Below are 57,671 nucleotides of genomic sequence, written 5' to 3'. Positions count from 1 at the left end.
GGAGAACTCAAGCTATAGATCAGAAAGATATTCCGAAAAATCAGACAGATCAGAATTTACTGAAAAACGAGAACGATTTGATGGCGATTTTGATGAAAACCAAGATGAGAACAAGAAACCTTACGATCATTTTAAAAATAAACCGAACAAAGAAACTCTTCAGAGAAAGCATTACAGCAAGAAGAAACAATTGGCTTTTGCGAAAAAATCAGGACCTGAAGATGGAATGCTTCGATTGAACAAATACATTTCGAATACGGGAGCCTGCTCAAGAAGAGAAGCTGACAGACGCATTGAGGAAGGCCAAATAACCGTTAACGGTGAAGTTGTAAATGAAGTTGGCACAAAAGTAAATATCGATGATGTCGTTTGCATGGACGGCAAACAGCTGCAAGCGGAAGCAAAAGTTTATTTGGTTTTAAACAAACCAAAAGATTTTGTAACTACTCTGGATGATCCAATGGGAAGAAAGACTGTTCTGGACCTGATCCAAAATGCTTGCAAAGAAAGAGTTTATCCGGTTGGAAGATTGGATAGAATGACTACCGGCGTTTTGCTTTTCACCAACGATGGAGATTTAACAAAACGACTGACTCACCCAAGCTACAACAAGAAGAAAATTTACCATGTTTATTTAGACAGAGAAATTTCGCAAGAAGACTTGAATCAGGTATCTGCGGGTATTGAGTTGGAAGATGGTGAAATTAAAGCTGATGCAATTAGTTTTGCGAATGCTGATGACAAAACTCAGGTTGGGATAGAAATTCACTCTGGACGAAATCGAATTGTACGACGAATTTTTGAACACTTGGGCTACGAAGTTGAAAAACTAGACCGCGTTCTTTTTGCCGGAATTACCAAGAAAAATATTCCAAGAGGAAAGTGGAGATTCTTAAGTGAAAAAGAAATAACCATGCTTAAAATATATTAATCAAAATAAGCATTTACTCAGTATTATTGCATAAAAAATCCCGGCATCACTGCCGGGATTTTTTGTTGATATATAATATGCTTAAAATTGCTTCAATAAATTAGCCATTTCAATTGCTGACACAGCAGCTTCGAATCCTTTGTTTCCAGCTTTTGTTCCGGCACGCTCAATTGCCTGCTCAATAGAATCAGTAGTTAAAACACCAAAAATAACTGGTATTTCAAGATCTAAAGAAACACTGGCAATCCCCTTAGTTACTTCACCTGAAACATACTCAAAATGTGGAGTTGATCCTTTGATAACAGCACCTAAACAAATAACGGCATCGTACTTGCCACTTTTCGCCATTTTCTTAGCGATCAATGGAATTTCAAATGCTCCAGGAACCCAGGCAACATCAACATCGTCTGTTGAAGCTCCATGACGGTGAATAGCATCCAAAGCACCTGATAATAATTTACCTCCTATAAATTCATTAAAACGACCGATAACAATACCGAATTTTAAATCTTTTGCAATCAATTTTCCTTCAATTGTATTCATCTTATTTCTATTTTCAGTTTTATTTTAATCCGTTTTTTGAAACACCTTCTACTTTTTTATCATCATTTTGCAAATTCCACTTCACATCCTGATGCAACAGATGCCCCATTTTATTCATTTTGGTCTGCAAATAAAATTCATTCTTTTCGTTGCAAGTCATTTCAATCTCTTCGCGACCAATTATTTTCAAACCATACCCTTTTAAACCTGCAACTTTTAATGGATTATTAGTCATTAAAGTTAAATCTGAAACACCCAAATCAGCTAAAATGGCAGCGCCGATACCGTAATCACGCAAGTCGGCTTTAAATCCTAATGCCAAATTTGCTTCAACAGTATCCATGCCCATATCTTGTAGTTGGTAGGCTTTCAGTTTATTGATTAGACCAATTCCCCGGCCTTCCTGACGCATGTATAGCAACACACCTCTTCCAGCTTCTTGAATTCTTTTCATAGCCTCCTGCAGTTGATCGCCACAATCGCAACGCAAAGAACCAAATGCATCACCAGTTAAACATTCTGAATGCACACGAACCAATACCGAATCAGCAGAAGTAACATCTCCTTTTACCAAGGCAACATGATGCTCTCCAGTAATTTTATTCACATATCCATGAGCTCTGAAATCGCCAAATTTAGTTGGCATATCCGTTTCAGTCACTTTTTCAATCACACTTTCAGTTTGTCTGCGATACTCAATTAAATCAGCAATCGTAATCATTTTCAAGTTGTGCTTGGCAATATATTCTTTCAACTGAGGAACGCGGGCCATAGTCCCATCCTCATTCATAATTTCACAAATAACCCCTGCTGGATACAAACCAGCCATTCGTGCCAAATCAACAGCAGCCTCAGTATGTCCTGCACGAACCAAAACACCATTTTTACGCGCTACCAAAGGGAAAATATGCCCCGGACGAGTAAAATCTGTTGGCTTAGCACTCTTATCAAACACTTTCAAAATTGTGTGAGCACGTTCATGAGCCGAAATACCTGTTGCACAATCAGCAGCATCGATACTTACGGTAAAAGCTGTTTGTTTCGCATCCGTATTGTTGTACACCATCATATCGATATTCAACTCATCCAAACGCTCCTTAACAATTGGCATGCAAATCAATCCGCCAGCCTGCCTGGCCATAAAATTGATTGCCTCAGGTGTTACCATCTCTGCCGCCATCAACAAATCACCCTCATTTTCACGATCCTCGTCGTCAACCACCACAATCATCTTCCCTAATTTGATGTCCTCGATCGCCTCTTCAATTGTATGAAATTTCATAGTTTATGTATTGTTGTTTTGTTTTTTAATTTTCCTTTTTATACAAATCCATTCTCCCTCAAGAAATTCATCGAAATATCCGACTTCTCCACCTGAGCACTCTCTTCATCTTTGTGAAACATGAATTTCTCAATGTATTTTGCTGTCATATCGCATTCCAGATTCACTTTTTCTCCTTGTTTTTTAGAAGTCAAAGTGGTGTCTTCCTGCGTTAATGGAATAATTGAAACTTTAAAAATTTCATCATCCACATAAGCCACAGTCAAGCTGATACCATCAATCGAAATAGAGCCTTTCTCTACAATATATTTCAGAATGTCCTTAGGCGCTGCAATACTTACCCAAATGGCATTGTCGTCTTGTTCTATACCAACAACTTCACCCAATCCATCAACATGACCACTTACCATATGACCACCCATTCGATCACCTAGACGAAGAGCACGCTCCAAATTAACGCGGCTCCCAGCTCCCAGCAATTCAAAATTTGTTCTGCTCATTGTTTCTGGCATAACATCAGCCGAAAAACCTGTAGAATTGAAACTAACCACCGTCAAACAAATTCCATTGGTAGAGATACTGTCTCCCAACTTCACATCATCCATAATTGAACGAGCCGAAATTGTCAATCGAATTGACTTTCCTCCACGTTTTATAGACTTTATTTTTCCTATTTCTTCAATTAAACCTGTAAACATTTTCTCAATTATCAGTTAACAGCAAACAGTTATCGAATTGTAAACCTTCAACTATTTACCAGCTTCTTTTTTATTTTACCTGTCAACATCAGATCATTTCCAAGCTGATCAATCTTCATATTTTCCAATTCAATGGCATCTTTCATGAATTCAATTCCTTCTCCGCCCACTGGCGATTTGGAAGTAAGTCCGCCAATAATTTTAGGAGCAATAAAAGACATAAGCTCATCAACAATACCTGCTTCTAAAGCCGAGAAATTTAAGGTTGCTCCTCCTTCCAAAAGAATTCCATCTACTCCAGTCTCTCCGAGCTTCACCATTAAATCACTAAGATCAACTCTTCCATTTCTGGATTTTATAATCAAAACAGCATTTCCCAGTTCTTGAATCTCAGCAATTTTAGTTGAATCGGCTTTTTCTGTTACAGCCACAATCGTCTTAGCCTGATTTGCCGTATTTAGTATTTTTGATTCCAAAGGAATTCGGGCATTACTATCAACCACTATCCTTACGGGATTTCTAGCTTCTTCATTTTCCAATCGGGTTGTTAGTATTGGATCATCTGCAATCACCGTATCAACGCCCACCATTATTCCAGCCAATTCATTCCTTAACTGATGAACGTATGCTCGTGATTTCTCGTTAGAAACCCAGCGCGAATCTCCGGTTTTGCTAGCAATTTTCCCATCAAGAGTCATGGCCGTTTTCATAAGCACATAGGGTAATTTACTTTGAATAAACTTCAGAAAAACCCGGTTCATATGACTTAGTTCTTCGCACAAAAAACCGTATTCAACCTCAATTCCATTCTCCTCTAATAATTTAACTCCCTTTCCCGCAACCAATGTGTTGGGATCCAACATCCCGATCACCACTTTAGCAATCTTGTTTTTCACAATTGCTTCGGCGCAAGGCGGTGTTTTTCCATAATGAGAACATGGTTCCAGAGTAACATACATTGTTGCACCTTCTACAGATTCTGTAGAAGATCGAAATGCATTTACCTCAGCATGCGGCCCCCCAAAAAATTCATGATATCCCTCTCCAATGATTTTATCATCTCGAACAATTACAGCCCCAACCAAGGGATTAGGATTTACTCTTCCTATTCCCTTTTTAGCCAACTCAAAGGCTCTCTGCATGTATTGATATTCTTTGCTCATTTGCATAAAAACAAAATGCCCTGAATAGTTCATTAAACTATTCAGGGCATCTATTATAGGTATAGCCAAACGGAAATTATCCATTGACATGAATCAATCAAATTGATCAATTGTTTTTCTTCTCCCATCCAGACTGTACTGTCGGTACCGGAATCACACCAGTTCAATCTCGTTAAAGACTCGCGGACTATCACCGCCGGTCGGGAATTTCACCCTGCCCTGAAGAAACAATAAATATGTAAGAACAGAGTTTTCGACTCTAATTCTGCTACAAATATAAAGTTTTAGAAAATAAAAACAAATCACAACTAAAGTCTTTACAACACATTTAGCCATATTAAAATTCGAACAATGAAAATATTTAGGAAATTCAATCAAATTCCGCACCCTGTCAGACCCATATTTCTCCAAAAATCTCGTGCCGGTTTTTTATTCATTTTTAATGTATGGCTGACATTTTCGTAAATGGCATTAATTGTACTATCTTTGCAAAAATTTTTAAATCACTAAATTGGAGTACATATGCCTCATAGATCAGGTTTTGTAAATATAATTGGAAATCCCAACGTGGGGAAATCAACCTTAATGAATAATTTGGTTGGGGAACGCATCTCGATTATTACATCGAAATCTCAAACTACGCGTCACCGAATTAAAGGAATTGTTAATGGCGAAGATTTTCAAATTGTGTACTCTGATACACCAGGAGTTTTGAAGCCTAACTACAAGCTTCAGGAGTCGATGATGAAATTTTCAACCTCTGCACTGGTTGATGCTGACGTAATTTTGTATGTTACCGACGTAATTGAAACGATTGATAAGAATGAAGAATTCCTGAAAAAAGTTCAAAACTCTGATCTCCCGGTTCTTTTACTGATCAACAAAATTGATTTGACGGATCAGGAAAAATTAAATAAACTGGTAGATAGATGGAAAGTAATTCTTCCTAAGGCTGAAATATTCCCAATGTCGGCAACGGAGAATTTCAATGTGCCCAATTTATTTGACCGCATCTTGGAACTTTTACCAGAAGGGCCTCCTTTTTTCCCTAAAGACGAGCTCACAGATAAACCATCCCGTTTTTTTGTGAATGAGATTATTAGAGAAAAAATACTAACCAACTATGACAAAGAAGTTCCGTATTCCGTAGAAGTTGTAGTTGAAGAGTTTGAAGATGAGCCAAAAATTATCCGCATTATGGCGGTAATAAATGTAGAAAGAACTTCTCAAAAAGGAATCATCATTGGACATCAAGGGAAAGCACTAAAGAAAGTTGGAACAGAAGCCCGATTAGATATGGAGAAATTCTTTGGCAAAAAGGTCTTTTTAAAACTATACGTTAAGGTTGCAAAAGACTGGAGAAGCAAAGACTCTCAACTAAAGAATTTTGGATACAATCAGTAAGTACTGAGTGCTGCTATATCAAAAAAGAATCTTTAGAATTTTAATAAATTGAATAAGAATTACACGCAGAGATTGCGTTAGAAACATAAAATAATGAGCAATATTGTTGCAATCGTAGGAAGACCAAATGTTGGAAAATCTACACTTTTTAATCGATTATCAGGTACAAGAAAAGCAATCGTAAACGAAACTTCTGGTGTTACCCGTGATCGTAATTATGGAAAATCGGACTGGAATGGCGTTGAATTTTCGATAATTGATACCGGAGGTTACGCGACTAATTCTGATGATATTTTTGAAGAAGAGATTCGCAAACAGATTATGCTTGCAATTGATGAAGCCGATGCTATTCTTTTTGTTGTAGATGTAAAGCAGGGAATCACTGATTTAGACGCTGCTGTTGCAAGTATTCTTCGTAGAACCAAAAAGAAAGTTTACTTGATTGCAAACAAAGCTGATAACTCAGAATTAACTTTTGCAGCTAACGAATTCTATTCAATGGGAATTGGCAAGCAAGTTTTTCCAATTTCAGCTGTTAATGGGTCAGGAACCGGAGATTTATTAGATGAATTGATAAATGATTTTGAAATTAAACCTTCCGATGATGATGAAGGGCTTCCAAGAATTGCATTTGTTGGTCGTCCTAATGTAGGAAAATCATCAACAGTAAATGCTTTGGTCGGGATAGATCGAAACATTGTGACTGATATTGCAGGTACAACAAGAGATTCAATCCATACCCGCTTTCAGAAATTCGGACATGATTTCATCATGGTGGATACTGCCGGAGTTCGCAAGAAACCAAAGGTTCATGAAGATTTAGAATTCTATTCGGTAATGCGATCGATCAGAACTATTGAAAGTGCTGATGTTTGCGTTTTGATTTTAGATGCAACACGTGGTGTTGAACAACAGGATTTAGCTGTTCTCGACATCATCCTCAGTAACCGTAAAGGTGTTGTAATCATGATAAACAAGTGGGATTTGGTTGATAAAGAAACTAATACCATGAAAGAATTTGAGGATGAAATCAAAAATCGAATTGCACCCTTTAAAGATGTTCCGATTATTTTCACCTCTGCAACCACCAAGCAACGATTAATTCAGGTTTTGGAAGCAGCACTTGAGGTACATGATAATCGTATTCGAAAAATATCAACATCGGAGCTAAACAAGGTAATGCAAAAAGCAATTGCTGCCCTAAATCCTCCTGCTTTGAAAGGAAAGTTCATTAAAATAAAATATGTAACTCAACTTCCAACTCACGCACCTACTTTTGCATTCTATTGTAATCTTCCTCAATACATTAAGGATCCTTACAGAAGATATCTTGAAAATCAGATTCGCAAAAACTGGAATTTCAGAGGAGTACCAATCCAAGTTTTAGTGAGAAAAAAATAAATTGCTGCACACAGCATAACCATTAACCGATTCAGATTTACTGAGTCGGTTTTTTTTGTTTTGGAAAGAATATAATTTTTGATAACTAATAATTTAGTTATATTTATATTCTAATCATAAAACCCAAGACATGAAACAATTCACCATTCTACTTCTGCTGAGTTTGGCAATTAACATCCCAGCAAGTTATTCTCAAAAAACAACAAAAGTAGACGAACTCCTATTCTCTGGAAAATACGAAGAAGCAATTCCTATCCTAAACGAAATGGTGGCGAAAGACGGCACAAACAGCAAGCTTTATTCCAGACTTGGAAATGCTTACCAAAAATTGGATCAAGACATGAAAGCCATTGAAAACTACACAAAGGCTCAACAACTTAATCCCAATTCTACTGCAACTTTATTGAATTTAAGCTCCTGTCTTTACTCATCGGGGAATTACCCCAAAGCCGAGCAGGAATTAGTTAAGCTACAAAAACTTGAACCAAACAACTATTCGGTAGATTTACTTTTGGCCAAGACTTATTCTGTTCAAAACAAATATCAAGAAAGTCTCGATATCTACTTAAAACTAAACCAGCAAGATTCCTTGAATCCCAACATCCACAAACAAATAGGGAGTATAAAAAAAAGAATGCAAAATTTTATCGGATCATTGGCTTCATACATGAAGGCAAACGAACTTAATCCGAATGATTTATCAGTAATAGTTCACATCACTCAGCAATTGTATGAAATGGCTGCTTACCAACAAGCTTTAGGTTACATTAGCAATGGTTTAAAAACATTTCCCAATAATATTATACTGCTGAAGAAAAAAGCACAGGTTTTGATTGGATTAGAGTGGTACGATAACGCCTTGACCATTTTAAAAGAATTAAAAACAGACAATCAATTAACGGAAGCAGAACACAAACAACTAGGAATATGCTACATGCAAACCCGACAATATGAGAATGCACTAAAAGCTTTTGCCGGTTGTGGCCCAACCTTTGAAAAAGATCCGATAATTAATTTTCATACTGGAATATGCTATGCTCGAATTTCTCAGCACGAGAAAGGAATTAAATTTTTGGAAGATGCCCTTTTCTATATCACTTCACCAATTGAAGCCTCGATGCATTTGTTTTTGGCAAAGTCGTATGCTGCAACCAGACAATTCGAAAAAGCTGTTATATCTTACAAAAAATATTTCGAAATGGACAACACCAATCCTGATATTCTTTATGAAATTGCGACAACATACGAAGAGTTTGGGGAAAATGAAAATAATGCTTTGGCCTACTACACCAAATTTATTCAACAGACGAATGACAAAGATGATCCAAAATATGAATACGCAAAATCGCGAATTCTTCACATCAAAGAAAGTATTCACTTCGAAAAATAATACCCATTAGTATTTGAAATAATCTCTAACTGCGCAATTCCGATAGCTATCTGGATAATGATGATTGTCAAACGGCTACCGGCATTATACCGACTCCTTTAGATTTTAAAATGGTATAATATACCTATAAGTAGGTATTGCTCCCAAATTGGGAAAACCTATTTTTGTACTGACAAAACAGGCTAGCGACAACTGGGACCATCTGAAATTCATAAAATCTTTTGCCATAAGATTACTTTTAGTGTTATTACTTCATTTGGTCTCAGTTTTCGATTGCATTCCGGTCGCCTTTCTTCGGAAATCTCCTGCTTTTTATTAATTTAGATTAATTAAAAACACAAAGTATGCGTATTAAAAAGGATATGAAGCTGGCTGATGTAATTCAGCTGAACTACATGCTTATCCCGGTCATTCATCGTTTTGGAATTAATCTGGGATTCGGCGACAAAACCGTTTCGAATGTTTGCCAAGAAAACGAGGTCGATTTGAACTTCTTTCTGCAACTTGTGAACGCTTATCACGATAAAGATTATTTCCCCAAAGAGGAGCTTCAAACCATTCCCGTTAAGAATATTGTCAATTATTTACAAATGACTCATGCGAGTTATTTGAATGAGAAGTTATCTGAAATTGAACAAAAAATTATTTCGCTTCAATCGGAGGATACCGAAGATCAAAAATACATTTTGCTTATTAGAAACTTTTTTGAGGGATACAAATCGGAACTAACCGAACACATTATGTATGAGGAAAATGTGGTATTCCCTTACGTTTTAACTGTTGAAGAAATCATTAAAACTCAAAGTTTCTCAGAACGAAACAGAGAAATTTTCGATGCTTTCTCCATTGAGAAATATGAGGAAGGGCACGATGATGTGGAAGAAAAACTGATGGATTTAAAAACCATCATGATCAAATACCTTACCCCTCCGGCAAACAGCACGCTTTACCATACAATAATACAAGATCTATTTAAACTAGAAGAGGATTTGAATTACCATTCCAGAATTGAAGACAAAGTACTGACACCCAAAGTCATTCTAATGGAGAAATCGATCAAAAACCTGCTTTAAACTCTAACACCTATGGCTAGATCTACGATTTTAATTGCTGATAATTCATGTATTATTCGAAAAGGACTGAGATCAATTCTTCAAAATTTAGAGAATTCTGAAGTGCTGCAACTTATCGATAACAAGGAGGAGGTATGCGAAATTGTAAACAGCAGCAAACCCGACATTCTCATCATTAATCCGAATATGCTTCCAGCTGATTGTGCTGATCTAAAAAGCAAATTTATCAATGGGAACAAACTCTCTTTGGTCTTACTATCCGACAAGAAAAAAATAAAAGAAGAATACAAGGCAGATGCTTACATCAATTACCTCGATGAGCAAGATGTTATTCTTGACTTACTACAGGAGATTATAAGCGCAAAAAACAAAAATGCCATTCCTGATAAAAATGCAGATACAATTAGTTCAAGAGAGAAAAACATATTAAAACATATTACTCTTGGTTTGACGAATAAAGAAATAGCCGACCAACTATTCATTAGCATTCACACTGTGGTTACTCACCGCAAAAACATCACACAGAAACTGGGAATTAAATCTGTTTCGGGGCTAACTGTTTATGCAATTTTACACAATATTATTTCTATGGATGAAGTAAAATAATTACAATTCCACTACAACTCCAGCCTCTAAATCTATTGTCTTAAAATATTTTTTAAATTCATCCTGCACAGCAAAACTAGTACAATGAGTTGCACCTAGCAGCTCTAATTTCTCTTCTTGAAAATAGGCCACCGTCTTCTCAAAAACCTCATCAATTTTCTTTAGATGAAAACCACCTAACACAGCATAAACCTTATCAACTGCACACACTTTCTTCGCATAAGCGACAGTATTGCATATTCCGGCATGCGCACACCCACTAAGCACAATTAAGCCTTTTGCACTCTTTATAGCGATTGCTGAATCGTCGATAACAAAATCGGGAGAACCATCTCCTAACAAAAAGGTGGTGGATTGAGATTCAAAATTATTTAAACGAGGAATTTCGCCTAAAAAAACCATTTTCTCACTGATCAACAAAGGTGATTTCGATTCTTTTAATTCAAATTTAGAAATAATTTCATCTCTTGTCATTGACAAACCAACGGGAGTCTTACTTTCCTTTCGAAATCGCAAAGCAAATGAATTAGGATGAGTAATTAAACGTTTTCCAGACACAAACTTCAAACCATCACCATGATCCCAATGTCCATGACTTAAAACAATTGTTTTAAGCTCATTCAAATCAACATTCATTCTTTTCGCATTTTGAATAAAAAGAGAGTACGGACCCACATCAAAAAGAATTTTTTCATCAGCCTCGATTACAGCCGAAAAACCATGAACAAACTCAAAACCATCTTTCGCAGTATTATCTACCAGTATTTTTACAATCATCTTATGACTCTTTTCTTTTAGGAATTCTAACAATAAAACAAGATCCAATATGTCTCTCCGATTCAACCCAAATGCTTCCGTTGGCATTTTCAACAATGTTTTTCACTATGGATAAACCCAATCCCATACCACTCGATTTTGTTGTGAAGTTAGGTGAGAACAATTTCTCTTTGATATCTGGATTAATTCCGGAACCATTATCAATTACACTTACCTGATAATCAGAATCCAGTTCCTCCAATTCAATTACTACCTGGGCTGGAGTTTCTTCGGGAATAGCCTGAATTGCATTATTAATTAAGTTCACAAAAACGCGTACAAACTGTTCTTTATCAACAAAAACATTTGCATTCTCGATGGAATTCAAATCCAGTTTTAATCCAAAATCATCATTTTTAAACAGATCAACTGTATGTTCGAGGATTTCAACCAAATTTAAATTCTGATTTTTGGCTACCGGCATCTTTGCAAAATTCGAAAATGCTGTGGCAATAGAAGACAAAGCATTAATTTGCTCGATTAAAGTTTTACTTACCCGATTAAAATGCTCCTCCCAATTTGGTGTTTTATCCTCGTAACGCTTCTGCAAAAACTGAATACTCAGTTTCATTGGAGTCAATGGATTCTTTATCTCATGAGCAATCTGCTTTGCCATTTCGCGCCATGCCGATTCCCGTTCGGATTTTGCCAAACGGGAAGCACTCTCTTCAAGCTCAACAAGCATTTGGTTGTACTCCTTCACCAAACTACCTATTTCATCATTTTTCGAATACTCAATTTGCTCACCATACGAACCAAATCGGGTTGCTTTTAATCTATTTTGAATTAAGCGAAGTGGGTAAGTTATTTTATTGGATATGATTACAGAAAGGAAAATAGCCAGTAAAATCATCAATACATGAAGATTTACTCCTGCAAGAACCAAATTAAACATCTCCTTCTCCAACTCTCTGCTTTTGAGAAAATAGGGAAGATTTACAAATGCGATTGTTTCATTATTTTCATCAACCAAAGTTTCGTAGGCAGACAAATAAGACATTTCCCCAATTTGTTCTTTATGAATGAAATGTGTTCTTCCCTGAAGGGAAAGTTGATAGTAAGCAGCAAAATTCATTCTCTCTTCCTGAAGCTTTTCATCAAATATCTCTGGCCTTGAGGTAGCAATTAATTCCCCGGATAAATCGTACAAATGAATATCAGCAAAAATTAAATTTGACAACTGCCTTAACTGATCTGTTTTCAACTCTCTCTGTTTTGAATCACCACTAGACATTGTACCAAGAACCTCACGCTTAACCAACTGCAACTTCTCCTGCAGATTTCTATTATTTGACGCGTTTGCCTGGTTAATATTATAATACACAGAACCACCACCCAGCAATAGGAAGAAAAGCATCAACAAGCCAATTATGGAATATTGAATTCGGTATTTGAAACTTAAATTGATCTGGAATTTGAAAGAAATTTTCTCTAGTATCCAAATTAAAAAACCAAAGACATAAAAAAGGACAAAAACATAGGGAATGGTGATTACTTTATCGTACAACGATACAGAAGGGCAACTTACGACTACAGCATTATTATCAAACTTATATACTAAATGGTCATAATTATCAATTTGTTTCCAAAAGAAATTTGCAGAATTCAAACCAAAGCCTGAGTCACTCATGTAATAGTTGAATTTACCAGAGGAAGCAATCAATTTCCCATTTTGATATTTCCCGTAAGAATAGTCATTGCTAACCGGACGCAAATCGACTTTTTCGTCGAGCAATAAATCAGGATAACCCAAACCTTCATCACCAACCTTAGAATCGAGACGCAAATATATCTTGACTTCATTTAATCTATTTGTTGGATTCGAAATAACACCCAGATAAGAAACCATACCATCAAACTCATTCAAATAATAAAAATTACTATTTGGAATGGGTTCTCCTGTCGTGACAATCATCTCCTCAAAAAACTCAAAACAGTTTCTAATTTGATCATCAGGCTCAATATTTAAGTCATCGATACTATTACAAATAGTAACTTGAAGATGATACTGTTCCCAAAATCCTGTAAAGTATTTATTTTGAATATAGTCTGTTATTTCAGTTTCATTTCGAAAAGGTTGCTTGCACAATTCTTTCAGAATTGAATCCTGATCCAGTTGATCTTGAATTTCGAGCAAAAAAGTTTCAGAAGTCGCATCATATTCTGTTGAAAGATTCATTGCTGCAACCTGTCTGTCTTGTTTTTCCTTTTCTCTGGAGAAAGAATTAATTCTATTGGTGACAAATATCGAAACCCCTAATAACAAAATCACATAAAGAGAATATCTTCCTCCCTTTTCTTTTTGATAATTTATTAACCCTAAAAGCAAAATCAGCAAAATCGGAAAGAGCCAATTGACAATATCCACCTTTACAGGATTCCAAAAATAAATAGCAGAACTAAAGATCACGGATATAGGAATAACAACAATTAAAAACGTTTTTAAATTCCAATTTCCCTTTGCAATGGCTCCCAATAAATTAGCGATTTGCCCTAAGGTATAAAATAGGAAAATCAATATTGTGAAGCCCACAAAAACGTAAATTCCATTATCCTGAAACACAAACATTTGCAAACTAAAACTAGAATCCAAAATCAAGCTTTCAAATTGATTTTCTATTGCAAAATAAAGCAGGTAAAGGAAAATTAGATGCAATGCAATCCATACAGCGGTATGAGACGACTTTTGTGGATTAAAGAATTGATTCCTTTTTAAAAACCGAGAATAGGTATAAACAAAAACAAATAAAAAGAAAGAATTGATTACAAAATCGCCTAAGGATGGGAAGAAGAATGAACTGGCAAACAGAACGGGAGAGAAAATCTCCAAATTTGAAAAGACATCAGGAATTCCCCACAAAAGCATGAAATAACGAATAAGCACCAAACTTACACCCCAAACCAGAAATGCAGAGACACCAAATTTTAGATTCTTTAATTGCCGCAACAAAATACTAATGAAAAATAAAGCAGATAGAATCGCGAACAAGTACAACAAGCCGACTCCATTCTGGCCTCTCCTGGCGCCAAATCCCATATTAGTATCCGATAATGAAAATAGATATTCTCCATTGGGATTGTAAACCGGTGCTCCTTCTTTTGAATTTAGCGAGATATCAAAGGAAGCAGGAATGGAAAAATCGGGACCAAAATGATTTTTTAAAAATTTATTCTGATACGGATATATTTTTTTCAGAAGCACAAATCCATATAAATCTATTGAATCCAACTTCTGTTTCTGCTTGTAATAGAATCCATCATCAAGTCGAACAACCAATGAGTTCTCTTTTTCAAGGAAATCTTTCTCAGGTATTAGAAATGAATTATCGCTCCAAAACAACAAACTGTCTTGTTTGTAGGCAAGCAATACAAATCCATCTTTTTTTAAATCTTTTTCAAAATCTGAAAAGTTGTTGTAATTATTAAGTTCACCATCCTGCCCTGTAACAGCGATACGAAGCTCCCCCAGATCTTTTTTTAGTAATTTTTCTTTCTTCTCGAAAACCTGTTGCGCATGGCCAGCCACTTTCGTGAGGCGATCGTTTTGTTTAAAATAATATTCTGTAGAAACTGCTAGCAGAATAAATACCAACGAAAGAATCGCCGGAATATATTTGAGAAGTTTATTTTTCAATTTGGGTCGTTTTGAAATGTTTTATTGCTGATACAAAATTCATGCTAAACACCTCACAAATTAGCATAATTAGTTCAAAGCATCAAACGTGATGATAAGGCTCACCTTTAATAATGGTCATGGCTCTATATAACTGCTCTGTAAAAATCATCCGAATCATCTGATGTGAAAAAGTCATTTTAGATAAGGAAAGCTTTCCTTGCGCTTTTAGATACACCTCATCAGAAAAACCGTAAGGGCCGCCAATTACGAACACTAAATTTTTAGTTCCTCCAATCATTTTCTGCTCAATAAATTGAGAAAAGCCAACAGATGAAAACTCTTTACCACCCTCATCGAGCAATATTAGTGTATCTCCCGATTTAATCTTTTCTAGAATTAAGTCTCCTTCTTTTTGCTTCTGTTGATTTTCAGATAAGTTCTTGGTATTTTTAATATCAGGAATAATATTTATTTCGAAAGGAAGATAATGAACCAAGCGCTTTTGATATTCATCAATCCCATTTCTCACAAAATCCTTATCCGTTTTCCCAATAACTAAGAGAACAATTTTCATTTAGTTGTAATTTTCAATTTAGACTTAACTTACATACAATTTTAGGTGACCACTTGAAGCATTTAAACATTAATTTCAAGTCAACACTTATAGTAAAGAGTCAATCTTCCATTAATATTGCTAATAGGTAAGGCGATGATACACCATCACTACACATCATAACAATCAATTCTTTTCCTATAAATAAAAAGAAATTCAGATTTTTTTTAACTTGCAATGTATTTTTCGCACAGTATTTGTGTAAAGGTATATGATATTAAGTTGAAAATTATTCATATGAGATTTATAAAATACATATTTGCAGGAATGTTCTTTCTTTTAGTTTGTTCCTCATCGGCAATTTCTCAAAATCAAGACGATTTACCCCGAGAACTAATAACTGCGTTTAAACAAGGCAATAGTATCAGCTTGTCGAATTTCTTTGGAGAGCGAATTCAATTAACGATCCAAGATAAAGAGGCTATATACAGCAAATCGCAAGCAACGCAAATTATGGCAAAATTCTTTAGGGAATTTCCTCCAACAGGATTCTCCAAGAAACATGTTGGTGGCAAACCCGATGCTCGCTATGTAATTGGTAGTTTAACTACAACAAAGGGAAGCTTTCGAGTCAATCTATATCTGAAAAACGACACCGGGAAATTTGTCGTACATCAACTACGAATCGAAAAAAACTAACAGAAAAGGCTCCAAATATATTGGAGCCTTTTCTTTTTACAACACCCCTACTTCTAATTTCTCTGTTAATTCATATTTTATTTATAACATTTGAAAATAAAACAATCAACCCCTAAAATAAAGGGGTGTTGATGTATATTTAGACTTTCCTAAACCATTACGCCCCATCACACATTAGGTTATTTCTTATTTTTATATTATTTTTACCACCCAAGCGTAATATTTGACGGAATACAATCCATAATCACACCAACCGGATTTTGTACATTTTTTAAATCATTATTGTGATGAAAAACAGTAAAAAGTGGCTTTATGCCTTCTTGCTACTTATTGTAGTGGCGATTGTTGGAGTATTTATTCCTAGTGTTGAATTTGGTGTAAGCGACCCAAATATTGTTTCAGGAGATGTAGCATGGATGCTAACCTCAACCGCTCTGGTTCTTCTAATGACTCCCGGACTTGCATTCTTTTATGGAGGTATGGTTGATCCCAGAAACATCATATCAACCATTCTTCAAAGTTTTGTTGCAATGGGAATCGTAAGCATGATATGGGTTACTATTGGATTTAGTCTTGCTTTTGGAGACAGTATTGGCCCGGAAGGTTTTGGATTGGTTGGAAATCCTCTCACTTACCTAATGTTTCAAAACGTAGGAGGTATGACAAATCCAGAACTGGCACCAACGATACCATTTGCGCTTTTTGCTCTCTTCCAACTAAAATTTGCGATTATAACACCTGCCCTTATTACCGGATCGTTTGCAGGAAGGGTAAGATTTAGAGCATATATGATTTTCATAAGCCTTTTCACCATTTTTATATACGCACCACTTGCTCACTGGACCTGGCATCCAAATGGTTTCCTTCGTAATATGGGCGTATTGGATTTTGCCGGAGGAACAGTAGTTCACATGTCTGCCGGGTTCGCAGCACTTGCCGGGGCCATGTTTTTAGGCAAGCGAACCAAATCGAAATTCAACGAAAAACGCGCCAATATTCCATTTGTACTCTTAGGAGCTGGAATGCTTTGGTTTGGATGGTTTGGATTTAATGCAGGATCAGCATTAGAAGCCTCATCAACAGCTGTATTGGCCTTACTAAATACCAATACTGCATCGGCAGCCGCCATGCTAACCTGGATTTTCCTTGATGGCGCAAGAGGTCATAAACCTTCAGGACTAGGAGCTGCTATCGGATTGGTTGTTGGACTTGTAGCCATCACACCAGCCGCAGGATATGTAACCGTAGGAGCATCAATCACAATTGGAGTTATTGCATCTATTGTAAGTAATTACGCAATTACATTACAAGGGAAAACATCACTAGATGATACGCTTGACGTATTCCCGGCTCACGGAATGGGAGGAATTACCGGAATGATTTTAACTTCGGTATTTGCAAATGAGGTAGGACTAATACACGGAGAATACAAAACATTTTTTGCGCACCTACTCGCATTAGTGATTGTTGGAGTCTTTACTTTCGGAGGATCATACATTCTATATTGGATCACTAACAAATTTGTCACACTAAGAGTTTCAGAATACTCCGAAGCAAAAGGTTTAGACATATCTCAGCACGACGAATCCTATTCCTTTGCATACAAAGAATAAATAAAACCATAAAAAAGTCCCGCAACTTTCGTTGCGGGACTACCCCATATAAAAAACCTGATCTTCTTTTGAATGTCAAAGTAAAAAACACTTTACAGCAAGCATTTTCACGTAACGATTAGACCTACATACAGTGAATGTAATCATTTACAATCTCCATAATTCGATCTTCATTACCCAGAATTCGGTCATTTAACCCATTATCTTCATATAGTTTTAATTTTTTCACAACTGCATCAATTGTTCCTTTTGGAAAAATACCATTCTGCTCAAAAATTCCTCTTTGCTCAAGCAAACAATCTGCACTCTCCCAACAACAATTTGGCAATTGCTCCAAACTATCTAATTTCTCTTTATAATGCGGCGCGAAAATATCAACATCCGCATATAATTCCTCTGCCATCTGCAGTCCATTCTCCATTTCCAATCCATGCTGACCAGCAACAATTAGCCCAGCCATTAATGAATAAACATCTGCTGAGCCATCAGGCACTCTAAACTCAAAAGTTTGCTTGCCCGAAAAATCTCTTGAATCTTCTGGCTCCAACGGATTCACACTTTTAATCATTCCTGTAGCACCTACCCAACCAAGAGGAACGCGAACCAAAACAGAACGATTCCGATCTCCCCAACATACGTAGGTAGGAGCTTCCTGATGCGGAACCAAACGCAAATAAGAAGTAGGTATTGTGTTTCCAAACGCCGTTAAAGCACCCGAAAGCTTCATTATACCAGCAATCATTTTTTTGGCAGTATCTCCCAATTTACCATTTTCGATACAAATATTTTTACCGTCTTTCTCAACCAACATATGAATATGCAAACCACTACCAGCTTTACCAACTGTGATTTTTGGCGCCCAGCTTACCAATGCATTTTCACGGGCAGCCAACATTCTCACAATCCATTTTGCAACAACTAACTGATCAACTGCATCCTCGGCTTCAACGGGTAAAAATTCAATTTCGTGTTGTTCAAAACCATCATCACCAGCAGTAAAATTACCAACCTCAGAGTGCCCGTACTTTATTTTACCACCACACTGAGCAATTAATACCATTGCCTCACGTCTTAAATTTTCCCATTTAGTAAACGGCTGAGAACTATGATATCCTTTTTGATCTACATCTGTATATAATGTGTGATTTGGACTTTTAATATAATATTCCAGCTCACCCATTGCCTTAAAAGTAAGACCTGTGGATTTTTTAAAGGTATCGTGTGCCTTTTTTAGAATATGCTCAGGAGCACTTTCCAATGGTTTTCCTTCAGCATTATAGAATGAACAAAGAACATCCAAACTTGGAACTTCTGAAAATGGATTAACAAATGCCGTCTTAAATCGTGGAATTACATACAAGTCACTTGAGCCTGCTCCGATATATGAAAATAAACTCGATCCATCAACACGCTCGCCAGAAGATAAAATACTATCCAAATGGCTTTTACCCGTAATAATAAAGTTTAACGTTTTTAGCTTTCCATCTTCAGCAACATAACGGAAATTAATCATCTTAATTCCATTCTCTGCTATATATCTTACCAAATCCTCTTTTGTGAACTCACAGCTTGGTTTTTGAAGGAATTGCACCAACTTATTCGGATCCATTAAATATTCATCCCTTGTCATAATGCGCCTGTTTTAATTTGTGTGTTGTTGTTATAAGTTATTGAGAGATAAAATAGCCTAGTTTCAACTGAATATCCAAGCGAAAATCAGAATTTAAAGTCCTCACAAAACAAAGCGTAAAACCCAATAAAATCAATACATTCAGACCATGAATCATCTTTTGCTACGGAACTGAAAAACTGTTTCACAACAGATTTACGAAAACGTTTTCGGGTGGCAAAAATAAGATTTTTCACAACACCCCCTAAAATGACTACACCCAAACAAATTAAGATTCATTATTACCATCCTAACTCCCTCAATTGATATAGTCATAATCCGAAAGGAAAAGCCAACATTGAGAAATACCCCGTTTCAGACCACGCAAGCATCAAAACGTCATTTTTTACACAAGAAGGGTGTGGTTTTGCGTTTTTTAAGACTCATTCAAGTCATTTTTCGCAACCACACCCCCATGTTTTTTATTTATACAGATACTACCGATTTCAATATTGTTAAGTTTAAAACACCTGTTTTTTTACATTCCCATTAAAAACTGAAAGATAAATGTATTCCACTAGGAGCATTTACTAATCTAAAACCATTCCTGCTTTTAACAAAACAAATATCTCCATTTGTATAATATATCCCTCCGTGCAGTGAAATTCTTTGACAATTATCTGGTACATAAGAGAAATACAATGAATTTGGCGCATCAACCATTACGTATCCAACTTCTGGGTAAAATCTGTAATAATCCCCATCTGAGTAATAATAATCCCCATAAGTGTGTCTTATTACCACAGGAGCAACAGCAAATCTTACTACTACATTTCCGTAACGACCGTGTCGATAACAATTGTGTCCACGATCATTATAAAAGCGTCTGTAAGAATGTTGAGGATGAACAGTTTTTGGATATCTATTACTTCGGTAATGATCGCCTGAAGATGAATAAGATCTATGTGCATGCGAACCATTATTACCTCTATTCTTTACGTAACCATTAGCTTTTGAATGACCTTTATGGTTTGAATGACTTTTACCATAACTATCCCGCTTATAATTAGCATTTTGCTTCTTATACTTCTTGGAAGAAGCATTTCTTTTTTGATCTGAGCGATCCGAATAACTACTCCTATTATATTTCTCTTTTTTATCGGACTCTCTTAAACGATTTGATTTACTAGGCTCCTCGTAACGTTGCTTATCATTTTTATTTGACCTGCGTTGAGCTGAAACACTTGAAGTAGAAACTGCGATGGCTGAAACCAATACAATACTGGCTGTCAACTTATATAACATAGACTTTCTCATGGCGTTTAATTTTTAATATGTAAGCCTAATTGTCGTTTTGCGTAAAATGAAATTCAAATACTCCACAACACTCTTAAATGGCTTTTACTATTGTCATCCTATGATTGGGACAAATCTTCTAAAAATCAAGTACCGGTATACTTTGACTGAATAGTTGCAAAGCCTGTGCCAAAAATTAAAAAAGCACCAATCTCTTGTGAAATTGATGCTTTCAGACTTCTTGAAATATAAAAATTTAAAATTGCGCCTGTAGAATGCCAGCACATAATCAAAAGACTTATAGAACAGAAGTGCACTAAAAGCTCATTTGGATTAGTAGTTGGTCCTAATTCATATTAATCTTCTCCTTTATCTGATTCCTTTTTGAAGCCCTATCGGTAAAACTTCGTTTATCTGGTCGAATTAAAACCCGCAGCGATTGATCCGAAGTCCAATAATTCCAAACCCAATTGACCAGAATAAAGAATCGGTTCTTTACACCAACTATTGCCATTAAGTGAACAAATAACCAAAGTATCCAAGCCAAAAACCCTTGTATTTTAACTCCTGGCAAATCAGCCACCGCCAGATTCTTACCAATTGTTGCCAAAGAGCCTCTGTCCTTATAATGAAATGCCTTCATTTCCTTCCCTTTTTGGATATTTATAAGATTTTTACCCAAAACAGCAGCCTGTTGTAACCCAACTTGTGCAACCTGTGGATGCCCATTCTGATGTTCGCCCTCCTTTTGCAAAGCCAAATCACCCAAAGCATATACATTATTCAAGCCACTTACCCGATTAAACAAATCAACCCGAAGTCTGCCTCCCCGAGTTGCGGCAATCTCCGAAATTCCTTTAATAGGATTCGCAACAACTCCTGCAGCCCAAACCAAAGTGTAAGAATTAAACTCTTCGCCATCGGCCAAACTAATTTTAAGACCATCGTAATCGGCAACACGAGCCTCTGTTTTCACAATTACACCTAACTTCTCTAAGTAGCTTTTCGCTTTCGCGGATGCTTTCTCCGACATACCGCTCAACAATCTGTTCGATGCCTCGAACAAATACACATTCATCAAAGAAAAATCAAGCTCAGGGTAATCCTTTGGCAGGATTTCATTTTTCATTTCGGCCAAAGCCCCAGCTAACTCAACACCCGTAGGACCACCGCCCACCAAAACAATATTCATGTAGTTAGCCGCCTTTTTCGGATCTGATTCGTTCAAGGCCTTTTCGTAGTTACGTAGAATTGAATTACGCAGAAAAATTGCTTCGGACACCGATTTCATTGGAATCCCAAACTCCTCGATATTCTTATTTCCAAAATAATTGGTATCAACACCAGTGGCTAAAACCAAATGATCGTATTTTAACGAACCTAAACTTGTATATACCTCTTGTATATTTGGATTCACCTCCAACAATTCAGCCATTCTAAAATGCACATTTTTCCGTTTCTGAAAAATCTTTCGCAAGGGAAAAGCAATAGAACTTGGCTCCAAACCAGAAGTTGCCACCTGATAAAACAAAGGCTGAAACTGATGAAAATTATTCTTATCAATTAAAACTACCTGATACTTTGTTTTCACCAATTGGCGTGCAAGCTTTAAACCCGCAAAACCACCACCAATAATTACAATTCTTATTTTTCCGTTTTCGGGTATGTTTTTTATGGTATCCATTTCGGCCTTTTATTAGGTAAGTCATTCAACATCTGCCTTAAATAACTCTTTTAAGATTTAAGACTCTTTTGTCTGATACAAAATAAAGAATTATTTCTCTAATAAACTAATAGTCCAGAAACATCAACCGTTTGCGAACAAAATTTTATTTTAAGACAGATTAAACTCATCATAAGAATAGGAAACTAAAGAGTAAATGGAATGCAGTGCAGGATAAAACCAGAGAATGGAATGCTATATGTTACCAAATTGACCGTGAGATCTGATAAAAGAATCGTACCACCTCCCATTGGAATACTCTTACCAGGCAGATGCACCGTCAGACCTGAAAAATGCAGACTGAGACCTGTCATCTGCAATGCACTTTGCGAGTATTACTATGCGGATGGATAGTATTACTGTGCAGCTGGCAAGTATGACGGTGCAGCTAGATAGTATGACGGTGCAGCTAGCAGGTCGCACGGTGCACTTGTTAACAAAGAGTGTAAATCTCCTCGAATCAACCTACAAAAAAACAAATTTGAGTGATAGCTGGTAAAGCAGAAAACCCGAAATGCACTCTAAATACATTACGGATTCTATTTTAAAATGTAATATCGTAATCAAGCTAGTTTTTCGAATGTACTTAGTGTCTGCTCCTTATTATCTACTGTAGCATCTTTTGCTGTTTGTCCACAAAGATAAATGGTATTTCCATGCTCAACAATACGGCTCATTCTTGGAGTCGAATCAATTCTTTTGATAGTCATTTTGGCAACTATTTAAGTTTTTTTGTTTTGCCAAAATAGATAAAAAAGGAAAAAACAGTAAAAAAAATACCGTTTCAAATGAATGAAACGGCATTTTATATATTAGAGTTAAGCTCTATTTACTTCATACTGGCAATACGATCTTCTAAAACTTTGATTTTAGCTTCGGCATCGGCCATTTTCTTTTTCTCAATTTCGATGACTTTAGCCGGCGCATTGTTGACAAAACGCTCGTTGCTCATTTTCTTTTGAACCGAAATAAGGAAGCCTTTGGTATATTTCAACTCTTCTTCCATTTTCTTCAATTCTTCCTCAACGTCGACCAAGTCGCCCAAAGGAATAAAATATTCAACAGCATTTACAATGAACGACATTGCACCAGTCATTTCTCCGTTTGCAACAGTAATCTCCTTTAGGTTACACATTTTAGCCACTACACAATCGAAAGAAGCATCGTAATTGCCTCCCTCCAATTTGTAATTCATTTCTAAAACTTCCTTAAAAGCAATGTTCTTTTGCTTACGGATATTACGAACAGCTACAATCACTTCTTTTACCAGCTCGAATTTCGTTAACAATTCGGAGCTGTATGATTCCGGCTGTGGCATTACTGAAACCATGATACTTTCCTCATCGGAACGATCGGCAAGTAATTGCCAGATTTCCTCAGTTAAGAAAGGCATAAATGGGTGCAGTAATTGCATCAGCTTTTCGAATAAAGCGACAGTCGTATCGAAAGTCTTTCTATCGATTGGCTGCTGATAGGCAGGCTTCACCATTTCCAAATACCAGGATGAGAATTCATCGCGGAACAGGGTATAAACGGTCATTAATGCTTCGCTGATACGATATTGCTTGAACTGCTCATTCAACTGCTCCATGGTGTTGTTTAAACGCGCATGAAAAACCTCAGTTGCTATACGGGCATATTCAGGTTGCTCGATATCGGCAACTTCCCAGCCTTTTACCAAACGGAATGCATTCCAGATTTTAGTGGTGAAATTACGTCCTTGTTCCGGTAAGCTTTCGTTGAAAAGTAAATCTCCTCCGGCAGGAGAACACAATAGCATTCCAACACGAACTCCATCGGCACCATACTTGGCAATTAAGTCGAGAGGATCAGGTGAGTTACCTAATGATTTTGACATTTTACGACCTTGCTCATCTCGAACAATTCCCGTTAAATAAACATTAGAGAATGGCTTCTCGCCTCGGTACTCATATCCTGCAATTACCATACGGGCAATCCAGAAGAACAAGATATCCGGTCCGGAAACCAAATCGTTACTTGGGTAATAGTATTTGATTTCCTCATTTTCAGGATTACGAATACCATCGAACACAGAAATAGGCCACAACCATGATGAGAACCATGTATCCAATACATCCTCATCCTGACGTAAATCTTCTGCTTTATATGTTTTTCCTGTTTTAGCGGTAGCTTCAACAAGAGCTTCTTCCATTGATTTAGCAACTACATTACCACCTTCGGGCAAATAGTAAACCGGAATACGCTGTCCCCACCACAACTGACGGGAAATACACCAGTCCTTCACATTTTCCATCCAATGGCGGTAGGTATTCTTGAATTTTGGAGGATGCAACTTAATATCGTCGTTCATTACATGCTCGAGAGCTGGCTTAGCCAATTCTTTCATATTCAAAAACCACTGCATACTCAATTTAGGTTCGATTACTGCATTGGTACGTTCCGAAAAACCTACTTTATTCACGTAATCTTCCACTTTAACCAAGTTGCCTGCTTTCTCCAAATCAGGAAGAATCAAGTCACGAACTTCGAAACGATCTTTTCCAACATAAAGCTGTGCAGCCTCACTCATGGTTCCGTTATCGTTAAAAATATCGATTGACTCTAAATTATGACGATCACCAATTTCGTAATCATGAATATCATGAGCGGGTGTAATTTTTAATGCACCGGTACCAAATTCCACATCAACATACTCATCTTCGATGATAGGAATGGAACGATTCACCAAAGGAACGATGCAACGCTTGCCTCTTAAATGAGCAAAACGTTCGTCGTTAGGATTGATACAAACAGCTGTATCTCCCAATATTGTTTCAGGACGAGTGGTTGCAATAGTAATGTACTCATCGCTTCCTTCAACCTGATATTGCAAATAGTACAGTTTCGATTGTAATTCTTTATAGATTACCTCTTCATCAGAAACGGCTGTTTGTGCAGATGGATCCCAATTCACCATGCGAACACCACGATATACCTTTTCCTTCTTATATAAATCGATAAAAACATCGATTACCGATTCGTAAAGAGATTCATCCATGGTGAAAGAGGTTCGTTCCCAATCACATGAAGCACCCAATTTTTTCAGCTGCTCTAAAATAATCCCACCATGTTTCTCTTTCCATTCCCAGGCATGCGACATAAACTCTTCACGAGTAATGTCTTCTTTAGAGATGCCTTCCAGCCTTAGTTTGTTTACAACTTTAGCTTCAGTTGCAATAGATGCATGATCGGTACCTGGCACCCAACAGACATTCTTTCCCTGCAATCTGGCTCTACGCACCAATACATCTTGAATTGTATTGTTCAGCATGTGGCCCATGTGTAACACTCCGGTGACGTTTGGAGGAGGTATTACAATTGTATACGGCTCTCTCTCATCAGGTACAGAGTGGAAGAATCCTTTATCCATCCAATACTTATACCATTTGTCCTCCGATTCTGCAGGGTTGTACTTTGTTGGGATTTCCATGTGTTTAACTAAAATTTAAAAATCTATACTACTAAAAATTTGGCTCAAAATTAAGAAAATCTAAGCGATAAATCTCCAATAAAAAGCAACAATCTGTATGAAAGGGATCTGTAATACCGATTTAATCTGATTTTAAAATGACACAAGGTGCTTAAGTGAGAGCTATCTGAAAATACTGAACTACCAATTTGGTACAAATTCACTAGCTTGATTACTAAATTTCATATTTTTAAAGGGATACTGAAAAGCAATAAAAATCATTTTTTTTACCTCGAATTTTATCTACTTTTGGCGGTACAGAAAAGTTAAGAGATAAAATATATAAACACCAAACAAATGCCACAAATATCAGACAAAGGAAGATTAATGCCTGAGTCACCAATTCGTAAATTGGTGCCTTACGCAGAAGCGGCTCGTGCTGCTGGGAAAAAAGTATATCCTTTAAACATTGGTCAGCCAGACATTAAAACTCCTGAAGTTGCCATGGAAGCAATTAGAAATTGTACCGAAAAGGTGATTGAGTATTCTCATTCGGCGGGTAATATTTCTTATCGCAAGAAATTGGCAAAATACTATCAGAACATCGGAATTAATGTTGACGAAAATGAGATGTTGATTACTACAGGTGGTTCGGAAGCAATTACATTTGCATTGATGACTTGTATGAATCCGGGTGATGAGATTTTGATTCCAGAGCCATTTTATGCAAACTACAATGGTTTTGCAGTAGCTACTGGGGTTGTGGTAAAACCTATTACATCGAGCATCGAAAATGATTTTGCTTTGCCTGCAATTGAAGAATTCGAAAAATTGATGACTCCAAAAACCAAAGGAATTGTTATTTGTAATCCAAATAACCCAACTGGTTACTTGTACTCGAAAGAGGAATTGAACCAATTGCGTGAATTAATCATTAAGCACGATTTATACCTTTTCTCAGACGAAGTTTATCGTGAATTTTGCTACGATGGAGAAGAACATTTCTCAGCTATGAAGTTGGAAGGCTTGGAGCAAAATGTTATCCTGATTGATTCTGTTTCGAAGCGTTACAGCGAATGTGGTGTTCGTATTGGCGCCATGATTACCAAAAACAAAGATGTAATTACTACTGCTTTGAAATTTGCTCAGGCCCGTTTGTGTCCTCCTGCTTTTGGACAGATTGCTGCTGAGGCTTCATTGGAAACGCCACCAGAATACTTCACCGAAGTTTACAACGAATACATTGATCGTCGTAACTTTATGGTTGCTGCTTTAAACAAAATGGAAGGTGTTTACTCTCCACTACCTAAAGGTGCTTTCTACACTGTAGTAAAACTCCCAATTGATGATGCGGATAAATTTGCTCAGTGGATTTTGGAAGATTTCGAATACAAGAACCAAACTGTAATGGTTGCTCCTGCTACAGGATTTTATGCAACTCCTGGTTTAGGTAAAAACGAAGTTCGTATTGCTTACGTTCTGAAAAAAGAAGATCTTGCTAACGCAATGGAAACTCTTGCCGAAGCATTGAAGGTTTATCCTGGAAGAACGATTTAATAGGTAAAAGGATAAAGCTAAAAGGCTTTACTAAATAGATACAGAAACGGCTCCACAATTGGAGCCGTTTTTATTTTACAACAAGTCACAGGCATCAGCCGGCATCCAGTGTTTGTCTTTCCCATCCCATTTTACGTTGCAACCAATCGGGTTAGTTACCGGAACAGAGATTTCTTTTCCTGCCAAATATTCATCTATTGCCCGTTCCAAATCACGAACTTGAACTTTCGAAGTATCTCTTGGATTATCTACAGCTCTACCAATATAAATCAGCTTTCTGGCTTCATTAAATAAATAATAATGAGGAGTTCTCAACGCTCCATAAGCCATTGCAACCTCTTGTGTTTCGTCATACAAATAAACCCAAGGAAAATCATTTTCTTCCATTCGTGTTACCATATGATCGTAATCATCTTCCTCGTAAGTATTTGCAGAATTAGAATTAATCCCCACAAATTCGACTCCATTTGGAATGTATTTGTCTGCGATTGCTCTGGTATCTTCGTCGGAGCCGATTACATACGGACAATGATTACAAGTAAAAAAAATCACTAATAATTTAGATGACTTAAAATCATTCAATTTATAACGAATTCCATCAGTAGCTATCAGATCAAAATTCGGAGCTTTATCATTAATGTGTAAGGTAAATGCCATTTTAATTATTTTAAATTGTTGAACTCTCCTTTAAATTTACCCATTATTTTGAGAAAATATAAATTAATTTAAAGCTTTTCCATTGTAGATTAGCTCCTGCTAATTTTTAAAATAAACATCATTAATTAACACATAATTAATAACCAGTTTATACTTCTCAAATTTCTCTTTTGTAAACTTGTACTCGTCAAGGATGAATATAAATTCACCACAAATAAAAGAATTCCCTCAGAAACAGATCATCGGAATTGCAACTTAGTCGATACAACTTTCCTTTCACTCCGGTGCTTCTGTTTCTCTTTCGATTCGCTCTTCTGCAAAATCAGGATAAATAAGGTACTTCGCTCTAATTGTCATGAATTTGTTGCGATCCGATTCCCAACTATTTCTAATTTCCGCTTCCGACAAGGAGTTTTCAATTTGAGTTCTCAGTTTTGCTGTTCCGGCCAGATTTTCAAAAAAAGAATTAAAAAAATCAGGTTTAGCTTTCAATTCACTGTAAGCATTTAATAAAAAAGACAGATCTAATTTTTTCTTTTTGCGGAAATCCTCTGGATTTATCTTTCTTAAATCATAGGCAATGCATTTTTCACCTTCAAATTTTGGATATTTACTCGCACCCGAAATGCTTTGAGGCGTAAACTCACAATCACCATTGGTAAAAGCAGGATGTCCGTATGCTTGAAAGGGGTACTCAGTACCACGACCGGCACTTACAACTGTTCCCTCAAAAAAACAAAGGGACGGATACAAGCTAACTGACAAATGATTTGGCAAATTTGGCGAAGGCTTTACAGGCAATAAATAGGCATCATCTCGATTCCAATTTTTACACGGAACAACCACCAATTCGCACTGCACTTTATTCTTTAACCATTTCTCCCCATTAATCATTTGGGCATATTCACCTATCGACATGCCATAAACAACCGGCACCGGATGCATTCCAACAAAGGAGCGGTATTTCATTTCCAAAACAGGTCCATCCACATAATGTGAGTTTGGATTTGGCCGATCGAGAACAATCACCTGCTTTCCCTGTTCAGCACAAGCTTCCATCACATAATGCAAAGTCGATATATAAGTATAGAAACGAACACCTACATCCTGAATATCAAAAAGTACCACATCGATATCCTTCAAATCTGCCGCCGAAGGTTTAAAATGCTTCCCATACAAAGAAACAATTGGCAAACCTGTTTTTACATCCAGGCCATTGGTAATTTTTTCTCCGGCATCAGCATCTCCTCTAAATCCATGTTCCGGGCTAAATATTTTAGTAATCTGAATATCCTTTGCCAACAAAGCATCAACCAAATGCTCTCCCTTCACCAAAGAAGACTGGTTAGCAACTACGGCAACTTTCTTTTGGTTAAGAAGTGGAATGTATTCCTCAAAACGTTCGGCTCCCGTTAGCAATGCTTCAGATTGTTTTTGTGCACAAGATGATAAACTTACTGCAATTAGAAAGCAGGAAGTCAGCACACAATATTGTATCAATTGTTTTATTTTTCTCATTTAACTAATTTTACTCATCTGTAAACCCTAAATTACTACTTTTGTATTAATCTCTAAAACAATAGAGTAATTAGCTTGATTTACAAGCCTTAAAACGATAACAACAACGAACTTTTATAATAAATCTCAATTTGAACTTAGAACTTTTTATAGCTAAGAAAATCACCCTCAACAATAAGGGCGACGGAAATATATCTCATCCCATTATTAGCATTGCTAAAATTAGTATTGCTCTTGGCATATCTATAATGATATTGGCTGTGGCTATTGTTACCGGGTTCAAATCTGAAATTACGAACAAGGTTATTGGTTTTGGATCGCATATCCAAATTACAAATTACGATAACAACTCGTCGTTTGAAACTCAACCAATCGAAAAAAACGCCATATCCATAAGTGGCATTGAAAATACCCCTGGGATTTTACACGTACAATCTTTTGCAACCAAACCTGGCATTCTTAAAACGAAATCAGATATTCAAGGAATTGTTTTAAACGGAATAGGCAAAGATTATGATTGGAGTTTTTTTACTAATCATTTGGTTGACGGAAGAATCATTCAGCTTACCGATAGCACCAAAAGCAATGAAATTCTGATATCGGAGAAACTCTCGAACCTTCTTCAGCTTAAAGTTGACGATAAATTATCCGTCTATTTTATACAGCAACCTCCTAGAGTAAGAAGCTTTACCGTTGCCGGGATTTACAATACCGGAATGGAAGAATTCGACAAACTATTCCTTATTTGCGACATACAACACATTCAGAAACTAAACGACTGGACTGACAATCAGGTTAGTGGATATGAGATATTTATTGATGACTTTGATGATTTGAATTTTATAGAACAGCAAGTAAGAGGCATTACTGCGACCTCATTTACCGATGAAGGTGCCGGATTAAAAGTAAGGAGCATTGTTCGTAAATATCCGCAAATATTCAGCTGGTTAGACATGCTCGATATGAACGTATGGATCATACTAAGCTTAATGATACTGGTTGCCGGTTTTAATATGGTTTCGGGTCTTTTGATTATTATTCTTGAAAAGACCAACATGATTGGGATTTTAAAAGCCTTGGGCACAGAAAACTGGTCTATTCGTAAAATCTTTCTATACCAATCGGCCATGCTTATTGGCAAAGGAATGCTGTGGGGAAATATTATTGGTATATCAGTCTGTTTGTTACAATCCTATTTCGAGATAATCCCTTTGGATCCAACGAATTACTATGTAGATACCGTACCTATCAATCTTAAACTCAGTCACATTATTCTTTTAAACATTGGAAGTTTAATAGCAACAGTTTCGATGTTATTGGTTCCCTCCTATTTAATCACCAAAATAACTCCTGCAAAAGCCATTAAATTTGATTAAAAAGAAAGGACAGGATGATTTTCCTGCCCTTTGTATTCTTCTTTTTATTTCTCTAAATCAGGTAATTTACCCAATTGAATGGTATCTCGTGCTACGATTTTATTACCAAACCATCCTTCGGCGTAAAGAACATCCTGATCAACAGCTATGGAATCCCACTGAAAACGGGTATCGCCTCGTGGTCCCGCATTTTTCATTCTCGTCCCAAATGAAACCTCTCGTTTCAAATCATTATAAAGAACGACCGAATCGCAATTGCTATACGCCCAAACATCCTTGTTCCCTGGTTTTTCAAACCGATCCGTCCACGACTTGGAAACAATGTAAACCATTGGATAATCACTTGCTTTTCGATACATGCTTTGATACAAATAATAAACGTCTTTCTTGGTTTTATGATCGTGTAAAATCAATCCTTTTTGATTCATATAAGGAATCGGATTCATTCCTCGTCCAATTCTTGGCGAAGCAAAATCGAATGCCACCCATACAAAATGCCCGGGAAACTCACCTTTTAGAGATTCTCCTTTCGAGATCTTGTACTCATGCAAAAAACAGCCATACTCCTGCGACCAGAAATCTGTGATTCCCGAGGAGCCGTAATCTTTGCTCATATCAAATTTTTCGTTGCTGTGCGTGTTGTAATTCATATCGGCACCATACTCTCCAATTATACTGTTCGGAGTGTAATCATCTATCTGGCCAACATACCAGCCACTCCAATCCTGAGGAGCATACACATCCACAATCTCCTGATTCGATTTAAATTTAAAATTACAACCTGTTGTTGGGCGAATAGCATCTGTTCTTTTAGCAAGGTCAACCAACTCACCGTATAACTTATTCGATTCAGATTCGCTTGCTCCGGAACGGTCCGATTCATTGCCAACACCCCAAACAATTACCGAAGGATTGTTATAGTATTGCTCTATCATTTCCTTCATTTGTTGCTTGCAATTTTCCATAAATGCAGGATCTTCAGAAACGCTTCCTGTCAATGGTATTTCCAGCCACAACATCAGGCCCAACTCATCACAAGCCTTCGCAAATTCTCTATCGCAAGGATAATGGGCATGACGAACGACATTAAACCCAGCATCTTTAATGATTTGAGCATCGGCAAAATGTTGCTCGTTGGGTAAAGCATAGCCCAGGCCTTCCATATCCTGATGACGGTTAACACCACGTAACAACATCTGTTCGCCATTCAAACTAAAAGCCTCGTGGTTCGCCAAAGTATAGTATCGAAAGCCAAAAGTGCTTTCAAAATTATTCACCTCATTCCCATCGTAACTAAGGGTAGAAATTACCTTGTAAAGTTGTGGATCGTCAACACTCCAAAACTGAATAATTCCCAATGCCGATTCGGATTGCTGGAAGCTCATCTCAGCTCCGGCCTCAATAGTTTTACTCATCTTTTTATCAGCCATTAATTTTCCGTCTGGCGAATAAATCTTAGAGCTTAACTTTACCTTTTTTACTGATTTCGAATAATTTGTCACCCTTGTTTCAATCGACAAAACGCTAGGAGCCTGACCTCCACAAACGGGCGTATTAAAAACCTGTTCAATCTTCACCGGATCTGTAACATGAATCCAAACATCCCGATAGATTCCACCATAAACGGCATAATCAAAACTAAATGGAAATGATCCTCTTTCATCATACATCCAGGGTGCAATGGCCGGATTGTTCGAATTATCTGCACGAACCGCCAGTGTATTATCTTTCCCAAACTTAATTAAATCAGTTATATCGAGCGAAAAAGCACTATATCCACCCCGATGGATTCCAGCTTTTTTACCATTCACCCAAATTTGAGCTTCTAAAGAAACCGCTTCAAATTCGATAAATATTCGTTTTCCTTTCTGCGCTTCCTCTATGGTAAAGTTGGTGCGATACCAGGCAGGACCTTTATACATCGTACGAACATCGTTTTCAAAATCGAAACGCCCGTTAAAAACATCATTATTCACGCCATCGCTTCCTCCATTAAAATCATGAGGAATTTGAACACTCAGCCATTCTTTATCATTGAATGACGTTTTGTATGCATTCCTAACATCTTTCTTGATAAATCTCCAATCATTCTTATTGATGGAATAGGTGATCCTTTTCTCTGTGGCACTTGAGCCAAAGGGAAAGAGGAACAACAAACTTAAACAGACTAATACGCTTCGGTTCCAATTATTCATAATTTGTATTTTTAGCCATTCAGAATTATATTTCGCATTCTGAAATTTTAATTAAAAGGTAAATTGTAATATCTTTCGACTTGAAGTAATTATAGAGAATAATTACTGATAATCAATGTTAATAACGGTAACTGTTACCGTAACCATTCCATTTATATCACAATATAGCTGCCCCTTACGAATGAATATTTCCGAAGCAGAAAAACAAAAACTAATTCATAAAATAATAAATGACAAGACGTTTTCGAGATCGGAAATGCTCCGGGACCTGTTGTCCTATTTGTTCAAAGCTCATCAAAATGGTGAGAAAGTAAAAGCAATTAACATTGCCATAGATCTCCTGCAGCGAAAAGGTGAATTAAAAGAAAATGACGAAACTATTGCCAGGGTTTACATGCATAAATTACGAACCAAACTGGTCGATTATTACAATAAGGAAGGTAAAACAGAAAAAGTCATTATCGAAATACCCAAAGGAAAATACGAACTGATTTTTCAATCGGCTACTAATGGAAAGAACAAATCGCCAAAATCAGTGCCTTTTAAAACAGTTCTCTATTTAGCTTCTCTGTTGCTTCTTTTAAACCTGACGATTCTTGCGCTATTTTATGGATTCCCGAAGCATAAACCTCAAAATCCTATTTGGGCAGAATACCTAAGCGATCAAGAAGATATCAACCTAATGCTTGCCAATCCATTTTTTTATACCATTCGAAATTTAGAAAATGATTCTACTTTCGTCGTACGAAATTTCAATATTAATTCGGAAGAAGAGCTAGCCAAATCACCCATACTATTTTCACAAGATAAATATGAGAACAAGGAAAGTGACATTTCCTATTTCGCAAACAATAATGTAAGCTCATTGCCAGCGCTGTTTAAGGCATTGTGCACCACCAGCAATAAAATCCACTTAAAATCAGGTGATAAGATTAATCTAGAAAACATTAAGGCCAACAATACCATTGCTATTACCTCACTCAAATCAATTGGCATATTCAGGGAATTTTTAACTCAAACTTCAATAAGAATACCGCATAAAAATAGCCTCAGCCTTTCGTTGATTACAGAAACAGATACGCTGAATTATTCAGCGATTAAAGCCTATGATGATTTTTATACTGACTATGCGTTTATTGTAAAAGTTCCAACTCCAAATGGTAAGGTTCTATCTATTCTTTCCGATTCACACTCCATTGGAAATAAAGGACTGATGGAATTAATTACAAGTGATAATTTAGAAAAAGTAATCCTTTCAAAATACCCGCAAAATAAAGATTTTCCAACCTATTTTGAACTACTCGTAAAAGTATCTGGATATCAAGAACAAAATTTAAACACTGAAATAATTCACTTTAAATCACTTGATTAAACTCTATTTTCCCAACTAACAACAGCGAGTCTCTTTTTGCCATCCATTTTAATCGTCAACGGTTTTTTAAATTGTACATGGCGAACAGCACCATACTCTCCAATTAATTTCTGCTTTTTTAGAGTTTGATAATCGATAAAAGAAGAATCGGAATGATGATGAATAGAGCTGTACCCAATATTCATTGAAGTAACATTGTGGAAAAAGTGAGATCCTGACGACGCTTCCAATGGATAATCCTCGAAGCTTGTTTCTACAATTAATTTTGAGAACGAGATATCATTCCATTTCACAGGAATTCCAATCCATCTGTCGCGTGTTCCCCAACGACCAGGCCCAATCAAAACATAACGCGTGCCCTTTTCTCTCATTTCCTGATTTATTTTTGAGATCGTTTCAGCAATTTCAACGGTCAGATCCTTCTTGAATAATTCAGGAGCAATGTAAACAACATCAACAATATCATCGACCAATCCATTCCCCATACTCATTTCAGAAATCATCAAAAGCTTGTTTCTGTCAATTTCATTCAAATCAATATTATAATCATCAATATTGCCAACTAAAGGCTTAATCTGAAGAAGATAAAACGACGCTTTCCCTTCTTTATCTTTCGTTAAATCAACGGCAAACTCTATCTCTATTGGAGAGCCCATCGCTTCTTTAATGATGTCCAAGACAAGTTCTATTGTTTTTGCCAGAGGAATGAAATTGTATTTCAGAATATTGGCAAAATTGATAATTCTGGGTCCCATAACATCCAATCCAGGACTTATTGTATCACTAAGGGAATTGTAAACGGAAGCACAATGAATTAAATTACCATGCTCTTCCGCTTCATCAATATCCAAACGAATTAATCCTGCCGTATCACCTTCCAAAAGATTTAGATCCTTTTTATTAAGGTCAACAGCGTAAAATTCTATTTGCGAATTTTTAAATTGATCTTTCGCAGTGTTATTCTCAATAGTTGGGAAAACAGGAGAAAATCGAAATGCTTTTTCGCCATCTACCACATATTTACCCAAACCAACGCCAATCACTGCATAACCTTCTTCCGGTTTCATATGGCCAAAAGGATAGTAATTATACGACTGAGCTACTCCCGAAATGTGAGGGTAAAAAGTAGATTCATATTGATTCCCTGCGACTTCCTGTATCACTACAGCCATTTTTTCTTCCTCAATTTTATAATTCATTGCAGAGACATTCAATTTTGAATCATCGGAAAAGATGGAAGCGTAAACCAACTTCACAGCATCGGTAACCTGCTTAACCCGCGTATTTAAATCAGGATGATTGTTAGGCACAAGATAGGTTTGAAAAACTCCTGCTACCGGTTGAAGCAATGAATCTTCGAACAATCCAGAAGATCTTATAGCCAAAGGTTTTTCAAAATTGATCAGCATGATTCTAATTTTCTGAACCAGACGTTGGGTTAATTCTGCATCCAAAAAAAGTCGCTGAATCTGCTCAAAATCATCCATATCCTTAATACGATCCAGCAAATTATTTCGATCTATAAATGATTCGTATTCGTCGACTCCAATTACAGCAGTCATAGGAGCTTTTATGTTGATCCCGGGAACAAACCGACTCAAATTCAGATTAAAAAGCATGGAGTTAATAAAAGCAAGTCCCCTTCCTTTTCCTCCCAGCGAACCGGTAGATAGGGTGACTATATTATTTGCATTAAGAGCAAGATCGGCATTAAACTCAACAACCTTCCCCTTATTTTTTTCGTTCCGATAATTCTGAATTATATTGATTAAATAATCCCGAACATCTTCAGCCGATTTAAAATCTGTAATATGATAAGGTGCTATCATTTTAGCAATTCGAATTTCTCCACGAGCCATTAACCACAAAGAAAAATGATTTTTTTTGGCATGATAAACCAAAGATTCCCCTGGAATATGATACAAATAGTCTTCAAACTCTTTTAAAGATTTTGCCGTAGCAATTTCCTTTCCTCCGGCATCTTTGTAAACAAAGTCTCCAAAGCCCAAAAACTGACGAATAAACAAGCGTATATCCCCTCTAAGCGTTTCTGAATTTTTATCGATAAAGCTAGCTTTAAGTTGATACGCATGAGCTGCATTAGATACATCTGAAGATTGAAGTATAACAGGCATATTAGGATATTCTCCTTTAATCTCCTTTACCAAACTAATCCCTGCATCGTCTAAAAACACACCATCTTTCTTAAACTTCACATCAGAAATTAAACACAACAAATACTCTCGATACTGGTAATAAATATTCATTGCTTCTTCGTAATTCGAGGCCAGTAATATTTTAGGACGAGCCCGTAACCGAAGTATTTTATACTGAGCATCGGTACTCACATCATCAATTATCCGCTGGGTTTGAGCTAAAACACTCTGATAAAGCATTGGCATATATCTTGAATAATATTTCGCCGAATCTTCAACTAATAAAATTACCCGTGCCAATCCAATCTTGGTATCATTTCCCACATTCACTTTATCTTCCAAACTTTTTATCATGGCAAAGAAAACCTGAGATTCTCCATTCCATACAAATATTTTATCGACACTTACCAGTTCTGCCCGTTGCTCCTCGAACAAGGCAATATCAGCATCGTTATTCAGCAATAAAAAAATAGATATATATGGAAATTCCTTTTTAATTCGTTCACTTAAACCAATTGGCGTTTTTTTATCCACTCCAACCATTAATATAATCATATCGAAATGCTTGGAATGCAATTGTTCCATAGTCTCTTCCAGAGTAGACACACCTGTGACTCTAGGCATTGATGTTAAATTCAACTGGTGATACTCGCTGGATATTTGTTCCGAAAAGCGTCCTTCCCGTTCAATGCAATAAGCATCGTATAAATTCGCCACCAACAATATTTCCTTTACTTTAAAGGGCATTAAATCATGATAAATATCCCGGTCGGCATTATTCTTATTCAGGAAATCCTGTAATAATTTACGATTGGTAACCGGAACGTAAGGGCCAATTATTTCCTTTTTTTTAGGATCAATTTTCTTTGTCGGACTTAGTAATTCCTTTCCGGTTTCACTATTGATATATCCAACAATAATATTACCAATATTCTCAATCAAATGTCTTTCTTCTTTCAAAAAAGGGCCTTCATCCTGAGGTGGAAATTTTTTCACATAACAAACCTCAATTCGCCCGCTACGCTTATGAATCGTTAAAAACTCATGTGTAATTGTCCATTGGGAAAGACGAAATCCGGGGCTTAAATATTCTTGCCCGTCAAAAATAATTCGGGCAACAGTGAACTCAGGATATTGCCATGCTTTAGGAAGGATAAAGCAAATTTGCTGTAAAGTATCCTCAATGGATTTTCCTTCCTTGATAATACTTGTTGTTTGATTAATTGCTGACAGCTCTTTTAAACGCTCAATATTTTCGGCTATAATCTTACTGATTCCCTGATCTTTACCCGGATTTGATTCCATACATTTTTGATTTACTTACGTAGATACATTAAAAATTGTAAAAAAATCTTGGTGATTTGACTACTGTTTGTAGGCTCTTTTAAATTTAAACAATTTAAACGAAATCTAAACCCTTGACCTTGAGGGATTTCTTTTTTACCTTTAAATATGATCGCAGTTAAACCGTTTTGAATTCAAAAACGGTATCATGCAGATTAGTATTTGACCATCAATATCACCTGATAGAGATTCTTGCAAATACGAATCGGTATTATTCGCGCTTGCGTTCATTCACACCCAGTGTAATTCATGTCTAACTTAAACATTCATTACCATGACTACTATGTTAAAGGCTCCTTCCAGTAAGGAATTTATGGACAAATTAAAAAGTAGAACACCAGGAGAAATTGAATTTCATCAGGCTGTTCACGAAGTGGTGGAGTCATTGCTTCCCTTTTTAGAGGAAAACCCAAGGTACAAAACAGCCAAAATCCTCGAACGGATTTCAGAGCCGGAAAGAATCTTGATTTTTAGGGTTCCTTGGGTTGATGACAAGGGGGAAATTCAGGTGAATCGTGGATACCGTATTGAAATGAACAGTGCAATTGGTCCATACAAAGGGGGATTGCGTTTTCACCCAACAGTAAACTTAGGAATTCTAAAATTTCTCGCATTCGAACAAGTTTTTAAAAACAGCTTAACTACACTTCCAATGGGAGGTGGAAAAGGAGGTTCGGACTTTGATCCTAAGCAAAAATCAGACGGTGAAGTGATGCGGTTCTGCCAAAGCTTTATGACAGAACTTTGCAGACACATTGGCCCGAATACAGATGTTCCTGCCGGAGATATTGGTGTTGGGGGTAGAGAAATTGGATATCTATTTGGTCAGTACAAAAGACTTCGTAATGAGTTTACCGGCGTTTTAACTGGCAAAGGTGCCGAATGGGGAGGAAGTGTAATTCGTCCGGAAGCAACAGGATATGGTAATGTATACTTTGCAGAAGAGATGCTAAAAACCAAAAATGACAGTCTGAAAGGAAAAATCGTAACTGTTTCTGGCTCTGGAAATGTTGCTCAGTTTACTGTCGAAAAAGTAAATGAATTAGGTGGTAAAGTGGTCACTCTCTCCGATTCTTCAGGATTTATTCATGATCCGGATGGGATTGACGGTGAGAAACTCACTTTCGTGATGAGACTTAAAAATATTAAACGAGGTCGAATTGAGGAATATGCCAAGAAATATGGCGTAGGTTATTATCCAAATAAAAGGCCTTGGACTGTGAAGTGCGATGTTGCTTTACCAAGTGCTACTCAAAATGAAATAAATGCTGAAGAAGCACAAATTTTGATCGATAATGGTTGCATTTGTGTTTCGGAAGGAGCAAATATGCCTTCCACTCCTGAAGCCGTGGATATTTATCTTGAAAATGAAATTCTGTATGGACCTGGCAAGGCTGCAAATGCTGGTGGTGTTGCGGTTTCAGGATTAGAAATGTCGCAGAATGCCATGCGTTTAAGCTGGACTCGCGAGGAGGTTGACAATCATTTGAAACGGATTATGAAGGATATCCATACTGCTTGTGTTAAATATGGAAAATCTTCGAATGGATTTGTGAATTACGTAAATGGCGCAAATATTGGTGGATTTGTAAAAGTAGCGAATGCCATGATTGCTCAGGGCGTAGTTTAGGTATTAAATCAAATAAATAATGGGTTGTCTTTTAAGGACAACCTTTTTTTTGTGCCAAAATAAACGAATCAATATATCTCATTTACTTTCATAATATCAATATTTTGTTAATTTTACCCTCCCAAACCAAAACCCATTTTGATGAACCCAACAATCAAAGAGCCAGCAATTAAAAGAGGATGGCTTCGAGCACTTCTAATTATCATTCCATTCCTGATCGTAAGTGTGATTTTTCAAGTCATCGGAGCCTTTATCTGGGCTGTCATTTCAAAAGACAATATTTTAGAGATCTTAAAAAATATATCAGAAATTTCTAGCCTTGGATTTTTAGTAATTCAAGTATTTTCAACAATTGGCACTTTTCTTCTCATTTGGATCTATACAAGATTCATTGATCGAAAGAAAATAATTGACCTAGGCTTTTCTTTTAAAAAGAGAACAAAAGATATTCTTTACGGATTATTTGCAGGTTTTATTATGATGGGAGTAGGAAGTCTAATTCTATATTTTTCGGGAAACTTAACGTTTGGTTCCATTACTTTTAATTTGATCGCATTAGCTCAGTCAGTCTTACTATTTATTTTAGTTTCAATAAACGAGGAAATATTTGTAAGAGGATATCTACTTCGAAATTTTATGGATTCTATGAACAGATATGTAGCTTTAATTGTATCCGCCCTTATATTTATGGCGATTCATCTAATGAATCCAAACGTTTCACTTGTAGGACTGACCAATATTTTCATTGCAGGATTACTCTTGGGAATTGGCTATATTTTCACGAAAAATCTATGGTTCCCTTTAGCTCTTCATTTTAGCTGGAATTTTTTCCAGGGTCCAATTTTCGGATTCGAAGTTAGCGGAACAAATTCCTCCTCGCTAATTTCGCACAGCATTCAAGGGAATGAAATTCTTACCGGTGGACAATTTGGTTTGGAAGGATCAATTATTGCCACAATACTATGTTCTCTCGGAATTCTATTGTTTTGGATGATTTACAAGAAACAGGACATTGTATCAACAGCAAACTAGTTTATCATGAAAAACTTGCTTTCATTTTCTTTATTGTTTGTCCTTTTTGCTTGTTCTAAGCAACCAAATTCAATTTTGAACAAATATTCCTCCTCCGATTTAGAACGTATTTTCAAATCAGAAAATATAAAAGGCTGTTTTACAATTTATGATTTAAGAAATGATGCTAAATTAAGTTTTAAGGAGGAACGATTAGACTCTGCATTTCTACCAGCTTCTACATTCAAAATTATCAATTCGATGATTGCCTTGGAAACTGAAGTGATTACAGATGAAAACGAAATGATTAAATGGGATAGCATCGATCGTAGCTACGACAATTGGAATAGGGATCAAAATCTGGAAAGTGCATTAAAATATTCTACTGTTTGGGCTTATCAGGAACTGGCTCGAAGAATTGGCGAAGAAAGAATGAAGTATTGGGTAGAAGCATCCAATTACGGAAACAAAAATATAAATGGAGGCATTGATGTTTTCTGGTTAAGAGGAGACATTAGAATAAGTCCCAATCAACAAATCGATTTCTTGAAGAAACTATATCTCAACCAGCTTCCATTTTCACAGAAAAATCAAGAAATTGTAAAAAAAATAATGATAGTTGACCAAACAGCTAATTATACGATTAGAGCAAAAACAGGCTGGGCTGTGCGAATCGACGATCAAATTGGCTGGTATGTAGGATATCTCGAAAGAGCGGGGAATGTATATTTTTTCTCTATTAATATTGATATTAAAAATTCAAATGATGCTGCAAAAAGGAAAATCCTAGTTTCTAAAATTCTAGATCATCTTCAATTAACTAAATAAGAAAAGTAAAATCTATGAAAAATATACTATTGTTTTTATTTCTAATTCTTTCGGCATCAACATTCGCCTCTACAACGCAAGATTCCATCACTTACGAAAAAGATTTGAAATACCTGTTTCAAATTAACGGAGAACAAGCCAGTTATCAAAAATCAATTAAAGTGATGATTGTTGAGCTAAAAAAACATGAATCAAATGTTCCTGAAACCTATTGGGCTAAAGCCGAAGTTGAATTCGTTGATGATTTAATGAATATGCTTATTCCGATATACAGACAGAATCTTTCTCATGATGATATAAAGGCAATGATTGATTTTTACCAAACAGTTGCAGGAAAAAGAATTGCTGAAAAATTACCAAAAATAGCTACCGAAAGTATGCAGGCAGGAATGTCTTGGGGACAATCAATTGGCGAAAAAATAAGAGCTGATATTGAACGTAAAGGCTTTAAAATCAGATTGCCATTTACTCCGTAAATTTACATTTATATCCAAACTTAGGATGCTAAAACAAGAAGCTAAACTGAATTAAATCATTTCTTAAACAACAGATTATTGATGCTTTTTGGGGTTACTAAAACGAACCCAATGAATAGTATATTCACACCCAACAAAAACTATCACCTAACCAAAAAGCAAATTGGCTATGTTCCCCACAAGCAAGCTAAGGAGGAAGATTATCAAAGAATTGGTTTCATGTGCAGGCTTGGACACGTTAACAAACCTGTTTATCCGACCCTAAAAAGAGCAATAGAGAAAAAAGTAAAGTATTCATGACTATCCAAACGCCGGGTTCAGTAGGCGCTACAGGAATCAATTTTCGATCAATAGACATAGTTCCACTCGCTAATTTGTTACCCGCAGCTGCCGATATAAAATTAGCTTGGACTCTTGGTCAAACGACTAGTCGTAATAAGATGATTGAATTAACAATGAAACAACTAAGAGAAAACCATACAATGGATATCTAGTATATCAGATGGGGGTTTCGGAAGTAGAACAGTTTGTTAAAAACTTAAGAAAGTAGTTTAAACCCGAACAAAACCGGAGTTTATTTTTACTCTTGAGTAAAGAATAATATTTTTTTTTATATTCAGAGGGAAACATTATTATTATCTTTGAGTACTATTAGAAAAAAGTCTTTATGAGCATATTAGAAACAATAATGGACCTTGAGCAATTTACCAGCATTTTAAATGCTGATCTAAATAATGGACTACCTGGCTTCGATGCTCAAAACCTAATGTCCCCGTCAATACGAGAACATGCTTTAAAAACCAGTGATCCGAGTATTGCCAGAGATAGCAGCGTGTTACTTCTTTTTTATCTAAAAAATGGTCAATTACACCTTCCCCTTATAAAACGAACCACCGGAAACACAAATCATAGTGGACAAATAAGTTTACCAGGCGGAAAATATGAAGAAAGTGATGCCAACCGAACCATAACGGCAGTTCGCGAAACAAATGAGGAACTTGGTGTTGAATGTGAAAAAATAAAGATCTTAGGTTTTTTGACTGAACTCTATATTCCTGTAAGTAATTTTATGGTTTTACCCGTGCTCGGATATTGCGAAAAAAGACCTGATTTCACATTGAACGAATTTGAAGTTGAAGAAATTATTGAAATGCCTGTTGTTCAACTTTTTGCAGAAGATAATATTGGCGAATTTACTATTGAGAAGGATGGTTTCAAAATTCATGCTCCGTATTTTCCCGCCCAGGAACACAAAATATGGGGCGCGACAGCAATGATTTTATCCGAGTTAAGAGAGATTTTCCTACGGTCCGGATTAATTTAATAAAACGATATTCTGATAATTATTATAACGCTCTAAAATCTTAATTACATACTGATAAGGTTCTGATCCACGACAGTATCCGTACTTTACAACAGGATCATTAAAAAACTCTGGCTTGGATTTATTCAATAAATAGTAGTCAACACTTCCTTTCCACTGATCTGGATTTTTACCATTTTTTACTGCCAAACGTCTTGCATCTAATACATGTCCTAAACCAACATTATAAGATGCAAGTACAAAATTCAATTCATCAGTCTTATCGGTTAAAATCTTATTTAGTTTATACTTCAAATATTTCAAGTGTCTCACTCCAGCATCCACATTATCTATGGCTGATGAAAGAGAATCCACATCATAACGATAAGCTGTTTCAGGCATCAATTGCATTAAACCAAATGCACCAACCCAAGATTGTGCTTTAGGATCAAAATTCGATTCCTGAGATATCAGAGCAGCTAGTAATCTCCAATCCCAATCAATCATTTTAGCTTTCTCCTTTAAAAGATCGTCGTAATCCGAAATCTTACCACTTTTCACAGTAAAATATTCACTTTGCATCATTTTCTCTATACGGCTACTTTCAAAATATCTTTGATAAATTCTTCTGTATTTTTTTGTCTTTTGGAATTCCATTAACCAGATATTAATATCATGAGTTAAATGATTTGCCCCCTTGCGCAGAGCCCATGCCAAATTTTGAGGAACACTGACACTAGTTTTAAAATTGACATTCGGATAATAGGTCGAATTAACCAAGGCTACATTTTCATCAGCAACTGTATAGTCAATCTCACCGTTGGCCACCATCGCAATAAGTTCTTCCATTTCCACATTTTCAATAGCAACTATATCAATAGGTAAAGCCATTTCTCCAGATAGTTTGAGTAAATGTTCCTCAAATGAAGAACCTGCCTGAACTTGAATGCGTTTACCTTCCAAATCGTTTGAAGTTCTAATAAAACCGATAGAATCTTTCAATGGGTGTCTCTGAATTACAACTTGTGGTGACTGACTATGAGGAATCGTAAAATTAAATTTCTCCATACGATCAGGAGTAACAGCTAAATTCATTCCCAATAAGTCAACATCACCCTGTTCCAGTGATGCAAAAGAAGATATTAGATCATTATTGACTGTCAATTCTAATTTAACGCCCAAATGATCGGCAAGAGCCTCCAGCATTTCATATTGAAATCCCATGGCGTGCCCTTTATATATGAAATAGTTGGTTGAATTATAATCCGTTACCACACGAAGAACACCTCTTAGCTTCACGTGTTTTAATTCCACAACAGGTTTTTCCTCAATTTGCAACCGAACCCTTTCACGGTTTTGATTACAGGTTTGAAGAAATATCATGAAAATTAAGGGTATAATTAATTTTAAATATTTTATTCCAGACATAACTTTTTCCTTATCCTATGAGAAATTAGAAAAAAACAGATCTCTAACCTAGAAATATTTGATTCCTGTTCTTGGCTATTTCAATAAATTCTTAATCGTAAAATGTCCATATTAGTCCATATTTTAACATGGCTGGATTGAGAGGATAGTGAGGAGACCCAAAATAACTTTTACTTCCAATTGATGAGTTCATATGCTCATACATAACAAAGATACGTGTTCGCTTAATTCGAAAGTTAAAGTAGAGGTCAACCTTAGGATAATCACCAATTTCCTTTTGATTTTGCAAAAAGAACTGTCCTGTGGAAGGCATATAATCAGGAGCATAAAATGCTGTATTGTAATGTACAGCAAATCCTACTTGAAGACCGAGTGCACCACTAAAAAATGTATTTTTATAATAGTTATTACTATAGATTGAAAAAGTTGGTAATGGCAAAATTCTATCCTCAGATACTTTTTGACCAACTAACTTTTGGTTTAGATAAAAGTTTCCTAATTTGAATCTTTTTTCTAAATATCCGGTTAAAACCGTAATTCCTTTTCCTGTTTGTTTTGGTGTTGCATCCAATCCAAAATAGGTATAATTGTCAATTTGGTTAATTTGCCCACCAATTTTTAGATGTCTTTTCTCATTAAAATATTCAAATCCAAGCTCTAATTCATTGATTTTATCAAAATTCGAATTCCACTGTTGGTGATTGCCGTAATACTTAGAAACCAAAAAATCAGGTGTTTTAGAATCCAATTTTGCAATTACCGAAACTCCATGTTGAATTGAATCTTTATCGCCAATCCATTTTGTTAATTCATATTTTAAATTAAAATCATTCTGATTATACCCTTCAAATACATATGTTCCGGTAACATTCCAATTAAACGACGATCCTACCGTACTAAACAAACTAGCAAGAAGTTGATTATTGTGAACTTTTGTATCCTTTTGCTTCAGTGCAATTTCATTGGTAATTAATCTAGAGTTGTACTTGCCAAAATCACTTATAATCCCAAATCTAGCTCCCAATCGAATCCATTTGTTTTTATTTTCATTAAAAACAATCTGAAAGGTATTTTTCACATTAGAATACTCAACTTTATCAAATGTATTCTCAGTATCGTAATAGGAATTTACGTAGAAAGAATCAACCTCCGATATTGCTTCACGAAACCTTCTACTATCCGATTCATACTTCAAACTATAAACTAAATCAATTGGATAAATATAAGACGTATCCTTCTCTTGAACAACTTCTCTTTCTTCACCAATACCATAAGTATTGTTCATAAAAAAGTTGAAATTGGTTAATTTGCTTTTGGCATCATCAAGATTAACTTTCAAATTTTCCGAATCTTCGCTCCCCTCAGTTAAATCAATATCCTCATTCAACCCACCATTCTCCTCGTTGCTGAGACGATTTTGATTCAGAACAAAATCAAAACCATAACGTTCCTTTTTATAAGTTGAGAAAAAGCTGAAATCATACAATTTAGTTTTCTGATTTTGATATTGACCATCACTGGATATCAAATTATAACTAAGACCAACATTCCAATTAGGACTAATATTCTGTGTATGTAATACTTTTAACAAGTTTTCTGATTGTCCTTTAGGCCCACCTGTCTCATAATAAACACTCGTATAAGGTGTTGTCGTATTAAAAAACACAACATCTTCCGGCTTAAGCATGTACGCCCTATATGTAGAAAAAAACAGAAACTGTTCAGAACTTAAACGATCTTTATAAATATTAGTTTGATATGGAGAACCTAAATTCCCCAAATAAGAATTAGAAATACTTTTCTTAAATATTGGATTGTAATTGTGTTGCAATCCTAATAGTGTATCCAAATCAATTAATTCCTTACTGGTCGAATAATCTGAAAGTCTCCAGCTCTTAATTACAGATTTGACATCATTATAGCCCAAACTGTCTAGCTCGTTACCATCCTTTTTATTCTTACTTCGATTCCCTAACTGATCACTTTGAGAATCACCGGGTCCACCCATATATACCTGAGAATAGGATTCCAAGTAAAGACAAGTTAAAACTGATAAAAGTATAAAGAATTGTTTCATAGCCAACAAAGATAAACAAACTGTTATTAAGTTGAATGGATTGACTTAAAATATAGGTTAAAAAACCTTAGTAAGAGTTAAAGAAAAACATTTAGTATTAACATAGAATTGTAATCGATCCGATTTCATAAGTTATCTTATAAAATATAGGATACAACAAAAAAGAGTCTTACTCCTAGTTGGAATAAGACTCTTTAAAAGTTGGCGTCGACCTACTCTCCCACCAGTCGGCAGTACCATCGGCGCAATCGGGCTTAACTTCTCTGTTCGGAATGGGAAGAGGTGGAACCCCGATGCAATAGACACCTAAAATCATTAATCTATATTGGACCATAGCCCTCAAGATAATATCATAGACATATCGAAAAATTAAAGCAAAAATAACATTGAAAAGATTCAATGATGAACCTCGCACTCAGAAGTATTAGGGTAATTAGTATTGCTCGGCTTTGGTGTCACCACCTTTACACCTGCAACCTATCAACGTCGTAGTCTCCAACGACCCTTAAAGGAAATCTCATCTTGAGGTAGGCTTCGTGCTTAGATGCTTTCAGCACTTATCCCTTCCGAACGTAGCTACTCTGCAATGCAGCTGGCGCCACAACAGATGCACTAGAGGTTCGTCCAACCCGGTCCTCTCGTACTAGAGTCAGATCCTCTCAAATTTCCAACGCCCACAACAGATAGGGACCGAACTGTCTCACGACGTTCTGAACCCAGCTCGCGTGCCACTTTAATGGGCGAACAGCCCAACCCTTGGGACCTTCTCCAGCCCCAGGATGTGACGAGCCGACATCGAGGTGCCAAACCGCTCCGTCGATATGAGCTCTTGGGAGCGATCAGCCTGTTATCCCCGGCGTACCTTTTATCCTTTGAGCGATGGCCCTTCCATACGGAACCACCGGATCACTATGCTCTACTTTCGTACCTGATCGACTTGTCTGTCTCACAGTCAAGCACCCTTGTGCCATTGCACTCTACACACGATTACCAAACGTGTTGAGGGTACCTTTAGAAGCCTCCGTTACTCTTTTGGAGGCGACCACCCCAGTCAAACTACCCACCACACACTGTCCGTCGTTAGACGTTAGACTCCAGATAAGCAAAGGGACGTATTTCAAGGTTGACTCCACAACCCCTAGCGAGGCCGCTTCGTAGTCTCCGTCCTATCCTACACATTACTTACCCAAAATCAATGTGAAGCTGCAGTAAAGGTGCACGGGGTCTTTCCGTCCCGTTGCGGGTAATCGGCATCTTCACCGATACTACAATTTCACCGAGCTCATGGCTGAGACAGTGCCCAGATCGTTACACCATTCGTGCAGGTCGGAACTTACCCGACAAGGAATTTCGCTACCTTAGGACCGTTATAGTTACGGCCGCCGTTTACTGGGGCTTCATTTCAATGCTTCGCCGAAACTAACATCTCCACTTAACCTTCCAGCACCGGGCAGGTGTCAGGCCTTATACTTCAACTTTCGTTTTTGCAAAGCCATGTGTTTTTGATAAACAGTCGCCTGGGCCATTTCACTGCGGCTCTCATCGCTGAGAGCGTCCTTTCTCCCGAAGTTACAGGACTATTTTGCCGAGTTCCTTAGCCATGAATCACTCGAGCGCCTTAGTATACTCTACTTGACTACCTGTGTCGGTTTGAGGTACGAGCAGCACCAACCTGAAGCTTAGAGGTTTTTCTTGGAAGTAAAATTAGGCACACTATCTGCGCTGCCGTAGCATTGCAGTACTATCGACTTTCAGCTCAAGATGCGGATTTGCCTACATCTCTCATCACGTACGGTCTTCAACGAACTATTCCGTCAGTTCGCGGTGCTTTCATCTCTTCGTCACCCCATCGCAGTTGGCGCCGGTACAGGAATATTAACCTGTTGTCCATCGAGTTCGCCCTTCGGCTACCCCTTAGGTCCCGACTAACCCTGATCCGATTAGCGTTGATCAGGAAACCTTAGTCTATTGGCGTGCGGGTTTCTCACCCGCATTATCGTTACTTATGCCTACATTTGCTTTTCTAGAAGCTCCACAATGCATTACCACACTGCTTCTGCGCCGCTAGAATGCTCCCCTACCAGTTAGAATAAATTCTAAATCCATAGCTTCGGTAGTATGTTTTATGCCCGATTATCATCCATGCAAGATCGCTCGACTAGTGAGCTGTTACGCACTCTTTAAATGAATGGCTGCTTCCAAGCCAACATCCTAGCTGTCAATGCAATCTCACCTCGTTAGTTCAACTTAACATACATTTGGGGACCTTAGCTGATGGTCTGGGTTCTTTCCCTCTCGTCCATGGACCTTAGCACCCATGGGCTCACTGCCAGATATAAGTTATAGCATTCGGAGTTTGTCTGGATTTGATAGGCGGTGAAGCCCTCGCATCCAATCAGTAGCTCTACCTCTATAACTCTCGACTCTGACGCTGCACCTAAATGCATTTCGGGGAGTACGAGCTATTTCTCAGTTTGATTGGCCTTTCACCCCTACCCACAGTTCATCCCAAGACTTTTCAACGTCAACGGGTTGGGCCCTCCACTCTGGATTAACAGAGCTTCAGCCTGACCATGGGTAGATCACCAAGTTTCGCGTCTACCCCCACTAACTTTACGCCCTATTCAGACTCGCTTTCGCTTCGACTACGCACCTGAAGTGCTTAATCTCGCTAGTGAGGAGTAACTCGTAGGCTCATTATGCAAAAGGCACGCCGTCACACCCTAAAGTGCTCCGACCGCTTGTAAGCGTATGGTTTCAGGTACTATTTCACTCCTCTATTCGAGGTGCTTTTCACCTTTCCCTCACGGTACTTGTTCACTATCGGTCTCTCAGGAGTATTTAGCCTTACCGGATGGTCCCGGCAGATTCACACAGAATTTCTCGTGTTCCGCGCTACTCAGGATACTGCTAGATTCATTTTGCTTTCGTGTACGGGATTATCACCCTCTGTGATTTGTCTTTCCAAACAATTCCACTTCACGCCACTTCTCATATCGCAGTCCTACAACCCCTACATTGCCGAAACAATATAGGTTTGGGCTGATCCCCGTTCGATCGCCACTACTAGGGGAATCACTTTTGTTTTCTTCTCCTCCGGGTACTTAGATGTTTCAGTTCTCCGGGTTTGCTTCCCTTGCGGGATATCTATAAATAGATGGGTTGCCCCATTCGGAAATTCACGGGTCAAAGGTTATTTGCACCTCTCCATGACTTATCGCAGCTTATCACGTCCTTCATCGCCTCTGAGAGCCAAGGCATCCGCCATACGCTCTTAATTACTTCTTATTGTGTTAACAAAAATAAATCTCGTTACCGAAATTCATCTATGTCTCTTTACTTGTTACTTCTACTTTAATTTTGTTTCAATATGTCAAAGAACTTTAAATACACCATAGTATTTGTGTGGAGAATATCGGAGTCGAACCGATGACCTCCTGCGTGCAAGGCAGGCGCTCTAGCCAACTGAGCTAATCCCCCATATCGTTTCACTTCAATTAATAATGAATAATTAACAATTAATAATAAAATATTACCAATTATTAATTTATAATTACCAATTAAATAGTAGTCCTGCGCAGATTTGAACTGCGGACCCCTACATTATCAGTGTAGTGCTCTAACCAACTGAGCTACAGGACTAAATACCTATCAGCTTAGCGGTGAAAACACCCTAACGCTATGGGTTATGGTATAAATAAATTAATGAAAACAGTCAGTTAGGAAATACAGATAAAACCATTATCTGAATTACAATATCTATATACAATACTTCCAATCTCTAGAAAGGAGGTGTTCCAGCCACACCTTCCGGTACGGCTACCTTGTTACGACTTAGCCCCAGTTACCAATTTTACCCTAGGACGCTCCTTGCGGTTACGTACTTCAGGTCCCCTCGGCTTCCATGGCTTGACGGGCGGTGTGTACAAGGCCCGGGAACGTATTCACCGTAGCGTTGCTGATCTACGATTACTAGCGAATCCAACTTCACGGAGTCGAGTTGCAGACTCCGATCCGAACTGAGACCAGCTTTAGAGATTAGCATCCAGTCACCTGGTAGCAGCCCTTTGTACTGGCCATTGTAACACGTGTGTAGCCCTGGACGTAAGGGCCGTGCTGATTTGACGTCATCCCCACCTTCCTCTCACCTTACGGTGGCAGTCTCGCTAGAGTCCTCAGCTTAACCTGTTAGCAACTAACGATAGGGGTTGCGCTCGTTATGGGACTTAACCCGACACCTCACGGCACGAGCTGACGACAACCATGCAGCACCTTGTAAATTGCTCCGAAGAGAAGACCTATTTCTAAGCCGGTCAATCTACATTTAAGTCCAGGTAAGGTTCCTCGCGTATCATCGAATTAAACCACATGTTCCTCCGCTTGTGCGGGCCCCCGTCAATTCCTTTGAGTTTCATTCTTGCGAACGTACTCCCCAGGTGGATTACTTAATGCTTTCGCTCAGTCACGCACGGTGTATTGTGCACAACGAGTAATCATCGTTTACGGCGTGGACTACCAGGGTATCTAATCCTGTTCGCTCCCCACGCTTTCGTCCATCAGCGTCAATGTTAGTTTAGTGAGCTGCCTTCGCAATCGGTGTTCTACGTTATATCTATGCATTTCACCGCTACATAACGTATTCCGCCCACCTCAACTAAATTCAAGACTTTCAGTATCAATGGCAGTTCCAGAGTTGAGCTCTGGGATTTCACCACTGACTTAAAAGCCCGCCTACGGACCCTTTAAACCCAATAAATCCGGATAACGCTTGGATCCTCCGTATTACCGCGGCTGCTGGCACGGAGTTAGCCGATCCTTATTCTTACAGTACCTTCAGTTCACTACACGTAGCAAAGTTTATTCCTGTAAAAAAGCAGTTTACAACCCATAGGGCCGTCATCCTGCACGCGACATGGCTGGTTCAGGCTTGCGCCCATTGACCAATATTCCTCACTGCTGCCTCCCGTAGGAGTCTGGTCCGTGTCTCAGTACCAGTGTGGGGGACTATCCTCTCAGACCCCCTAAGCATCATAGTCTTGGTGAGCCGTTACCTCACCAACAAACTAATGCTACGCATGCCCATCTTTTACCTCCGAAGATTTAATATTTAAACCATGCGATTCAAATATATTATGCGGTATTAATCCAAATTTCTTTGGGCTATTCCCCAGTAAAAGGTAGGTTGCATACGCGTTACTCACCCGTGCGCCGGTCTCTAAGTAGCAAGCTACTTATACCCCTCGACTTGCATGTGTTAGGCCTGTCGCTAGCGTTCATCCTGAGCCAGGATCAAACTCTTCGTTGTAAAAAAACTTTTATTATAATTCTGCTCATGGATGTATTGAAGTTATCGTAATTTTTATTGACAAGGTTTTATTCTTGTATTTACCTAACTTGTTGTTTTCAATATTTTCAAAGAACTTGTGTCGAAAGTTTCAGCCGAAGCTGTCCGTCTCTGTTCTAAAATTTCATTTCTAAAAAGACAGTCGTTACTGTCTCTAAAAGCGAGTGCAAATATAAGGAATTAAATCCTACAACTGCAAATCTTTTTTCACTTTTATTTTCAAGCTAATTTCACTCTCAAACCCTTTGTTTCCTAGTGGCTCAGTGAGTTCGTTAACTCTTAAAGCGGGTGCAAAGATAATCGATTTAAATCAACATATCCTAATCCCAAAGCAAAAAAATTTCAAAAAAAATAAACTCCGGTTTTTGTGAGATAAAAATTACTCCTCAAATCACTCAAACCCTTGCACACCTTCCGTTGAAAGCGGTGCAAAGATAAACGATTATTTTCCCCACTTCCAAATGCTTTTTGAAACTATTTGGAAACATTCGCTTAACTATCTGGTAACCTGATGGCATATTTTGAAAATAAACTCAGAAAAGGAAACATTCACTAATGATAGCCAGGAAAACACTAGTGGCTAACAATACAAAACAGCATCCATTAGGGATAGAAGCGATATCCTTTTACCGAGGTACGAGATAAAAGATTTAGCGAATAGCCCGACCAATTACCTGTTTTTATAACTGGTAATTGGGAATGGACAGAATAAAATCAAACATCAACTTAATTAAAGAGACATCAATTAGGAATTATTTGTCCTTAATGGTCTACCTGGGAATGATAAAACAAGGAAAGGAAAGCGCGTGGGTACAAATACCTTTAAATCCTATTTGATCTTTAAAGCTATTGTAACGAACTATTTTCTATGGAAGATTGGGAAGGATAACTTACGGGTTTTATAATTGTAAAAGAGGATGCTAATAGAAATTGACTCCTTTTGTGTTTATTAGGTTGACACTCGAAGCAACACATGATCGTTAATGGCATGATTTTTCGGTTAAAAAAGAGAAGTGATCAAATAGTACCACAATAAAAATCCTATTTAGTTTGATCCAGGTCAAGTTTGAGTTGGTATCGATGTAATATTTTCGATTATCGAACGGAGTTTAACTCAAATAAAGTTTTTAAGAAGATTCTTTAAGAAGTTGTTAGACCAATTCTCTCATTCCAAATTTCTGAACATTACTATCAAAACAACATAACTTCCCAGATCTGAGAAATAATATTAAAAAACAGTCAGATTTCAATCCTAATTAACACATTCAAATCCTATCGTTTCGTATCAATATCGTCAACAAATCAAATTCGTTTTAATTTTAGTGCATAAAAAAAAGAGTCTTACTCCGCTTGGAATAAGACTCTTTAAAAGTTGGCGTCGACCTACTCTCCCACCAATCGGCAGTACCATCGGCGCAATCGGGCTTAACTTCTCTGTTCGGAATGGGAAGAGGTGGAACCCCGATGCAATAGACACCTAAAATCGTTTAATCCAATTTGACCTTAAGCCAGTATGGATTCAAATATTTTTGATTGTAAAAGAATAATCCTTCACAAGATAAAATCATAAAAAAAGAGTCTTACTCCTAGTTGGAATAAGACTCTTTAAAAGTTGGCGTCGACCTACTCTCCCACCAGTCGGCAGTACCATCGGCGCAATCGGGCTTAACTTCTCTGTTCGGAATGGGAAGAGGTGGAACCCCGATGCAATAGACACCTAAAATCGTTTAATCCAATTTGACCTTAAGCCAGTATGGATTCAAATATTTTTGATTGTAAAAGAATAATCCTTCACAAGATAAAATCATAAAAAAAAAGAGTCTTACTCCTAGTTGGAATAAGACTCTTTAAAAGTTGGCGTCGACCTACTCTCCCACCAGTCGGCAGTACCATCGGCGCAATCGGGCTTAACTTCTCTGTTCGGAATGGGAAGAGGTGGAACCCCGATGCAATAGACACCTAAAATCATTAATCTATATTGGACCATAGCCCTCAAGATAATATCATAGACATATCGAAAAATTAAAGCAAAAATAACATTGAAAAGATTCAATGATGAACCCCGCACTCAGAAGTATTAGGGTAATTAGTATTGCTCGGCTTTGGTGTCACCACCTTTACACCTGCAACCTATCAACGTCGTAGTCTCCAACGACCCTTAAAGGAAATCTCATCTTGAGGTAGGCTTCGTGCTTAGATGCTTTCAGCACTTATCCCTTCCGAACGTAGCTACTCTGCAATGCAGCTGGCGCCACAACAGATGCACTAGAGGTTCGTCCAACCCGGTCCTCTCGTACTAGAGTCAGATCCTCTCAAATTTCCAACGCCCACAACAGATAGGGACCGAACTGTCTCACGACGTTCTGAACCCAGCTCGCGTGCCACTTTAATGGGCGAACAGCCCAACCCTTGGGACCTTCTCCAGCCCCAGGATGTGACGAGCCGACATCGAGGTGCCAAACCGCTCCGTCGATATGAGCTCTTGGGAGCGATCAGCCTGTTATCCCCGGCGTACCTTTTATCCTTTGAGCGATGGCCCTTCCATACGGAACCACCGGATCACTATGCTCTACTTTCGTACCTGATCGACTTGTCTGTCTCACAGTCAAGCACCCTTGTGCCATTGCACTCTACACACGATTACCAAACGTGTTGAGGGTACCTTTAGAAGCCTCCGTTACTCTTTTGGAGGCGACCACCCCAGTCAAACTACCCACCACACACTGTCCGTCGTTAGACGTTAGACTCCAGATAAGCAAAGGGACGTATTTCAAGGTTGACTCCACAACCCCTAGCGAGGCCGCTTCGTAGTCTCCGTCCTATCCTACACATTACTTACCCAAAATCAATGTGAAGCTGCAGTAAAGGTGCACGGGGTCTTTCCGTCCCGTTGCGGGTAATCGGCATCTTCACCGATACTACAATTTCACCGAGCTCATGGCTGAGACAGTGCCCAGATCGTTACACCATTCGTGCAGGTCGGAACTTACCCGACAAGGAATTTCGCTACCTTAGGACCGTTATAGTTACGGCCGCCGTTTACTGGGGCTTCATTTCAATGCTTCGCCGAAACTAACATCTCCACTTAACCTTCCAGCACCGGGCAGGTGTCAGGCCTTATACTTCAACTTTCGTTTTTGCAAAGCCATGTGTTTTTGATAAACAGTCGCCTGGGCCATTTCACTGCGGCTCTCATCGCTGAGAGCGTCCTTTCTCCCGAAGTTACAGGACTATTTTGCCGAGTTCCTTAGCCATGAATCACTCGAGCGCCTTAGTATACTCTACTTGACTACCTGTGTCGGTTTGAGGTACGAGCAGCACCAACCTGAAGCTTAGAGGTTTTTCTTGGAAGTAAAATTAGGCACACTATCTGCGCTGCCGTAGCATTGCAGTACTATCGACTTTCAGCTCAAGATGCGGATTTGCCTACATCTCTCATCACGTACGGTCTTCAACGAACTATTCCGTCAGTTCGCGGTGCTTTCATCTCTTCGTCACCCCATCGCAGTTGGCGCCGGTACAGGAATATTAACCTGTTGTCCATCGAGTTCGCCCTTCGGCTACCCCTTAGGTCCCGACTAACCCTGATCCGATTAGCGTTGATCAGGAAACCTTAGTCTATTGGCGTGCGGGTTTCTCACCCGCATTATCGTTACTTATGCCTACATTTGCTTTTCTAGAAGCTCCACAATGCATTACCACACTGCTTCTGCGCCGCTAGAATGCTCCCCTACCAGTTAGAATAAATTCTAAATCCATAGCTTCGGTAGTATGTTTTATGCCCGATTATCATCCATGCAAGATCGCTCGACTAGTGAGCTGTTACGCACTCTTTAAATGAATGGCTGCTTCCAAGCCAACATCCTAGCTGTCAATGCAATCTCACCTCGTTAGTTCAACTTAACATACATTTGGGGACCTTAGCTGATGGTCTGGGTTCTTTCCCTCTCGTCCATGGACCTTAGCACCCATGGGCTCACTGCCAGATATAAGTTATAGCATTCGGAGTTTGTCTGGATTTGATAGGCGGTGAAGCCCTCGCATCCAATCAGTAGCTCTACCTCTATAACTCTCGACTCTGACGCTGCACCTAAATGCATTTCGGGGAGTACGAGCTATTTCTCAGTTTGATTGGCCTTTCACCCCTACCCACAGTTCATCCCAAGACTTTTCAACGTCAACGGGTTGGGCCCTCCACTCTGGATTAACAGAGCTTCAGCCTGACCATGGGTAGATCACCAAGTTTCGCGTCTACCCCCACTAACTTTACGCCCTATTCAGACTCGCTTTCGCTTCGACTACGCACCTGAAGTGCTTAATCTCGCTAGTGAGGAGTAACTCGTAGGCTCATTATGCAAAAGGCACGCCGTCACACCCTAAAGTGCTCCGACCGCTTGTAAGCGTATGGTTTCAGGTACTATTTCACTCCTCTATTCGAGGTGCTTTTCACCTTTCCCTCACGGTACTTGTTCACTATCGGTCTCTCAGGAGTATTTAGCCTTACCGGATGGTCCCGGCAGATTCACACAGAATTTCTCGTGTTCCGCGCTACTCAGGATACTGCTAGATTCATTTTGCTTTCGTGTACGGGATTATCACCCTCTGTGATTTGTCTTTCCAAACAATTCCACTTCACGCCACTTCTCATATCGCAGTCCTACAACCCCTACATTGCCGAAACAATATAGGTTTGGGCTGATCCCCGTTCGATCGCCACTACTAGGGGAATCACTTTTGTTTTCTTCTCCTCCGGGTACTTAGATGTTTCAGTTCTCCGGGTTTGCTTCCCTTGCGGGATATCTATAAATAGATGGGTTGCCCCATTCGGAAATTCACGGGTCAAAGGTTATTTGCACCTCTCCATGACTTATCGCAGCTTATCACGTCCTTCATCGCCTCTGAGAGCCAAGGCATCCGCCATACGCTCTTAATTACTTCTTATTGTGTTAACAAAAATAAATCTCGTTACCGAAATTCATCTATGTCTCTTTACTTGTTACTTCTACTTTAATTTTGTTTCAATATGTCAAAGAACTTTAAATACACCATAGTATTTGTGTGGAGAATATCGGAGTCGAACCGATGACCTCCTGCGTGCAAGGCAGGCGCTCTAGCCAACTGAGCTAATCCCCCATATCGTTTCACTTCAATTAATAATGAATAATTAACAATTAATAATAAAATATTACCAATTATTAATTTATAATTACCAATTAAATAGTAGTCCTGCGCAGATTTGAACTGCGGACCCCTACATTATCAGTGTAGTGCTCTAACCAACTGAGCTACAGGACTAAATACCTATCAGCTTAGCGGTGAAAACACCCTAACGCTATGGGTTATGGTATAAATAAATTAATGAAAACAGTCAGTTAGGAAATACAGATAAAACCATTATCTGAATTACAATATCTATATACAATACTTCCAATCTCTAGAAAGGAGGTGTTCCAGCCACACCTTCCGGTACGGCTACCTTGTTACGACTTAGCCCCAGTTACCAATTTTACCCTAGGACGCTCCTTGCGGTTACGTACTTCAGGTCCCCTCGGC

The 57,671-nt window shown here is 37.7% G+C and carries 36 protein-coding genes, 4 tRNA genes, 8 rRNA genes and 1 riboswitch (2 of these 49 cut by a window edge); of the genes, 17 read left to right on the top strand and 31 right to left on the bottom strand.

The features are described 5' to 3' along the window. A protein-coding gene (locus tag ALGA_RS23370; RefSeq protein ID WP_096429293.1) for a pseudouridine synthase crosses the window boundary here: on the top strand, nucleotides 1–931 show its 3' portion. Its footprint begins 470 nt before the window's first position; the window shows 931 of its 1,401 coding nt (coding positions 471–1,401); its start codon lies beyond the left edge, outside the window; its stop codon occupies nucleotides 929–931. A gap of 81 nt (nucleotides 932–1,012) precedes the next feature. On the opposite strand, the gene ribH is transcribed toward ALGA_RS23370, so the two are convergent. From ribH to ribD, 4 genes are read right to left on the bottom strand one after another with little or no spacing between them, the layout of a single operon-like run. After that, complete coding sequence (gene ribH, locus ALGA_RS10680) at nucleotides 1,013–1,474, bottom strand: 6,7-dimethyl-8-ribityllumazine synthase (RefSeq protein WP_096429292.1); 462 nt, start codon at nucleotides 1,472–1,474, stop codon at nucleotides 1,013–1,015. Nucleotides 1,475–1,493: 19 nt separating this feature from the next. Next, a complete protein-coding gene (locus ALGA_RS10675; RefSeq protein ID WP_096429291.1) occupies nucleotides 1,494–2,756 on the bottom strand; it encodes a bifunctional 3,4-dihydroxy-2-butanone-4-phosphate synthase/GTP cyclohydrolase II in 1,263 nt (420 codons plus the stop codon). A gap of 38 nt (nucleotides 2,757–2,794) precedes the next feature. Further along, entirely contained in the window at nucleotides 2,795–3,454 is a 660-nt protein-coding gene (locus ALGA_RS10670; RefSeq protein WP_096429290.1) for a riboflavin synthase, read from the bottom strand. Between the two features lie 47 nt (nucleotides 3,455–3,501). After that, nucleotides 3,502–4,707: a bifunctional diaminohydroxyphosphoribosylaminopyrimidine deaminase/5-amino-6-(5-phosphoribosylamino)uracil reductase RibD gene (ribD, locus tag ALGA_RS10665; protein WP_197705740.1), complete on the bottom strand. Its 1,206-nt coding sequence runs from the start codon at nucleotides 4,705–4,707 to the stop codon at nucleotides 3,502–3,504. Between the two features lie 22 nt (nucleotides 4,708–4,729). Next, a riboswitch (FMN riboswitch) is annotated at nucleotides 4,730–4,848 on the bottom strand. 291 nt (nucleotides 4,849–5,139) lie between these two features. On the opposite strand from ribD, the gene era reads away from it, so the two are divergent. The 5 genes from era to ALGA_RS10640 all read left to right on the top strand — a co-directional run bounded on the left by era (nucleotide 5,140) and on the right by ALGA_RS10640 (nucleotide 10,491). Beyond that, complete coding sequence (gene era, locus ALGA_RS10660; RefSeq protein ID WP_096429289.1) at nucleotides 5,140–6,021, top strand: GTPase Era; 882 nt, start codon at nucleotides 5,140–5,142, stop codon at nucleotides 6,019–6,021. Between the two features lie 93 nt (nucleotides 6,022–6,114). Continuing rightward, nucleotides 6,115–7,422: a ribosome biogenesis GTPase Der gene (gene der / locus ALGA_RS10655; protein WP_096429288.1), complete on the top strand. Its 1,308-nt coding sequence runs from the start codon at nucleotides 6,115–6,117 to the stop codon at nucleotides 7,420–7,422. A gap of 130 nt (nucleotides 7,423–7,552) precedes the next feature. Then, a complete protein-coding gene (locus ALGA_RS10650; protein ID WP_096429287.1) occupies nucleotides 7,553–8,812 on the top strand; it encodes a tetratricopeptide repeat protein in 1,260 nt (419 codons plus the stop codon). Nucleotides 8,813–9,156: 344 nt separating this feature from the next. Then, a complete protein-coding gene (locus tag ALGA_RS10645; protein ID WP_096429286.1) occupies nucleotides 9,157–9,885 on the top strand; it encodes a hemerythrin domain-containing protein in 729 nt (242 codons plus the stop codon). A 12-nt stretch (nucleotides 9,886–9,897) separates the two neighbouring features. After that, entirely contained in the window at nucleotides 9,898–10,491 is a 594-nt protein-coding gene (locus ALGA_RS10640; RefSeq protein WP_231706118.1) for a response regulator transcription factor, read from the top strand. On the opposite strand, the gene ALGA_RS10635 is transcribed toward ALGA_RS10640, so the two are convergent. The 3 genes from ALGA_RS10635 to rlmH all read right to left on the bottom strand — a co-directional run bounded on the left by ALGA_RS10635 (nucleotide 10,492) and on the right by rlmH (nucleotide 15,497). Continuing rightward, entirely contained in the window at nucleotides 10,492–11,268 is a 777-nt protein-coding gene (locus ALGA_RS10635; RefSeq protein ID WP_096429285.1) for an MBL fold metallo-hydrolase, read from the bottom strand. 1 nt (nucleotide 11,269) lies between these two features. Further along, nucleotides 11,270–14,941: a sensor histidine kinase gene (locus tag ALGA_RS10630; RefSeq protein WP_096429284.1), complete on the bottom strand. Its 3,672-nt coding sequence runs from the start codon at nucleotides 14,939–14,941 to the stop codon at nucleotides 11,270–11,272. Between the two features lie 82 nt (nucleotides 14,942–15,023). Further along, the gene (rlmH, locus tag ALGA_RS10625) at nucleotides 15,024–15,497 is read right to left on the bottom strand and encodes a 23S rRNA (pseudouridine(1915)-N(3))-methyltransferase RlmH (RefSeq protein WP_096429283.1); all 474 of its coding nucleotides are present in this window, start codon (nucleotides 15,495–15,497) and stop codon (nucleotides 15,024–15,026) included. Nucleotides 15,498–15,773: 276 nt separating this feature from the next. On the opposite strand from rlmH, the gene ALGA_RS10620 reads away from it, so the two are divergent. Further along, nucleotides 15,774–16,175, top strand: a complete 402-nt coding sequence (locus tag ALGA_RS10620) for a DUF4783 domain-containing protein (protein WP_162845429.1) — start codon at nucleotides 15,774–15,776, stop codon at nucleotides 16,173–16,175. Between the two features lie 287 nt (nucleotides 16,176–16,462). Further along, nucleotides 16,463–17,788, top strand: coding sequence for an ammonium transporter (locus ALGA_RS10615; protein WP_096429281.1), 1,326 nt, complete (start codon nucleotides 16,463–16,465; stop codon nucleotides 17,786–17,788). Between the two features lie 124 nt (nucleotides 17,789–17,912). Here the strand turns inward: ALGA_RS10615 and ALGA_RS10610 are convergent, their stop codons facing one another. The 6 genes from ALGA_RS10610 to ALGA_RS10590 all read right to left on the bottom strand — a co-directional run bounded on the left by ALGA_RS10610 (nucleotide 17,913) and on the right by ALGA_RS10590 (nucleotide 25,867). After that, nucleotides 17,913–19,418, bottom strand: coding sequence for a glutamine synthetase family protein (locus tag ALGA_RS10610; RefSeq protein ID WP_096429280.1), 1,506 nt, complete (start codon nucleotides 19,416–19,418; stop codon nucleotides 17,913–17,915). Nucleotides 19,419–19,946: 528 nt separating this feature from the next. After that, nucleotides 19,947–20,714, bottom strand: coding sequence for a DUF6515 family protein (locus ALGA_RS10605; protein ID WP_145957612.1), 768 nt, complete (start codon nucleotides 20,712–20,714; stop codon nucleotides 19,947–19,949). Between the two features lie 325 nt (nucleotides 20,715–21,039). Then, nucleotides 21,040–22,377, bottom strand: coding sequence for an NAD(P)/FAD-dependent oxidoreductase (locus ALGA_RS10600; protein ID WP_096429278.1), 1,338 nt, complete (start codon nucleotides 22,375–22,377; stop codon nucleotides 21,040–21,042). Nucleotides 22,378–22,562: 185 nt separating this feature from the next. After that, complete coding sequence (locus ALGA_RS22955; protein WP_153244846.1) at nucleotides 22,563–22,730, bottom strand: hypothetical protein; 168 nt, start codon at nucleotides 22,728–22,730, stop codon at nucleotides 22,563–22,565. A 249-nt stretch (nucleotides 22,731–22,979) separates the two neighbouring features. Next, nucleotides 22,980–23,126 (bottom strand): RidA family protein, encoded by a 147-nt coding sequence (locus ALGA_RS23175; RefSeq protein WP_197705739.1) that lies wholly within the window; start codon nucleotides 23,124–23,126, stop codon nucleotides 22,980–22,982. 119 nt (nucleotides 23,127–23,245) lie between these two features. After that, nucleotides 23,246–25,867 carry a valine--tRNA ligase gene (locus ALGA_RS10590; protein WP_096429277.1) on the bottom strand — a complete coding sequence of 874 codons (2,622 nt, stop codon included), beginning with the start codon at nucleotides 25,865–25,867 and terminating at the stop codon, nucleotides 23,246–23,248. 336 nt (nucleotides 25,868–26,203) lie between these two features. Here ALGA_RS10590 and ALGA_RS10585 point away from each other — a divergent pair, with 336 nt between their 5' ends. Next, nucleotides 26,204–27,403, top strand: a complete 1,200-nt coding sequence (locus ALGA_RS10585; protein WP_096429276.1) for a pyridoxal phosphate-dependent aminotransferase — start codon at nucleotides 26,204–26,206, stop codon at nucleotides 27,401–27,403. Nucleotides 27,404–27,478: 75 nt separating this feature from the next. On the opposite strand, the gene ALGA_RS10580 is transcribed toward ALGA_RS10585, so the two are convergent. Both ALGA_RS10580 and ALGA_RS10575 read right to left on the bottom strand, forming a co-directional pair. After that, the gene (locus ALGA_RS10580; RefSeq protein WP_096429275.1) at nucleotides 27,479–28,060 is read right to left on the bottom strand and encodes a thioredoxin family protein; all 582 of its coding nucleotides are present in this window, start codon (nucleotides 28,058–28,060) and stop codon (nucleotides 27,479–27,481) included. 276 nt (nucleotides 28,061–28,336) lie between these two features. Next, the gene (locus tag ALGA_RS10575; protein WP_096429274.1) at nucleotides 28,337–29,578 is read right to left on the bottom strand and encodes an exo-beta-N-acetylmuramidase NamZ family protein; all 1,242 of its coding nucleotides are present in this window, start codon (nucleotides 29,576–29,578) and stop codon (nucleotides 28,337–28,339) included. Nucleotides 29,579–29,709: 131 nt separating this feature from the next. On the opposite strand from ALGA_RS10575, the gene ALGA_RS10570 reads away from it, so the two are divergent. Further along, nucleotides 29,710–30,954 (top strand): ABC transporter permease, encoded by a 1,245-nt coding sequence (locus tag ALGA_RS10570; protein WP_096429273.1) that lies wholly within the window; start codon nucleotides 29,710–29,712, stop codon nucleotides 30,952–30,954. A 44-nt stretch (nucleotides 30,955–30,998) separates the two neighbouring features. On the opposite strand, the gene ALGA_RS10565 is transcribed toward ALGA_RS10570, so the two are convergent. Next, entirely contained in the window at nucleotides 30,999–33,149 is a 2,151-nt protein-coding gene (locus ALGA_RS10565) for a glycoside hydrolase family 2 protein (RefSeq protein WP_096429272.1), read from the bottom strand. A 115-nt stretch (nucleotides 33,150–33,264) separates the two neighbouring features. Here ALGA_RS10565 and ALGA_RS10560 point away from each other — a divergent pair, with 115 nt between their 5' ends. Then, nucleotides 33,265–34,521, top strand: coding sequence for a hypothetical protein (locus ALGA_RS10560; protein ID WP_145957611.1), 1,257 nt, complete (start codon nucleotides 33,265–33,267; stop codon nucleotides 34,519–34,521). Here ALGA_RS10560 and ALGA_RS10555 read toward each other — a convergent pair. Further along, complete coding sequence (locus ALGA_RS10555) at nucleotides 34,518–37,982, bottom strand: PEP/pyruvate-binding domain-containing protein (protein WP_231706116.1); 3,465 nt, start codon at nucleotides 37,980–37,982, stop codon at nucleotides 34,518–34,520. The genes ALGA_RS10560 and ALGA_RS10555 overlap by 4 nt on opposite strands. A 313-nt stretch (nucleotides 37,983–38,295) precedes the next feature. Between ALGA_RS10555 and gdhA the strand changes: the two genes are divergently transcribed. From gdhA to ALGA_RS10520, 6 genes are all read left to right on the top strand, one after another. After that, nucleotides 38,296–39,651, top strand: a complete 1,356-nt coding sequence (gene gdhA / locus ALGA_RS10550) for an NADP-specific glutamate dehydrogenase (protein WP_197705738.1) — start codon at nucleotides 38,296–38,298, stop codon at nucleotides 39,649–39,651. 141 nt (nucleotides 39,652–39,792) lie between these two features. Continuing rightward, the gene (locus tag ALGA_RS10545; RefSeq protein WP_096429269.1) at nucleotides 39,793–40,683 is read left to right on the top strand and encodes a CPBP family intramembrane glutamic endopeptidase; all 891 of its coding nucleotides are present in this window, start codon (nucleotides 39,793–39,795) and stop codon (nucleotides 40,681–40,683) included. 6 nt (nucleotides 40,684–40,689) lie between these two features. Continuing rightward, nucleotides 40,690–41,490 (top strand): class D beta-lactamase, encoded by an 801-nt coding sequence (gene blaOXA / locus ALGA_RS10540; RefSeq protein WP_096429268.1) that lies wholly within the window; start codon nucleotides 40,690–40,692, stop codon nucleotides 41,488–41,490. 14 nt (nucleotides 41,491–41,504) lie between these two features. After that, entirely contained in the window at nucleotides 41,505–41,966 is a 462-nt protein-coding gene (locus ALGA_RS10535; protein WP_096429267.1) for a DUF2059 domain-containing protein, read from the top strand. 111 nt (nucleotides 41,967–42,077) lie between these two features. Beyond that, a complete protein-coding gene (locus ALGA_RS10530) occupies nucleotides 42,078–42,266 on the top strand; it encodes a hypothetical protein (RefSeq protein ID WP_145957610.1) in 189 nt (62 codons plus the stop codon). 367 nt (nucleotides 42,267–42,633) lie between these two features. Next, nucleotides 42,634–43,290, top strand: coding sequence for an NUDIX hydrolase (locus tag ALGA_RS10520; protein WP_096429264.1), 657 nt, complete (start codon nucleotides 42,634–42,636; stop codon nucleotides 43,288–43,290). Here the strand turns inward: ALGA_RS10520 and ALGA_RS10515 are convergent. From ALGA_RS10515 to ALGA_RS10450, 14 genes are all read right to left on the bottom strand, one after another. Continuing rightward, nucleotides 43,282–44,697: an MltF family protein gene (locus ALGA_RS10515; RefSeq protein WP_096429263.1), complete on the bottom strand. Its 1,416-nt coding sequence runs from the start codon at nucleotides 44,695–44,697 to the stop codon at nucleotides 43,282–43,284. The genes ALGA_RS10520 and ALGA_RS10515 overlap by 9 nt on opposite strands. Nucleotides 44,698–44,788: 91 nt before the next feature. Beyond that, the gene (locus tag ALGA_RS10510; RefSeq protein ID WP_096429262.1) at nucleotides 44,789–46,774 is read right to left on the bottom strand and encodes a putative porin; all 1,986 of its coding nucleotides are present in this window, start codon (nucleotides 46,772–46,774) and stop codon (nucleotides 44,789–44,791) included. 199 nt (nucleotides 46,775–46,973) lie between these two features. Next, nucleotides 46,974–47,084 (bottom strand): 5S ribosomal RNA (rrf, locus tag ALGA_RS10505). A gap of 103 nt (nucleotides 47,085–47,187) precedes the next feature. Next, a 23S ribosomal RNA gene (locus ALGA_RS10500) occupies nucleotides 47,188–50,062 on the bottom strand. Nucleotides 50,063–50,180: 118 nt separating this feature from the next. Continuing rightward, nucleotides 50,181–50,254 (bottom strand) — tRNA-Ala (locus tag ALGA_RS10495). 88 nt (nucleotides 50,255–50,342) lie between these two features. Then, nucleotides 50,343–50,416, bottom strand: a tRNA-Ile gene (locus ALGA_RS10490). A gap of 143 nt (nucleotides 50,417–50,559) precedes the next feature. Beyond that, nucleotides 50,560–52,079, bottom strand: a 16S ribosomal RNA gene (locus ALGA_RS10485). A gap of 1,409 nt (nucleotides 52,080–53,488) precedes the next feature. Beyond that, nucleotides 53,489–53,599 (bottom strand): 5S ribosomal RNA (gene rrf / locus ALGA_RS10480). A gap of 129 nt (nucleotides 53,600–53,728) precedes the next feature. Then, nucleotides 53,729–53,839: ribosomal RNA gene (rrf, locus tag ALGA_RS10475) — 5S ribosomal RNA — on the bottom strand. Between the two features lie 131 nt (nucleotides 53,840–53,970). Further along, nucleotides 53,971–54,081, bottom strand: a 5S ribosomal RNA gene (gene rrf / locus ALGA_RS10470). Between the two features lie 103 nt (nucleotides 54,082–54,184). Continuing rightward, a 23S ribosomal RNA gene (locus ALGA_RS10465) occupies nucleotides 54,185–57,059 on the bottom strand. A 118-nt stretch (nucleotides 57,060–57,177) separates the two neighbouring features. Next, nucleotides 57,178–57,251: transfer RNA gene (locus tag ALGA_RS10460), tRNA-Ala, on the bottom strand. Between the two features lie 88 nt (nucleotides 57,252–57,339). Then, nucleotides 57,340–57,413 (bottom strand) — tRNA-Ile (locus tag ALGA_RS10455). Between the two features lie 143 nt (nucleotides 57,414–57,556). Beyond that, nucleotides 57,557–57,671: ribosomal RNA gene (locus ALGA_RS10450) — 16S ribosomal RNA — on the bottom strand; it runs 1,405 nt beyond the window's last position. The 16S, 23S and 5S rRNA genes sit together here with 4 tRNA genes alongside, the layout of an rRNA operon.

Origin of the sequence: Labilibaculum antarcticum (genome assembly GCF_002356295.1) — a bacterium.
GTDB lineage: Bacteria > Bacteroidota > Bacteroidia > Bacteroidales > Marinifilaceae > Labilibaculum > Labilibaculum antarcticum.
This window is presented reverse-complemented; position numbering and strand designations above follow the sequence as displayed.

Bases quoted from the DNA above. Each gene is read 5' to 3' on its own strand.
- ribH (WP_096429292.1), bottom strand. From the start codon at position 1,474: ATGAATACAATTGAAGGAAAATTGATTGCAAAAGATTTAAAATTCGGT.
- ALGA_RS10675 (WP_096429291.1), bottom strand. From the start codon at position 2,756: ATGAAATTTCATACAATTGAAGAGGCGATCGAGGACATCAAATTAGGG.
- ALGA_RS10670 (WP_096429290.1), bottom strand. From the start codon at position 3,454: ATGTTTACAGGTTTAATTGAAGAAATAGGAAAAATAAAGTCTATAAAA.
- ribD (WP_197705740.1), bottom strand. From the start codon at position 4,707: ATGTCAATGGATAATTTCCGTTTGGCTATACCTATAATAGATGCCCTG.
- era (WP_096429289.1), top strand. From the start codon at position 5,140: ATGCCTCATAGATCAGGTTTTGTAAATATAATTGGAAATCCCAACGTG.
- der (WP_096429288.1), top strand. From the start codon at position 6,115: ATGAGCAATATTGTTGCAATCGTAGGAAGACCAAATGTTGGAAAATCT.
- ALGA_RS10650 (WP_096429287.1), top strand. From the start codon at position 7,553: ATGAAACAATTCACCATTCTACTTCTGCTGAGTTTGGCAATTAACATC.
- ALGA_RS10645 (WP_096429286.1), top strand. From the start codon at position 9,157: ATGCGTATTAAAAAGGATATGAAGCTGGCTGATGTAATTCAGCTGAAC.
- ALGA_RS10640 (WP_231706118.1), top strand. From the start codon at position 9,898: ATGGCTAGATCTACGATTTTAATTGCTGATAATTCATGTATTATTCGA.
- ALGA_RS10635 (WP_096429285.1), bottom strand. From the start codon at position 11,268: ATGATTGTAAAAATACTGGTAGATAATACTGCGAAAGATGGTTTTGAG.
- rlmH (WP_096429283.1), bottom strand. From the start codon at position 15,497: ATGAAAATTGTTCTCTTAGTTATTGGGAAAACGGATAAGGATTTTGTG.
- ALGA_RS10620 (WP_162845429.1), top strand. From the start codon at position 15,774: ATGAGATTTATAAAATACATATTTGCAGGAATGTTCTTTCTTTTAGTT.
- ALGA_RS10615 (WP_096429281.1), top strand. From the start codon at position 16,463: ATGAAAAACAGTAAAAAGTGGCTTTATGCCTTCTTGCTACTTATTGTA.
- ALGA_RS10610 (WP_096429280.1), bottom strand. From the start codon at position 19,418: ATGACAAGGGATGAATATTTAATGGATCCGAATAAGTTGGTGCAATTC.
- ALGA_RS10605 (WP_145957612.1), bottom strand. From the start codon at position 20,714: ATGAGAAAGTCTATGTTATATAAGTTGACAGCCAGTATTGTATTGGTT.
- ALGA_RS10600 (WP_096429278.1), bottom strand. From the start codon at position 22,377: ATGGATACCATAAAAAACATACCCGAAAACGGAAAAATAAGAATTGTA.
- ALGA_RS22955 (WP_153244846.1), bottom strand. From the start codon at position 22,730: ATGACAGGTCTCAGTCTGCATTTTTCAGGTCTGACGGTGCATCTGCCT.
- ALGA_RS23175 (WP_197705739.1), bottom strand. From the start codon at position 23,126: ATGACTATCAAAAGAATTGATTCGACTCCAAGAATGAGCCGTATTGTT.
- ALGA_RS10590 (WP_096429277.1), bottom strand. From the start codon at position 25,867: ATGGAAATCCCAACAAAGTACAACCCTGCAGAATCGGAGGACAAATGG.
- ALGA_RS10585 (WP_096429276.1), top strand. From the start codon at position 26,204: ATGCCACAAATATCAGACAAAGGAAGATTAATGCCTGAGTCACCAATT.
- ALGA_RS10580 (WP_096429275.1), bottom strand. From the start codon at position 28,060: ATGGCATTTACCTTACACATTAATGATAAAGCTCCGAATTTTGATCTG.
- ALGA_RS10575 (WP_096429274.1), bottom strand. From the start codon at position 29,578: ATGAGAAAAATAAAACAATTGATACAATATTGTGTGCTGACTTCCTGC.
- ALGA_RS10565 (WP_096429272.1), bottom strand. From the start codon at position 33,149: ATGAATAATTGGAACCGAAGCGTATTAGTCTGTTTAAGTTTGTTGTTC.
- ALGA_RS10560 (WP_145957611.1), top strand. From the start codon at position 33,265: ATGTTAATAACGGTAACTGTTACCGTAACCATTCCATTTATATCACAA.
- ALGA_RS10555 (WP_231706116.1), bottom strand. From the start codon at position 37,982: ATGGAATCAAATCCGGGTAAAGATCAGGGAATCAGTAAGATTATAGCC.
- gdhA (WP_197705738.1), top strand. From the start codon at position 38,296: ATGACTACTATGTTAAAGGCTCCTTCCAGTAAGGAATTTATGGACAAA.
- ALGA_RS10545 (WP_096429269.1), top strand. From the start codon at position 39,793: ATGAACCCAACAATCAAAGAGCCAGCAATTAAAAGAGGATGGCTTCGA.
- blaOXA (WP_096429268.1), top strand. From the start codon at position 40,690: ATGAAAAACTTGCTTTCATTTTCTTTATTGTTTGTCCTTTTTGCTTGT.
- ALGA_RS10535 (WP_096429267.1), top strand. From the start codon at position 41,505: ATGAAAAATATACTATTGTTTTTATTTCTAATTCTTTCGGCATCAACA.
- ALGA_RS10530 (WP_145957610.1), top strand. From the start codon at position 42,078: ATGAATAGTATATTCACACCCAACAAAAACTATCACCTAACCAAAAAG.
- ALGA_RS10520 (WP_096429264.1), top strand. From the start codon at position 42,634: ATGAGCATATTAGAAACAATAATGGACCTTGAGCAATTTACCAGCATT.
- ALGA_RS10515 (WP_096429263.1), bottom strand. From the start codon at position 44,697: ATGTCTGGAATAAAATATTTAAAATTAATTATACCCTTAATTTTCATG.
- ALGA_RS10510 (WP_096429262.1), bottom strand. From the start codon at position 46,774: ATGAAACAATTCTTTATACTTTTATCAGTTTTAACTTGTCTTTACTTG.